The organism is Paenibacillus sp. sgz302190 (genome assembly GCF_059820445.1).
Genome location: NZ_JBZYAO010000022.1, coordinates 57672 through 115342, shown reverse-complemented (window position 1 = coordinate 115342; position 57671 = coordinate 57672). Strand labels below are relative to the sequence as shown.

Genomic DNA, 57671 nt, shown 5'->3' with positions numbered 1-57671 from the left:
ACTGCGGGGCACCCGGCTCGCCGTTTGCAGCATGCATAGCGTTTACCGTCAGATTAATCCGCGAAGAGCGCGTGCCATGCAAATAAAGAAGCGATAAATCAATAGAGGAAGATTCCATTCCAAGACATCTCCTTGCAACATTGTTCCGTGGTGCTTATATGCTGAATCATACCATAGCATACTCCTAATATCCTCACTGTTTTGAAAAGAGTCGGCAACTGCAAAGTCGCCTTGTACAACATTCTATAAGAACGTAATCCCAAAATACTCACAAAAAACGAGGCCTGATAACATCCCTGCTCCTAATCAGGATTTAGCATATCAATCCAACAGCCCGGGGACGAACATCTCCCGCCTGCCGCTGCCGAGAAATCCAACAAGCGCGCCGATCGAAAGTCCAAATAACATAAACCCTGGCGTAAAACAGACAGATGGCGATTTGGCTCATCCGAGTGTGAAACTGACGTTTGCCGATTTTGATCGGTTATTTGCCTTGCAGACTCTAGCCGTAGAGTGGACGATTTATTTATCCCGGTATATAGTCTACCAACCACCAGAATTTGGTTAATCAACAAGCCCGCAAAAGTGCAGGTTTTTGCTCCTTCTGGCGCTTACTCCGGCATTATTCCTGCAAATGTGCAGGCTTTCTCGCTCCTACACCGGGCTCAGGCCCATTGGGCCGGAAATTCCTGCACAATCGCAGGTTTTTCCTTACAACGGACCACTTCCACGGGAAATTCCTGCACTATTGCAGGTTTTGCAGGCTAACCAAGCCCATTCCTACAAAAAAAGCAGAATGCCGCAAAATCGCCGCACTCTGCTTTTTTTTTACGTGTTCAGGCCCTTCTCTAGGTTGCGCCGCACCAGCGCGAAGAACCAGCTTTCGGGCAAAATTTTGCGCAGCGGCAGCAGCCAGGGCGCCGGGTCGCCTACAGGATAGCGCAGACGTCCGGAGCCGTCGGTTGCCGCTTTGTATATCGTACTCGCTACTACGTCCGGCGATTCGCCTTTTGCTCCGAAGCTTTGCGTATTGTGTAATACCGTCTGGAGGTAATCCCGGTAATCCGTCAATTTTTCGGCGCCAGCCATGTCCTGGGAGCGGGAGTAAAAATCCGTCTTGATAACGCCGGGTTCAACGATTTTCACCCGAATGCCCAGCGTCCGCAGCTCAAAATGAAGCGACTCCGAGAACCCCTCCACCGCCCATTTGGAACTGTGATAGAGACTGTACAGCGGAAAGGTGACTTTCCCTCCGATAGAGGCGATATTGATGATGATGCCACTGCGATTGCTCCGAAAATGGGGCAGGATGGCCGCAGTCACGTTCATCAGCCCGAATACGTTCGTTTCAAATTGGCGGCGGATTTGCTCGGATGTAAAAGCTTCGAAAATCCCGACCGAGCCATAGCCCGCGTTGTTGACAACAACGTCGATTTTGCCGAAATGAGCGACCGCCTCGCGTACGGCATCCTGTATGCTGTCCGTATCCGTCACATCCAGCTTAAAAAGCTTCAAATTCCCGCCGGTCAATTGCCGTTCCTCTTCCGGCCTTCTCATCGTCGCCGCCACATTCCAGCCTTGCCGCAAAAACAGCTGGGCAATCGATCTCCCGATACCGGACGAAGCCCCGGTGATGAACACGGTTTTGCTCATGACCTATTCCTCCCCAAATTTCGATTCGTTTAATCATATAAACATATTATCCAAAAAAATTCGCTCCCACCGCAAGGCAGCAGCAATTATCAGCACTCCGTTTCAATGGCGTGAATCAGTTCCTTCAACTTGTCCAAAGTGTTGTCCAATGTCAGGGAATAGTACCTCTGTGTGCCGGATTGTTTTGCGAAAACGAAGCCGTTGTCGCGCAGCACCTTCAAATGATGCGAAATCGCAGGGCGGGACAGCGCCGAGCTCTCGGCGATTTCATTCACAGTCAACTGCTCGCGTTCGGCAAGCAGCAAAATAATATCCTGCCTGGCCGGGTCCATCATAGCCTGAAATAAAGGGATGCAGGAACGGAACGTTTCCATCGCTTTTTGCCCCATGTGCCGTTGTTCTCCCCTTTAATGTTTATCTGTTTGAACATATTAAAACAAAGCAGCCGGCCATTGTCAAGCACAATTGACAAAAAAAGCGGATGCTTCCCGGTCCCGGATGGAACCCGACACATTCGCAAGCCGATCAGACGCGGTATATCGACAGCCTCCGGTACAGCCGCTTCGCTCCTGGCCCGTCGGTCCTCTGCCGGAAGAGAGCACGGGCCTTGGTTTGGCCCAAGCTCGCCGCCAGTCCGGGCCCGACTCCCGCCTTAGCTCGATCCCGAATCGGTCTTGGTTCCGGCCCCCCGGGTCGACCTCAGCTTGAACTCGGCCCAACCCCGGCTCGGACTCGGCTCGACCTCAACCCCTGCCACGGCTTGACCCCGGTTCGCCCCAGGTTTGCCTGGTTCGCCCCCCCCTTCGCCGGGAAAACCTGCAAAAGTACAGGAATTTGAGGCTGGAATCCCTCATCTGAGTGAAAAGCCTGCAAATGTGCAGGCTTTAGTCATAGTCTCAGCTGGAATGCGGGTTTGTCGCTCAAAAAACTGCATTTTTGCAGGAATAGTGTAGTCTGGGACGTTCGAGCAGTGAAAAAGATGTATTTTTGCAGGAATTTATCACCTGCAGAATAATTGCGGGCTGCCGCCGGACCATAGCGGGTGTACGTCATCACCCGCAAGGCCATGGCGAGTATGCGCCTCCTCGCGCAGGGTATGGCGGGTTTGCACCACCACGCACCGGGCCATGGCGAGTGTCCGCCACCACACGCCGGGCCGGCCAAGCGCGGTCGAACTACACCGTTCGACCACGCCCCCGCACCGTTCGGCGCTAGTCGGTCATCCGCTGATCCAGCTGAGCAAGCACATGCGGCCAAGCCTCTTCATGCGCGTTTTTCGCTGCTTCATCGGGAAATCCGGCATGTGTGAGGCGAAGCCTTGTCCCGCTTCCGTGAGGCTCAAGCTCGACCGTGACTACCGTCTCGGCTCCTTTGGTCCCCGAAGTCAGCCACGTCAACTCGACGAGCCGATCGCGTTCCAGTCTGAGGAACCGTCCGTAATGCGGATGCCGGTTCCCGTCATAATGGGTCTCGAAAAAGAAGACGGCGTTGACCTCGCCCTTCATCAGCACCGATCCGGGCGCCGCAAACCAGCGGTCGATCTGCTCCGTCCACGCCCGAAACAGCGCGTCGGGCGCTGCCTCCATCAGGCGTTCCGTCGTCAGTCCGAACGGTCTCGATGAAAGATCAGGCATAGCAATTGGCTTCGTCATGCCATTCTCAATTCCTTTCGCAGCAATATGAACCCTTTTAGTTTATAGTAATACGGCGACCGATATACCGAAAGGACTCATTTTCCCAACCGGGCGAAGTCTCCCCGCAAGCACGATCGTATGCTTCAGCAACCACACGCAGCCCCCAGCGCGCGGTGCGACATCGCATGACGGTGGTCAACCACGCGGGGTTCAGCCATCCCCAAAGCGGCTTGTCCAGTGCCGCCGCTTAAACGCACCAAAAAAGCCGGAACAGGCCGACGCGGCGCTATCCCAGCTTTCTAGTCCATTCACTTACAGCGGATGAATATTGAATTCAAATTCCAAATCCTGATCGGCTTGGATCAGGTACTCCTCGTGCACCGGCGCGCCCCAGCTGTCGTCGCCGCCAACGCCCATCTGTCTGCCCGCCACCGTGACGACGGTATAGTGCACGTTCGGCAGCTCGTAATGATGGTACGCATTTTCCAGCTCGAAAGCGGTATACGGCGAAATATTGCACTCCACCGGCTGCTCGGCCGGCGAAGTAATCCGCAGTCCGTGGCCGTCGGCGTTGGTGATCGATACACGGCGGACGCCTGTCCGGTTGCCCGATTCCTGCGGCACGACGTAACCTGACACGTTGTCTGCCGCGTTATTGCGGAATACGCCGAGTCTGGCGCCGAAGGCGCGGTCGATGTAGTTCTCTTCCGGCCCCATCGCGTACCAGTCCAAACCGGAGTAGTCGGCGGGAACTTTGAACGACAGCGCGAAAATCGGCAGCTTCGGCAGGCCCGCCGCCCCTTCGTAGCGCGATTTGACGTTCAGGCTGCCGTCGGCGTACACCGTATAGGCGACAGTTGCCTGAATGTCCGCGTTGATGCTGAACTTGTAGCGGAACGTTACTGTGACGCTGCCCTCGTGCTCCAGTTCCGTCAGTTCGACCCCGACGCATTTGCGCGTCAGGCTGGCGGCGAACCAGACGCCGGAATCGTAGCCGAGCGAGAAGCCTTTGTCATTATCGGTCGTCGCCCGCCAAAACAGCGGCGCCGGAGGGATGCTGATCATTTCCCGGCCCGCGTAGTTGAGCGAGATCAGGCTCCCCGCCTGCTTCGAGAACATGATGCTGAAATTGCGGCCGTGCACGCCTATGTTCACATCGCCTTCCACAACGCGGATCGAACCTTCTGGACGGGCAGGCGCCGCTTGGCTTTCAACCCGAAATACGTGCTGTCCGAACGAAGTCTCGTATCCCGCCTCAGCCCATAGCGTACTCTCCTTCAAATGGAGCGACGCATGAATGGCATACTCCCCGGGCTCGTCCGCGGACGGCAGTTCGAACGGCACGTACCCTTCGCTCTGCGCGGGCACATGGACGCTGCTGCTGCCGCGGAATATTTCCTTGCCTTCATGATAAAGCGCAACGGCCAGTTCATACGCATCCGTGCCTTCAAATAAATTCTCGTTCGTCACTTTCACGCCTTCGCGGTCCGGCGCAAGCTTGATGTTCTGATACAGGAACTTCACTTCCTGCATTTTCGGCGATTCTTTGCGGTCCGCATAGACGATGCCGTTCGTGCAAAAATTGTAATCGGTCGCACGGTCGCCAAAGTCGCCGCCGAACGCGAGAAACTCTTTGCCGTAGCGGTCTTTTTTGACGATGACCTGATCGATATAATCCCAGATAAAACCGCCTTGATACATGGCGTATTTCCGCTCCAGCTCCGTATATTTATGCATGCCTCCCAGCGAATTACCCATAGCGTGCATATACTCGCAGCTGATGTAAGGCTTTTGCGGGCTATCGTTCAAATACGCCTCGATATCCGCAGGCTTCGCGTACATCCGGCTTTCCATATCGCTTGTATCGTTATACTCACGGTTATGAAAAACCCCTTCATAATGAACAAGCCGGCTAGGGTCCGTCTCGCGGAAATAGTTCGATACGTTCAGCAGCACTTCCCCTGCATACGACTCGTTCCCGACCGACCAGATCAAAATGGAAGGATGGTTTTTGTCGCGCTCGACCATCGAAACCGCCCGGTCCATCGAGATATCCTGCCATTCCGGCTTATTTCCCGGTACGTTCCATGACGGTTCGACCGCACCCATTTTTTGCCATGAGCCGTGCGATTCCATGTTCATCTCGTCAATGACATAGATGCCATATATGTCGCACAGTTCGTACCATAGCGACTGGTTCAGATAATGCGACGTCCGGACGGCGTTCAAATTGTTGCGCTTAAGCGTGGCGATATCCCACAGCATGTCTTCCTTCGTAATCGCCCGTCCTCTGCGCGGGTTGAACTCGTGACGGTTCACGCCTTTGAAAACGATGCGTTTGCCGTTCAGATGCATAATTTTTTCGATCATTTCGAATTTGCGGAAGCCGACCTTTTGCACTACCGCCTCGACAAGCTTGCCGGCCTGATCGTAGGCGCTTATGTACAGATCGTACAAGTACGGGTTCTCCGCGCTCCACGGAACAACCTTCCCTGCGTCCGCAGACAGCGATACGGCATCGGCCGAACGCACATCCGACTTGGCCGCCGCCACGGAACGCCCCTGCGCATCCTTCAATTCAAGCGCAAAGCTAGCTTGCTGCGCGCCCGACAGCTTCAAATCTACGCGAAGACTTCCGTTCGCATAAGCGGCATCCAGATCGGCATGGACAAACAGGTCCGATACGTGAATGTCCGGCAAGGCATACAAATACACGTCGCGGAAAATGCCCGAAAAGCGCCAAAAATCCTGATCTTCCAGCCAACTGCCGGTGCTTCTTTGGTACACTTCAACCGCCAGTTTGTTTTCGCCATCCCGGAGAAACGGCGTCAAGTCAAATTCCGCCGGCGTAAAGCTATCTTCGCTGTAGCCGACAAATTCGCCGTTCAACCATACGAAAAAGGCCGACTCCACGCCCTGGAACGAGATGCAGACAGGCCTTCCTTTCATATTGGCAGGCACCGTAAAACAGGTGACATAGCTGCCGACCGGATTATGATCCTCCGGGATCGCCGGCGGGCGGATATCGTTGTGCCCGTCCCACGGGTACATCGTATTTACATATTGCGGCTTGCCGTGGCCCTGCAGTTGGATATGTCCGGGCACATCAATGCTGCCCCAGCTCCCGCAATCGTAATCAAGCTCGTAAAACCGCTCGGGGCGGTCGGCAGGCTTCACGGAATAGCTGAACTTCCAGCTGCCGTTCAGATCGTGCCGCAGCGCCATCGGCGCATACGCTTCCGCCTCCTCCAGCGTTTCGTAGTAACGATGATCGGAATGCGCCGGCAGGCGGTTCACCGCGAATACGCTCACATCGGTGAGCCAGCTCAGGCTTGGCTTGGTCAATTTCATTTCCGTATTCCCCCATTGGATGATTTTCAATTACTCATAATAACTGCGAACGACGATGTCCTGATCGTAATTGCCGAACCCTTTGCCGTATAAAGTCAGTCCACCCCGGCCCTGGGCCACGTCCTCGGCGCTAATCCGCAAAGTCCACTGCGTGTTTTCCCACTCTACATCCTTGATCGTAACATCGGAAATTTGCTGGCCGTCTATAAAGGTGCCGTTCGCATTGATGCGAACCACTTTCAATAAACCGTACTGATTGACGTCACTTTGCCACCAATCCGGTGTCAGCCTGCCTCTCATCCGCCCAAAATCGCCGGGACTCGTCCATACGCCGAGCAGCCGGTCATTGATCGTAAAACGAATATCGGATGGCCAATTGTCATTGATCATGGGAGCCTCGGAGCCGATTTCCAGCGAAATCTCGATTTCCTGTACGAGTTGGTCTTTGAACAAATAGTTGGGTATTTTGTATTCGACAAAGCCTCTGGCAAACCATAGAATGCCGGCATGAACACGTTCGGGATCGAGAAAATAGGTTGGATTGTCGTAGTGGCCGATGATGTTCGCGGTCGTTGCGATGCCGCACGTAGGCGAGACTGCAAAATCCGTGTAATGCCCGACAGGCACGGAAACTTCAACGAATTTCCTGGAGGAAACGGCCGGACGGGACAAGCGGATTTGCAAATATTCCGTCGACAGCGAGCAAAATTTGTACGTCCCGCCGTTAAGCCTTTTCATTTTGCAGCTGACAAGCCCTGCCTGTTGTAATTTGTTGACATGCGTGCTGACAATCGCGCTGCTGAGATACAGCTTGGCCGCCAGCTCCTTGATATGCATCTCTTTTACATACAACAAGTCGATAATTTGCAGCCGAACCTCGCTCGCCAAAGCCTCGTACACCCGAAGCGACTCCGCATCCGTTGATAAATACATAATAACCCATCTCACCTCCAATAAGCAATTTAGTTAATTCAACGAACAATTGCCCGTATGATATTGAATGCTTTTCTTTATTATGATAAATATGAAATAGAATATCAATAACTTTGGATTAATTTATTTATTAATTCAAAAATGGGAGGACATTCATTCAATGCCTATAAAATCGACGATGCTTATCGACAAAAATTTCACCGTTTCTGCCGTAGATCCCCGGCTTTACGGATCGTTTATCGAGCATTTGGGGCGCGCCGTATATGGCGGCATTTATGAGCCCGGCCATCCGGCTGCGGATGAGAACGGCTTCCGGCGCGATGCGCTGGATGCGATCCGTGCCCTGAACGTTCCCATCATCCGCTATCCCGGGGGAAATTTCGTATCCGGCTACAATTGGGAGGACGGCGTCGGCCCGAAGGCAGAGCGGAAGCGTCTGTTGGAGCTGGCCTGGTGGACGACGGAAACGAACGAAGTCGGAACGAATGAATTCGCGGACTGGGCCAAGCTGGTCGGCTCGGAAGTCATGATGGCCGTCAATCTCGGCACGCGCGGCGTCGATGCCGCCAGAAATTTTGTCGAATACTGCAACCATCCCTCCGGCTCTTACTGGAGCGATCTGCGCATCTCCCACGGCTACAAAGAGCCGCACAAGTTCAAAACATGGTGCCTCGGCAATGAAATGGACGGCCCTTGGCAAATCGGCGCCAAAACCGCCGTAGAATACGGCCGGCTCGCCAATGAAACGGCCAAAGTGATGCGCTGGGTCGACCCGTCCATCGAGCTTGTGGCGTGCGGCAGCTCATCGAGCGGCATGAGCACGTTCGCCGAATGGGAAGCTACCGTGCTCGACCTCGCCTACGATCAAGTGGACTTTTTATCCTTGCATACTTACTACAATAACAATGAGAACGATTCCGCCAATTTCCTGGCAAAATCGCTCGATATGGATCAATTCATCTCCAGCGTGGCCGCTATTTGCGATTACGTAAAAGCGAAAAAACGCAGCAAGAAAAAGCTCATGCTTTCCCTGGACGAATGGAACGTCTGGAATTCCATCGGCTCCAGCCGCGCCGAGGAACGCTGGCAAGTGGCTCCGCCGGAATTCGAAGACGTGTACACGCTGGAAGACGCGCTGGCCGTCGGCTGCTTCCTTATCACGCTGCTCAAGCACGCCGACCGCGTCAAAATGGCGTGCATCGCGCAGCTGATCAACGTAATCGCGCCGATTATGACGGAAAACGGCGGCCCGCTGTGGCTGCAAACCACGTACTATCCGTATCTTCACGCTTCGCTGTACGGCAGAGGAACCGTGCTTCACTCCGTCGTCTCGTCGCCGAAATACGATTCCAAAGACTTCACCGATGTTCCGTATTTGGAAGCAATCAGCGTGTACAACGAAGAGCAGGGCGAAGTGACGATCTTCGCCGTGAACCGCCACCTATCCGAAGCGCTCGAGCTTGACGTCGACGTCCGCAGCTTCGGCGAAGTCGGCATCCTCGAACACATCGTGCTGGAGCATACGGATATTAAAGCGGCCAACACCAAAACGAACCCTGCCCATGTCGTCCCGCACAACAGAGGCAACGCCAAAACCGAGAACGGCCATGTAAAAGCCGTACTCGGCCAAGCTTCCTGGAACGTGCTGCGGCTCCGGATCAAATAACGTGCCCCCGCTGCGGGGGCACGATCGCAGCGGCGCTGCTCGGCGGAGCGAGCGAGGCCACGGCTGCGGCGGAGCCGCTTGGCGGCGCGAGCGAGGTCGCGCTTGCGGCGGCGCCGCTCGGCGAAACCGCTCGCCGGGGAGGCAAAACGGCTCGACTGCCGGCAAAAGCCTGCAAAAGTGCAGGTTTTTTCGTACGAAACGACTGGTTTTGAGGAAAAGCCTGCAATTGTGCAGGAATTTCCGGTTAAATGGACCCAAACCCTGCACTTTAGCCGAAAAACCTGCAGATTTGCAGGAATTATTCAAAACCAGCGCATCCAGCAGCAAAAAGATGTATTTTTGCAGGTTTTCTGCGGGGTGCCAGTGATGCAATAGCTCTAAGCGGGCAAGTGTATAGTCTCACTTTTCGCCGGCTTATTTTGGCGAGCAAGATGATTCCTCAAGGCATCGCTTCCGGCCTCCGCTATCCAGCAGACCGGATGCCCGATTAGGAGCAGCAGTAGGAGTTGAAACGCCGTACCGTTACCCCGTACCGCAACAAAAATAATCGCCCATTCCGACGTCTACGGGACATTCGTCCAAACAATATAGTACATGAACCCGTATAATATGGCGTAATTACAACTTTGCTTTAATAAGGAGGAGACCGCTATGGGCGCAAGTTGTGCAGGTTATGGTATGAGTACGAGTACGGCTGCAATCCTGGTTCTGTTTATTCTCTTGGTTATCATCTCTGTAACTTTTGCATGGTAATTCGCTAACCGGGAAAAAAGGCTTCGGGTCGATCCCGCAAGCCTTTTTCTTCTTTTCACCCCGCCGCAACAGGGATCATGATCGTGAATTCAAGGTTGTTATCGTAAGGATCGCCCGCCATCGGGTACACTTCAAAATGCGTAAGGTCCCCGCCGGCCCCGGACAAACCTTGCTGTTCCATCCAGATCAGTGACAGCACCGGCATCCGCCAATCCAATCACAGCGCACTCGAAAACACGCGAAAAATTAGCTCGGCAAAGGTGCTTGGCAGATCGGTTATATTCATGTAAAATGTATTTTGTATCCGCTAACAAGACTGGACAAACTATTGTGTGGAGCCGTGGTGTAGAGGCCTAACATGCCTGCCTGTCACGCAGGAGACCGCGGGTTCGAATCCCGTCGGCTCCGCCAGATTTTAACATTCAACCTAAACTTGAAAAACACCGAGCAGAGTGACGCCTCTGCTCTTTTTTGTATTCGTCGAGGAGCGTGAGATTATGACCCGTCGAGGACGGTTCGCACCAACTCCATCCGGACTGCTTCACATCGGCAATGCCTTCACCGCTCTCGCCGCCTGGCTGCAAATACGCCAGGCCGGCGGCGAGTTCGTGCTGCGAATCGAAGACATCGACAAAGCCCGTTCGCGCCGCGCCTACGCCGAGCAGCTGCAGCTGGATCTGATGTGGCTTGGCATCGATTGGGACGAAGGCCCGCTCGTCGGCGGCCCCTGCGCGCCGTACGAGCAAAGCCGCCGCGAGCGGCTTTACGAAGAGGCGCTGGACCGGCTGCAGCAGGCCGGGCGGCTGTACCCGTGCTTTTGCAGCCGGAGCGAGCTGGCGCAAATCGGCAGCGCGCCCCATGGGCTTGCGTCCGAAGGCGCCGGCTACCCCGGCACGTGCCGCACGCTCTCGGCCGGGGAGCGGCAGGCCCGGGCAGCGAAAAAAACGCCGGCCCTCCGCTTCATCATGCCGTCGCATGCGCTGCCGTTCCATGACGCGCTGGCCGGCCCGCAAGCCTGCCCGGGCGAAGCCTCGGGCGACTTCGTCGTCAAGCGCGCCGACGGCATGTTCAGCTACCAGCTCGCCGTCACGGTCGACGATGCCGCCATGGGCATCACCGACGTGCTGCGCGGAGCCGACCTGCTGGACTCGACGCCAAGGCAGCTGGCGCTCTACGAGGCGCTCGGGCTCAAGGCGCCGTACTTCGCCCACGTTCCGCTGCTGGTCGATGCAAGCGGCCGGCGGCTGGCCAAGCGCGACGGCGCGCTTACGCTTGCGGCGCTGCGCGAGGCGGGGACAGCGCCCGGACGGCTGTTGGGCGCGCTGGCCCATCTCGCCGGGTGGCTAGACCGGCCTGAGCCCGTAACGGCTCAGGAGCTGATTCCGGCCTTCGGACCTGTCCGGCCGGCTAACGGCGCGCTCATCGTCAGCGAGCCGTTCAGGCGCTTGCTCGGGGCGGATTAAACTGCTGCATGCACCCGCTTCGTTTTTGCCGCGACGAAAGGAATAAACAATGCAACCAGACAAATACACAAAACATACGGAAGATACGTTTGGAATGAATAGAGGACGGTTCCTGCAATAGGGCCGACGAATGAGCCGACTCCTTGCACAGCGGCCGCAAAAGACGCAACGCCGGACTGCTCGTTTTCGCTTACGGCTAGCGATGCCGCGGCAGTATAGCCGGGCAAGGTGAATCCGATGCCGATGCCGAAAACCGCAAAAGCAGCCGCATAATACGAAGGCGCAGCCATAAACCAAAAGAAGCCAAGCGCCAGGGCGCACAGTCCGATTTTCAACATCGTGCCGGGCTTCCATTTCAGGAAACGGGTGTTCAGCACTTGCACAGCGACGACAATTACTCCGGCGATCGTCAAGGCGAGGCCGATCATTCTGGCCGCCCCTTGGGCGGAAGCGGCAAGCCGGTCCTGCATGTAAAAGCCTGCCGTCACCTGCAAAATGACCATCACGACGGACAAAGTCAATCCGATGCCGATATACAAACGGATGCGGTAATCCCATGGGGACAGCTTGGCCGCTTTCTCCTGTACGGAGACGGTTTGCCGGCCCGGAATCCGAATCCCGAACAAAAGGATGACTGCCGCCAATAACACGCCCGAGACGTACATGGGAGCGGTGAGGCCAACGGATGCCAAAGCGGCTCCCATCGCCGGCCCGAGCACAAATCCGAGCCCGTTGGCCGCTCCGAACAGAGCCATCCCGTTCGCCCGGTTTTCCGCGGACGTCCAGTCCATCAAATAACCTTGCGCCATAGCCGGAATCGCCCCGAAGAAAAATCCGGCGACCGCACGCAGCGCCAAAAAAATCCAGTAAAGGTGCCCCGCACTTGCGGAAGCCGTATCGGCGATATAGGCAAACGCGACAAGCGTAACCGCGTAACCGGCCAACGCCGAGATCATGATCCGTTTTCTGCCGGCCCGCGCCCATCTGGCCCATACAAAGCTGCCGACAATCCAGCAGATCCCGGTGATCGTAACCAAACTGCCGGACTGGATTTCCGTCAATCCGAGGCTCCTCGCAAGCGGCCCGAGAATCGGGTTAAAGGTCGCGATGGAAATCATGGCGGCAAGAACTGTAACAAAAATGACGATAAAATGATTTTTCATGCTTATTCTCCTTTTCGGTCTAACCTGCAGGTCAACAGCTTTTTATTTGATAATGATTATCACTCGTCGGCAGTTTTTTCGCTACCTGTGGAGGAAGTTTTTTTCCCTGCAAAAGGAGCCATGAAAAACCCCCTTCAAACATAGGTTGAAAGGGGTTGGTTAATCGTTTTCAAATATTCGCCGGGATTGCAGCCGTACTGCTTGCGAAAAGCGGTTGTAAAATTGCTGATATTGCTGTACCCAAGAGAAACCGCAGTTTCCCCGACATTCATCCGCTCCGTCTCCATCAGCCAAAGCGCCTTTTGCATCCGCTCCCGGCGGACAAGCTCGAAAACCGTCATACCGAACAATGTGCGGAAACCTTTTTTTAGCTTGAATTCGTTGATCCCCGCCCGGTTAGCCAGTTCCTTGATCGATAACGGCGTTTCCAGATTGTTTAAAACGCATTCCCTGGCCGCGTTCAGCTTGTCAATATCGTCAGGCCGCAATACGAAATTCCGGCTTGCCGAAGCTTGCTCCTCCTGCTGGAAAAATAGCGCGATAAGCTCCATCGCCTTGCTTTCCATATACAGCCGCTTCATCGGCCCCTGATAGGCGCATTGCATGATGTCAATGACGCATCTTTGAATGGCCGGGGAGTTCGGATAGCGGTCGATGCTCCCTTGATGACGCTGCAGCAGCGTTCCAATGCGGGACATATCCGCCGCATCGCCGGCATAGCGGAACAGCTCGTCGGGGCGCAGGCGCACTTCCAGCGTCCGGTTGCGGATTCCCGCTTTCTTTTCCATATAAATTCCGACATCTTCCAAACAACATACGTTACCCGTCCGTTGACCGATATGCCTTGTACGGCCGTTCCATTCGCAGTAAATTTCGCCGCTCAAACAATAGTTCAACTCGAATATCCGGCAGCCTTCCTGAACGCGCATCTTCAAATCCTGCTCAAAGGTGAGGTCGGAAACGACGATTTCCATACCGGAGCGGATCCGCATCCGGGTGACGGTCCCTTTGCCGAGACGATCCGGCAGCGAAAGCTGCTGTTCCCAGCCCCTGCTATGAACATCTCCGTTTACGTGCTCCGTAAACCGGTCAAAATAATCGTGAATATCGGCAATCAGGAGATCCGCAGCCAAAAAAACTACCTTCTTTCCCCAATATATAAATGAGAATAGTTATCATTTTGCTCATTGTACTTAATTTTTCCGTACAGTTCAAATCCATTTCTGCATTTGTCACAAAAAACTCGGCTAATCAGTCTACTATCATGGAAGGACAACTAAACGACAACGAATGGAAACGAGGAGATGTCACATGAAAATATTCGTAGCAGGATCGACGGGTGTGATCGGCCGCTTGCTGCTCCCCAAATTGGTGCATGCGGGCCATGAGGTTATCGGCATGACGCATAACGAGCGGAACAAAAGCATCATTGAAGAGTTGTGCGCGCGCGCCGTCATTGCCGATGCTTTTGACCGGGAAAGCATGATGTCGGCCGTACATGAAGCGCAGCCGGATGTCATCATCCATCAGCTCACATCTTTGAGCGGCGGCAGCTTCGAGGCGAACTCCAGAATCAGAGTGGAAGGCACGCTGAATCTGGTGGATGCGGCCCTTTCGGCAGGCGTCAAGCGAATGATCGCGCAAAGCATCGCATGGGCGTATGAGCCGGGCGATGCACCCGCGTCGGAAGATATTTCTTTGGACATTACAGCGCCGCCGCCGCGGAAAAGAACGATTGACGGCGTCGCCGCACTGGAACGCGCCGTTGCCGAAATGCCGGACCACGTGATTTTGCGGTACGGGTCGTTTTACGGCAAAGGCACGTGGTATGACCGCCACGGATTCATGGCGGAAAAAATACGGCTCAAGGAAGTGCCGGCGACCGGCGGAATCACTTCCTTCATCCATGTGGAGGACGCGGCGGCCGCTGCCCTGCTCGCTTTGGATTGGCCGTCAGGCGCGGTCAATATCGTCGACGATGAGCCTGCCAAAGGAGCGGATTGGCTGCCCGTCTACGCCGACGCTTTGGGAGCGCCCCGTCCCCCTGTCGAGCCGAGCGGCAGCGGATGGGAACGCGGCGCATCGAATGCCAAAGCCCGCAGCATTTACGGCTGGAAGCCGCTTTATCCGACATGGAGAACGGGCTTCGCCCAAAGCATAGAAAAAATCTATTAGACAACTGGCAGAAACGAATGGTAAATTTAGGCCTATATCACACTTAATTGATGCGATTTATATGAATTATTAATAAACCGGGTGCACAGTGCGGCTAACAAACGAAAGGCGGCGGCAGCATGGAGCTTTACTGGAAACGCAATCTTTATATGCTATGGCTGGGCATGTTTTTCAACCACATGGCGTATACATTGTCGGTGCCCTTTTTCCCTATTTTTTTGCAAAACGATTTGGGGATTCAGAGCGGCTTGGAAGCTTGGTCCGGCGTTTCCATTTCGATCAGCTTTTTGATCAGCGGATTGTGCGCGCCTTTTTGGGGATCGCTCGCCGATAAATACGGCAGTAAGCCTATGCTTATCCGCTCGGGGATAGGCTTGGGCCTGGCGCATCTTGCCAATTTTTTCGTGTACGATCCTTACACGTTTATTTTTGTGCGCATTTTTCAAGGGTTTATGGCGGGCTTTAGCCCCGCTTCCGTCGCTTTGGTCGGTACGAATACACCGGAAAAGCATGTCGGCTACGCGCTGGGCGTCATCTCGACGTCGACGGCTGCGGGAAGCATTATCGGTCCGCTTGCGGGAGGGGTGCTGAGCCATTGGATGGGGCTGCGGGAATGCTTCATCGCTTCCGGGCTTATTACGCTAGTATCCGCGCTCATCGTTCTGGCAGGCGTAAAAGAGGTGCACGAGAAGCAAAGCGGGGCCCGTCCGAGCGTGCTCGACGATCTTAGACAAGCCGCCGGCAACGCGAGATTGATGCGGATATATGGGCTTATTTTGCTCGTCTCGACTTCGGTTTTGATTTTGGAGCCGCTGCTCACGATCTACGTGGTGCAAATCGGCGGCAGCATCAGCAGCGCTTCGCTCAGCTCGGGCATCGTTTTCTCGGCGGTCGGCATCGCTACGGTCATTATGGGCCCCCGCTGGGGGAGAATCGGCGAAAAAATCGGCCACGCCAAGACGCTCTTCATCGGGCTGATAGGCGGCGGCATCGGCAATCTGCTGCAGCTCTTCGTTCATCAGCTTGTCGGCTTCGGCATCCTTCGCTTCTGCTACGGATTGCTGTTCGCAGCCGTTTATCCGTCCATGAATGCGCTGATCGTAAAATATTCGGGCCCCGACTTCCGCGGCAGGGCCGTCAGCTTGAGCCAATCGGCGAACCAGTTCGGCATCGTGGTCGGCCCGCTGCTCGGCGGCTTTCTCGGCGGATGGATCGGCATTCAATTCGTCTTCCTGCTCACAGGCCTGTCGCTCCTCGGAGCCGCCTGGACCCTTAAAGCAATCGGCTCCAAGCAAGCCGACCGGACGCTGGCCGGATAACGGCCTAACCCAGACGGGGCGGATACCGGTGGCGCGTGGCTTGTTCGAAACCGTATGCAATTTTGATCAGCACAGGTTCACTGAATGCTTTTCCCGAGAAGACTACGCCAAAAGGGCCTTTCGTGGAATCGCCGTCCGGGTCAATAACTCCATTCGCCGAATAGCCTGCCGGAACGGTGATCAAAGGATACCCCAACCGTGCAGCGATAAACATGCCGTCGACATCCCCAGGCAGCATCAAAGCGTCCAAACCGTATGCATCTATGGCATAATCAATTCCTTGTTTCAAAGGCAGTTCCATGTACGCTTGTTTCTTTTGCAAATAGGTTTGCTCCGTCAATGCCGTCGCTTCCGCCGCGGTCAGCGTGTCTTGCCCGTATCGGAGAGCTGTCTCCGCGTTTTTTTCATTGAATGCAATCAATTCTTTCAAAGAGTGAACCGGCACGGAATCAGCCAATTGCGATAAGTACTCGTTCAGCCCCTTCTTGAATTCGTACATGATGACTTCGTTGTTCCAGCTTTGCTGTTCGACGTGAAGCACGACCGGGTCGACAATCGCAGCGCCTTCTTGTTTCAAAACGGCAATGGCGGCTTCCATAATCGCAAGCCTTTCCTCGTCCAAATGCTCATAATAATGCCTCGGAATGCCGATTCTCGCATGGCGCAAAAAGTGCGCATCCAAAAACGGCGTATAATCGGAAAAGGAACCCTTCTCGCCCGCCAAGGTTGCGTGATCTTTGCCGTCGGCTCCAGTCAACGTGCCCAAAATCACAACCGCATCCGAAACCATCCTCGCAATCGGCCCCGGAGTATCCTGGCTGCCGGAAATAGGGATAATGCCGGTTCGGCTCACTAATCCGACGGTAGGCTTGATTCCTACGACAAAATGTTGGCTCGCAGGGCCGACGATGGACCCCGCCGTTTCCGTTCCGATCGCTGCTGCTCCCAAATTGGCGGCTACTGCGGCGGCAGATCCCGAACTGGACCCGCTGACGAAAATTTTCCCCGGGCCATATGGATTCAGCACAAACCCGCCCCGCGAGCTGTACCCCGCCGGCATCGCGCTTGACATGAAATTGGACCATTCCGTCATATTCGTTTTCCCGAGAAAAACGGCGCCTGCCGCGCGGAGCTTTGAGGCGACGAACGAGTCCGCCACAGCGAAAGATTCGGCTAGCGCTATCGAGCCGGCGCTCGTATGCATATTATCGTGCGTGTCTATATTATCCTTTAATAAAATGGGAATCCCGTGCAGCATCCCCCGGCTTCCTTGTTCTTTGCGTTCCCGGTCCAAAGCCCGTGCTGTTTGCAAAGCATCCGGATTGATTTCCAAAATGGAATTAATCGCCAAATCATACCGGTTAATTCGCTCCAAATACACCTGTACGAGCTCTTCCGATGTTACGGAACCCGCTTCCATCGCCGCCTGCATACTCGCAATATCTGCTTCTATGATCCATTCCTGCAGCTTTATACTCAATTGACAGCCTCCTAATTTTTAGGAAAATATGCTAGCCACTTAACCTTACCACACTTGTTTCGCGGGCAGGAATGGAGAGTTTGGTTATAGTTAAAGTTAAGCCGAACAAAAAAAGGCTGTCCTCCAGGCCTTTTTAGACCTAAAGGACAACCTCTTGAGCTTCATACTCCCGCTCTATTCTGGAATGACAATCGCATTGCTGCTGCCATCTTCGTAGCGCGTATTGCTGAAAGATGCGGAGGCGGATTCTACGTCCAGCCAGAACCAATCTTTTTTCGCAACATCCTTCCAGTTTGCTGTGCCGAGCTCAGGCGTCGGGCGTTTCAGCAGCGTATTTATCGCTTTTACCGCTTCCGCCCGCGTCAATGGCCGATCCGGCCGGAACGAGCCGTCTTCATAACCGGCGACCAATCCGGCAGCTTTCGCCGCTTGGATATAGCCGGCGGCCCAGTGGCCTTGCGTGTCCGTGAATGACAGCGCGCCGCCAGCCGCCTCAAGCTTGTTCAGCCTCGTGATAATCACGGCGAGCTCCGCTCTCGTTATCGGCGCGTCGGGCTTGAACGATCCGTCCGGGTAGCCGCCAAGCAAGCCTGCGCCTTGCGCCTGGCTGATGGCTTTTGCCGCCCAGTGCGTGTCCGGCACATCGCGGAATTGCTGCACGCCGGTTGGCTGCTTCGGCAGGGTTACAGCTTTTACGAGAATGCTAGCCGCTTCCGCGCGGGTGATCGACTGATTCGGTTTAAAAGTTCCATCCGGATATCCGTCAATCCATCTCGTATAGGAAACAGTATCGACGGCTTTTTTCTGAATCTCGACGATGCTGAAAGTACTGAATTTGGTGATGACAATTTCAATACCGACCGGATTCCTTTGTGCGTCATATTGAATAGCGCCACGCTGCAGCTCCTTCTGTCCGTCGCTGTGCTCAATATACACGCCAAGAGAAGATAATAATTCGTTTCTTTTCTTCGGATCCGACGGGATTTCAATTCCTTGTAACGAGAAGGTCAGTTTCGCCTCCTGGTTGGTCAGGTTCGCTTCAACGGTCATCGGCGTTCCGTGAAGAACGACTTTCCCGCTTCCCGCCGCTTTCGTTACGAGCTGCGCAGTCAGCACCCGATTCTCGGCTTCCTTCTTAGCGGCTTCCGTGCGAATCGGAACAAAACGGACATTTAAATCTTCATTTGATTGCAGCGCCTTTGCAACCGCATTTTGGGGAAGCGCAATTTGCACTTCATCCGTCTCGATGCTGAGCGACAAACCGTTTCCGTCCAAAGCTTTCAACGTGTCCCCGGAAATATTGACGTTAAACTCGTCGTGCCCGTCAGGAATTTGCGAGATAATGAGTTTGAACTTCTTCTGCTTGCTTGCCGTGGCATCTTCGATTGCCTGTTTGACAATATCAGGCGCTAATACAATCTTGTCGATAATCCTGCCATCCGGTGTACGTTCCCGCTGCACCTCGACCTGCAAGGTCGCTCCATTTTCCCCAAAAGACAAGCTGACTTTCACAGGAGCTTCGGCAGGAATCGAACCCGATCCGGAGCCTGATCCGGAACTGGCCGGCTGCTGCTGTCTGGTTACGTTCACGGTATAAGTCTGCGGCTGTCCGCCATAATTCGGAGTCACAACAATCTGAATGCTGTTGCCGCCCACAGCCAAATTGATCGGCTGGCTGGCAACGCCTGCAAGTGCCGGCGCTCCGTTAATGGTGACGGTCGCTCTTGGATCATACACAGAGGCAGTCACCGTTGTAGAATTGACTTCGTAAGGAACGGTTCCCGAATAAGTCAAAGTTTCCAAATTGAATGGCGGCGTTAAACTCACTCCGCTCAAGCTCAACCCGGTAAGCTCCGCACTGCCGAAGCGCGTAATATTCAAAAAATAAATTTGCTTTGACAAGTCCTGGGAAATCACTTTAACTGGTATCGAATTCAGCCCTTCATTTAGAGCGATTGTAATGGGCTGGCCGTTCGACGGTTGATCGTTGATTTCCAAACGCGTTGTCGGATCGTATACAACGCCTGTAACTGTGGCGCTGTACACCGCATTCGTTACGCTTGCCGTATACGCAACAGAACCGGTCCCGGCAGGCTGAATCTCCTCGATATTTCCGCCTAAAGCAATTTGCAGCTTCACACTCTTATTCGAAGAAGGGCTGCGCGTTACGGCGATCGAGTACGTATTCGTCGTGCCGTCCTGGGCCGTGACAACTACCGTAATCGGGTTGATGCCTACGTTCAGCGGCACGTTAACGGCGCTGCCCGACGATGCAGGCGTTCCGTTGACGGTTAGCGTAGCTGTGCTGTCAGCCGCCGCTGCCGTCACATTCACGCTCGCTGCGCTGTTGTCGACGGCCGCCGTATATGTGAGCGTGCCCGGTACAAAGGCGGGAGCAAGCGTTCCGGCGCTGAGCGTCAGCGCACCCAAGCTCGCGTTGTTCGATACTCGCGTCACGTTCAGCGTATACGTCTGCTGCGTTCCGTCCTCGGCCGTGACAAGCACCGAGATCGGGTTGATGCCTACGTTCAGCGGAACGCTGACGGCACTGCCCGACGATGCTGTCGTTCCGTTTACGGTTAGCGTTGCTGCATTGTGCGCAGTTGTTGGTTTCACCTCTATACTCGTTACGCCGCTTCCCACAGTCGCCGTGTACGCTGTCGTGTCCGACTCAAAATCCGGCGACAGCTTTCCGGCGCTGAGCGTCAAATCGCTCAATTTCGCGTTGTTGGACAATCTTGTCACCGTCAACGTGTACGACTTTTTCGTCGTTCCGTCCTGTGCCGTGACCTCAACCGTGATCGTGTTGCTTCCCACGTTCAACGGTACATTGACGGCGCTGCCTGGCACCGGTGTTGTTCCATTGACCGTTATCACAGCTGTGCTGTCCGCTGCCGTTGGGGTCACATCCACAGTCGTTGTGCCGTTGCCGACGGTTGCCGTGTACGCTATCGCGCCCGGGTCAAAATCCGGCGCTAGCTTTCCGGCGCTGAGCGTCAGCAATCTCAAGCTCGCGTTATTCGATACGCGCGTTACATTTAACGTATACGTCTGCTTCGTTCCGTCCTCGGCCGTAACCTCAACCTTAATCGTGTTGATTCCTACGTTCAACGGCACTGTCGCGGTATTGCCTGTCACCGGTGCGTTTCCGTTCACCGTGAACGACGCCTTGTTGTCCGCCACCGTCGCGGTCACATCCACGCTCGCCGCGCTGTTGCCAACTGTTGCCGTGTACGCCGTCGTGGCCGATGTAAAAACCGGATCAAGCGTGCCCGTACTTAGCGTCAACCCGCTCAAACTCGCGTCATTGGACAATCTTGTCACCGTCAACGTATATGTTTTTTTCGTCGCTCCGTCCTGCGCCGTGACCTCCAACTTGATCGTGTTGATTCCCACGTTCAGCGGCACGTTAAGGGCGCTGCCCGACGTTGCTCTCGTTCCGTTTACGGTTAGCATTGCTTCATTGTGCGCAGTTGTTGGTGTCACTTCAATGCTCGTTACGCCGCTTCCCACAGTCGCCGTGTACGCTATCACACTCGGGTCAAAAGCCGGCGATAGTGTTCCGGCGCTTAACGTCAACAAGCTCAAATCAGCGTTGTTCGATACTCGCGTCACGCTCACTTCGTACTGCTGCGTCGTGGCATCCTCGGCCGTGACAACGACCGTGATCGTATTGACGCCTACGTTCAGCGGCACATTAACGACTCCGCTCTGCGGTACGTTTCCGTTCACCGTAACCGTCGCTTTACTGTCTGCTACCGTTGCAGTCACATCCACGCTCGCTGTTCCGTTGCCGACGGTTGCCGTGTAAACTGTCGTGCCCGATGCAAAAACCGGCGTCAGCGTTCCGGCACTGAGCGTCAAACCGCTTAATTTCGCGTTGCTGGACTTATTTCGCGTCACGGTCAGCGTGTACGTCTGTTGCGTCACACCATCCTCGGCGGTGACAACCACTGTGATCGTATTGATTCCTACGTTCAGCGGTACATTGACGGCACTGCCCGACCCTGCTGTCGTTCCATTCACAGTTAATGTCGCAGCACTATGTGCAACCGTCGAGGTCACGTCTATACCGGTCACATCGTTGTTAACAGTTGCCGTGTACGCAAACGTCCCCGATGCAAAAATCGGCGTCAACGTGCCGGCGCTTATCGCCAATGCGTTCAAGTTCGCATTGTTCGATACGCGCTTCACCGTCAGCGTGTATGTCTGCTTCGTCGTGCCGTCCTCGGCCGTAACCTCAACCGTGATCGTATTGATTCCCACATTCAACGGCACTGCCACCGCATCGCCCGACAATGCGGCGCTTCCATTCACCGTAAGCGTCGCTTTGCTGTCCGCCGCCTGAGGCGTCACATTGATACTTGCAGTGCCGTTGCTCACGACCGCCGTATAGGCAAACGTACCCGATGCAAAAACCGGCGTCAACGCGCCCGAACTTACGCTCAGCCCACTCAAATTCGCGTTGTTCGATATTCTGGTCACCGTCAGCGTGTATGTCTTTTTCGTCGTGCCGTCCTCTGCCGTGACCTCAACATCGATCGTATTGCTTCCTATGTTCAGCGGCACGTTGAAGGCACTGCCCGACGTTGCCGTAGATCCGTTCACCTTAACCGTTGCCGTATTATCCGCTACCGTCGGAGTCACGTCTACGCTCGTTACGCCGCTTCCCACGGTCGCCGTATACGCGAGCGTCCCCGAGCCAAAGCCCGGCGTCAACGTGCCGGCACTTATTGCCAACGCGTTCAGGTTCGCGTTAGTGGACTGAGCCGCACGGGTTACGGTTATCGTGTACGCCTTTTGCGTGGAGCCGTCTTCCGCGGTTGCGTTGACCGTAATGACGTTGCTTCCTACATTTAGCGTCACGGCTCCACTGGCTTGACCGCTGCTTACCGCAACATTGTTTACTTTAACGGTCGCATGAGATTCGTTCACAGTTGGAGTTACCTTTACCGAACCGACCGCATAAGGAACATCTGCCGTATAGGCAAGCGTCCCGGAAGCAAAAGGTTCCTTTAACGACGCATTCGATAAAGTCAGTCCGCTCAGGCTTGCGTCGCTGCTCTGCACCGTCGTATTGTGGGTGCCTGTATCGTTGCTGAAGTCGAGATTGCCGCCTCCGGATACTTGCACAGTGCTTGTCACCGTACGCGGCGCATTTGCCGCGACATTGACAGTCACATCGATGACAGGATAGCTTGCTCCGCTGCTCAGCGCATCTGAACGGGTACACGTCAACGTTCCGACCTGGCAAGTCCAGCCGGTTCCGGCAATGCTTGCAGCCGTCAGACCCGTCGGCAGCGTAACCGTCGCCGTAACCGTGCCGTTCGTTTTGGCTTTTCCCGTATTGGATACGGTAACCGAATAATGGGCCCCGGTCTTGCCTTGAGAAAATACTCCGTTCGGAGCGATCGCAATCTGCAGATCCGTTCCATCCGGATTGGCAGCGACGTCCCCAGGCGTATTTCCGCTAATGGTTGTATTGGTCACAACCGGGGCCTGGCTCGCATTGACAAATATGCCGCCTCCACGCGTCGCGGTGTTGCCGGTTACCGTCGAATCCGTCAGCGATACGGAACCTGCATAAAAGTCGAGTACCAGCCCGCCACCGTCCCCGCCTGCAGTATTGCCCGACAATGTCGTGTTCGTAATGACGGCCGGAGTTCCCAAAAACAGCCCTCCGGCCCGGCCGCCGAAGCCGCCGGAACTTATCGCTTTGTTGCCCGTTATCGTGCTGGAACTTATCGTGACGTTCCGCAAAGACGACGTGGCCGATACGAACGAAATCCCTCCGCCGGAGCCGTACGCAACGTTATTTTGCACCGTAACGTTGGTCAGGTTCACGCTCATGTCGCCTTCCAGATAAATGCCGCCGCCCTGGGAACTATAGCTGGGCGAGCTCACTTCACCCGCCGTGTTGCCTGTAAACACAACGTCCGTCAACTGCACCTTGCCCGCCGGCAAGCCCGAAACGAACAGACCGCCACCGTGCCCTCCGGCCGAAGCGATATTGTCCTGGATAACGGAATTACTGATGGTCAGCGTCTTGGTCCCGACGTCCCCGGCGATTCCGCCGCCTCCGTACCCGTCAACATCGGGAGCTTTGCCGTAACGAATGGTCAAGCCTTGTATAGTCACGTTATACCCTATCGAGTCAAGAGTCGGATTAAATTCGAGCACCCGGTTCGACGCCGTCGAAGCGCTGCTTGTGCTTGCCTGAATAATCGTATCCGACGGATTATTGGAAGTACCGGTAAGCGTAATATCGCTCGTAATTTGCAGTTGGCCCAATGTCAGCGTATATGTACCTGGCGGAATTTGAATTTGATTTGTGCCGCCAAGAGCATTCGCTTCCATGATCGCCGCCCTTAGAGAACAATTTCCACCGTAGTCCAAACATGCAGAATTCCCCGGACTGGCGTCCACAGTATCCGCTGTTGTCGTTACCGTAAATGCCGCCGCATGCGCCGAACCGCTAAACCCCAGCAGCCCGCCTGCCGCAAGCAAAATCCCGAACAAGGCGACTTTGACATATGTATGCCTTAAAAAAGAACGCCCGTATCCTTCCTCTTCATAGATCACTTCCCCATGCTCCTCTCAGCCCCATCGTCGAATAACCTGGCATTACTATGTGCGCGGCGGGAATGTGCCCTGCAAAGCAATGCAAAAATTGAGCGTCAAATACGGCTGCATATTGTTATGCGGCTGCCCGCCGCCCGCCGGCAAAATGGCCGCCTCCCCCATGCTCACCGGCGCCCCCGGGCTTGTATACGCAAGTCCTGCGCGCCTCCCGGGCGTATCCCTCCAGATTTGGCCGGCCGGCGACTCTTGTGTACCTCCGCCGGTTCCATATTGCAGCATATGGGAATGCGCCGGCATCTCGGACGGTATCAGCGTGACATACTCCGTTCCGCCTGTTTGACCGAGCGAATACAGGCTCAGACCGGGACCTTGTCCGGCATGCAAAGCTGCCATTCCCTGCAAATTCGGAAGGGCAAACGTAGTTCTGCCGTCTCCGCCATAAGTAGTCCCCAGCAAGGAGAACAACGCCACATTTTGCGAAATCGGCATAATCTGCCCATCGCACAATGCCCAGCCTTTAGGCGCAAAATTGAATGGGAAAATGCAAATCTCTCCAACAAACGGTGTAGCAGTCATAGTGTCTCTCCTTAATTTTGACTTGGAAATACGCCGGTTGTAGCAATAATAGCGTTCAAAACCAAATAAGGCTGCATGTTCAAATGCGCCTGACTCCCGCCGGCGGGAGCAGCCGCGGTATCCGACGCGCTATCCGCCACCAATGCGTACGAGCTCGTAGAGGTCACGGCGAAAATATTGTTTTGCGCAGTCTTGGTCGAGGCCGGGCTGCCGCTGGCCGTGATTGCATGCGTATGCGCCGGCAATTCGTTAATGGTTAACGTATGACCCTGCTCTCCGCCCCTCTCCCCCAAAGTGTGCCCGTTCCCTTGATGGATGGGCACTCTGCTCTGCAAATTCGGAAGACCGAAATTTACCCGGCCGTCGCCGCCGTACGTTGTGCCGAGCAAAGAAAACAACGCTTGATTTTGATTGATCGCCATCAGTTGTCCGTTGCAAAGAGTGTATCCGCCGGGAGCGAAGTTAAATGCGACCCAACGAACTTCGCTCAAGAAAGGCTCGGTTCCGCTTCCGCCGTCCGGGGTGGGAAAAATGCCGAATAAGCTGATGATATAATTGACCGCCAGATAAGGCTGCACATTGGCGTGCGGCTGGCTCCCGCCGGAAGGCCCGACGGTGGAAGCATTCCCCATCATGGTCGCTTTCGTCCCTGTCCCATCAGTGAACTGGTTTAAAGTCGACCTCGCAACCACCGTATTTTCGGGACTGTTCGTACTGCCGTATTTGGACGATACGCCGGAGGTGTGAGTATGGGCGGGAATTTGACTGACGGTTAACGTAACGCTTTCCGTTCCGCCCGTTTCTGCATGTACAAACCCGTTTCCCTGATGAATCGGGACGCGGCTTTGCAAATCCGGCAAAGCAAAAGTGCTCTGGCCATCCCCGCCGAAAGTTGTACCTATCAAATTGAACAATGTTTCGTTTTCGCTAATCGCCAGCACTTGCCCGTTGCAAAACGCCCAACCGGCAGGCTCAAAATTGCCCGCAAAGATGCGAATCTCCCCTACAAAAGGCTGTCCCATCGTGTCCCCTCCTAAAAGCCGCTCATTTTCCATACTTGCCGCTGCAATCAATCTCCGCTTCAGAGCAAACCAATAGAGGATGATCCTGAATATCAGTCCATCCCCCGGCTCTATCTCGCAGCTAGTCGATTATGGCAGCAATATGATGAATATAATTCTAGCAAATATATTAGGATAAATCATTCATTTTCGTAGATTTTGTGCTATCTTTATATTAAAAACACCCCATGTTCGGAGGAACTGTAGAATGGAATCGAAAAAAACGCTATCTCGCCGACATTTTTTGAAATATTTAGGAGCAGGAACCGCTTCGATGGCGGCTGCATTTTCCGGACTAAGCATCCTAAGTACAAAAGCCAGTGCAAATTCCGGCGTCAACGATTATGAGCAGCTGCCTGAGACGTTTAATCCTACCTTACATACCGCAGCCGATGCGGATCAATTGCTTTTGGCCGGCGGATATGCTTATGACGTGCTGGCCGCATACGGCGATACGATCAATAAATCGGGCGATACGCTAGGTTTTAACAGCAGCTGCACATCTTTTTTTCCGATTCCCGGCTCCAGTTCCGAAGCGCTGTTATGGGTCAATCACGAATCGGCCCGGTATCCATGGATGTTGGACCGTGCAAAAGCTGTGACGTGGGAGCAGCAGAAACAGCTGCTTTACGATCAAGGCGGTGCCGTGCTGCATATTAAAAAAGATGCCTTCGGCCATTGGAAGCTCGTCTCCGACTCTACCATAGCCCGCCGCATTACCGGGTTAACGCCTGTCGAACTGTCCGGTCCCGCCCGCGGTTCCAAAGCCGTCGGCGGTGCGACGCTCGTTCAGGGCACGTTCGCCAATCGCGGGGGCGGGCAAACTTTATGGAACACCCAGCTTACGTGTGAAAATCGATTCGAAGCGACCAGCCGCGACGCCGGTCTGGCGCCCGTCCATTACGGATGGGTCGTCGAAATCGACCCGTTCGATGAGCAGAGCAAAGCCGTCAAGCATACGGCGCTGGGCCGGTTCCATCATGGCAGCGCAGCTATGACGTTGAGCGGCGACAACCGGGTTATCGTGTACATGGGCGAAGATTCGGCGGACGGCTTCGTCTACAAGTTCGTAAGCTCGGGCAAGTGGTCGGAGGCGGACGGCAAGTCGAACGCCAGGCTGCTCGGCGACGGTACGCTCTATGCCGCCGATTTTGTTCAAGGCCGCTGGATCGAGCTTTCCATCGATAACGTTCGGAAGCAGTTGAGCCGCCTGGCCTACCAGGTTCCGGAAAGCATGTTTAAATCCAGGGAAACGCTGCTCGAGCAGTTTCAATCCCAGAGCGACGTCCTGGCATCCGCCAGCGAAGCCGCGCTGATCGTAGGAGCCACTACCTGCGACCGGCCGGCCGCTCTAACCGTTCATCCGGCGAATAACAACGTGTTCATCGCCTGTACGCACAACGAGATCCGGGGCAACCTGCACGGCCAAATCATCCGCTTGAAGGAAGGCTTCGGAGAAGCGTTCGCCTCCGAGACTTTTATCACCGGCGGGCGCCAGAGCGGCTTTAGCTCTCCCGGCAGCCTGGCTTTCGACGGCAGCGGCAATCTCTGGGTCGCTTCGGATATTGCCCCTGAGCGGCTGAATACCGGAGCGTGGGCGGAATTCAAAAACAACGGGCTCTACCTCCTGCATCCAACCGGCGCCGCCCAAAAAACAAAGCAGTACGCATCCGCGCCAACGGAAGCGGCTTTAAGCGGGCTTTCCTTTGCCGGCAATCAATCGGCTACGTTTGTAGCCGTTAACCATCCCGGAGCCGCAGGCGCCGGAACAGACAAGCCGACCAGTGGATGGCAGCGCCGCCCGGGACAAAAAGAAGCCCGCTCCGCCGTCGTCGTTATCACGCGATCGCTGTAAACGGCAATAAAGGGCTGCTTCACAGCAGCCCTTTCGGTTTCCCAAATGCCCTTATAGTTCGCGGGGCAACACTGAATTCAAGCAAAAACCTCGACGGTAAAACCTCCCGGCGCCAACACGTAAAATGTCCATGCATGCGACCTTTGCGGCGGTGCGACATCGAATCCATCGGCCGTTAGTCGCCGGTTAATCTCGTTCACCTTCTCTTCATTCTCCTGCCCGAAACCGATATGAAACGTTTTGGGATAGCTGACTTGAGCGCCTTTCATCAAGGTAAGCACCATCCCGTTGTCATCAAACAGCACGGCAAACGCGCTGCCGCGCGCGTCCCCGCCGGTGTCCATACCTTTTAAACCGAAATATTTCTCCAAAAACGCCCGAGCCGCCGCAACGTCAGTGACCGTAAGATTCAGGTGATTAAGCTTCATCGGCTTCACATCCTTTTCTTATTGATCTTTCCTTATAAATGTATCACATTTTCTTTTTAAATTGCCTATCTGAAGGTTACCGCATTGAGTTGTCCGCGGCATAGCGTATATAATAAAGCAAGAATATAGTTTAAAAGAAAAGGTGTCATTCATGAGCATACTTAACGTAGAACGACTAAGCCACGGCTTTGGAGACCGCGCTATCTTCAACGATGTATCGTTTCGCCTGCTCAAGGGCGAGCACATCGGACTCATCGGCGCTAACGGCGAAGGCAAATCGACCTTCATGAACATCATTACGGGCAAGCTTCAGCCCGATGACGGCAAAATCGAATGGTCCAAGCGCATGCGCGTCGGCTATCTGGATCAGCACGCGGTGCTCAGCCGGGGCATGACTATCCGCGACGTCTTGAAGGGAGCTTTCCAGTACTTGTTCGATATGGAGCAAGAGATGAACGACATGTACGCGAAGATGGGCGACGTCTCGCCGGAAGAACTGGAGCAATTGCTCGAAGATGTCGGAACGATTCAGGATACGCTTACCAATCAGGATTTTTACATGATCGATGCCAAGATCGAGGAAACCGCCCGCGGACTGGGGCTTACCGATATCGGGCTTGATAAGGACGTTCACGACCTGAGCGGCGGACAGCGGACGAAAGTATTGCTGGCGAAGCTGCTGCTCGAAAAGCCGGATATTCTCCTCCTCGACGAGCCGACGAACTATCTCGACGAGCAGCATATCGAATGGTTGAAACGCTACCTGCAGGAGTACGAGAATGCATTCATTCTGATCTCCCATGACATTCCGTTCCTGAACAGCGTCATCAATCTGATTTATCATATGGAAAATCAGGAGCTGAACCGCTACGTCGGCGATTACGAGCATTTCCAGCAAGTATACGAAATGAAAAAGCAGCAGCTGGAATCGGCCTATAAACGCCAACAGCAGGAAATCGCCGATTTAAAAGATTTCGTAGCCCGCAACAAAGCGAGTGTTGCGACGCGGAACATGGCGATGTCCAGACAAAAGAAGCTGGACAAAATGGAAGTTATCGAGATGGCGAAGGAAAAACCGAAGCCGCAGTTCAATTTCAAAGAGGCGAGAACGTCCGGCAAGCTGATTTTCGAAGCCAAGGAGCTCGTCATCGGTTACGAGGAACCGTTATCCAGACCGCTCGATCTCCGCATGGAGCGCGGCCAGAAGATCGCCCTGGTCGGGGCGAACGGCATCGGGAAAACGACGCTGATGCGCAGCATTTTGGGCGAGATCAAGGCTTTGTCCGGCTCCGTTCAGCTTGGAGAAAACTTGCATATCGGCTACTTTGAGCAGGAGTCCAAAGAGGCCAACAACAATACGTGCATCGAGGAAATATGGAACGAATTCCCATCTTTTACGCAGTTCGAAGTGCGCGGGGCGCTGGCCAAGTGCGGACTCACGACCAAGCATATCGAAAGCAAAATTACCGTGCTTAGCGGCGGCGAAAAGGCGAAGGTGCGCCTCTGCAAGCTGATCAACCGCGACACGAACCTGCTCGTGCTCGACGAGCCGACTAACCACCTGGACGTCGATGCCAAGGATGAGCTGAAACGCGCCCTCAAAGCGTACAAAGGCAGCATCCTGCTCATTTCCCACGAACCGGAATTTTATCGGGATGTCGTTACGGATACATGGAACTGCGAGTCCTGGACGACGAAAGTATTTTAAAATCGCAGAACAACGTTAAAACGGCCCTGTTTGCGCCATGCAGACAGAGCCGTTTTACTATTTTCCGCAAATCGAATTAGTGTTTCGCTTTACTAACGTTCAGCGCGCGATACACAATGGCGGCCAGGACCGCTCCGACAAACGGAGCCGTGAGAAACACCCATACCTGCGACAACGGTTGCCCGCCAAGCAGCAGCGCTGGCCCCAAACTTCTTGCCGGATTGACCGACGTTCCCGTTAAGCCTATGCCCAGAATATGCACAAAAGCAAGGGTCAGACCGATGACCAGACCCGCCACGCTGGCATGAATATCCGCCGATGTGACGCCCAGAATCGTGTAGATAAACACGAACGTCAGCACAATCTCGACGATGATCGCCATTCCGACCGAAATGCCGATCCCATACCCCGAACCGAAACCGTTCTGACCGAGTCCCGTCACATTTTTGCCCGTGGAAGCGATGATCGCGTAGAGAAGGCCTGCACCGGCGATAGCACCCGCCGCTTGCGAGATGACGTACCCTACGAAATCCTTCCCGGATAATTTGCGGCAGATCAGCATAGCCAGGGAAACCGCCGGGTTGATGTGGCAGCCTGAAACCGGGCCGATGGCGTAGGCCATCGCAACAATGGATAAACCGAATGCAAAAGCGATGCCCAAATACCCGAGCTGTCCCCCCGCCGTCGCGGCACTGCCGCAGCCGAACAGAACGAGAACGAACGTCCCGATGAATTCGGCGGCATACTTTTTAAAAGATGTGCTCATAACTTCCTCCTGCCTCATATGCGTTTTCCCGATATTGTAAATTATGCGAATAAACAAAAACTGAACACACCGTTATTTTCAAAAATATTGTTAAAGGCAGCATGTCTACTTGGCAGCGGAGAAACTCATGCGTTAGAAGCAACACGGCTACTTGGCAGTACGAAGAAACCCACACGTTAGAGGCAGCACGGCTACTTGGCAGTGCGAAGAAACCCACACGTTAGAGGCAGCACGGCTACTTGGCAGTGCAGAGAAACCCACACGATAGAAGCATCACAGCCACTTGATCGCACGAAAAAACCTGCAAAAATACATCTTTTTGCTCTGTAAAGCGCTTGCAAAGTAAAATTCCTGCAAATGTGCAGGCTTTTCGGTGTCCAGATGAGCCCAGGCCCGTTTGAGCCGAAAATTCCTGCACATTTGCAGGCTTTTCCCAAAAACGGACCACTTTTGCCGAAAAAGCCTGCACTTTCGCAGGTTTTTCGGCTAGCCGAGCCGCTTCACGATCGGCTGCGCCTTTTGAGCAGCCCGGCTCGCTGGGCGCGCGTTGTGTTGCCGGCGCATGGCGCCCTCTCCCCGCAGCCCGGCTCGCTGGGCGAGCGTTGTGTTGCCGGCGCATGGCGCCCTCCCCCCGCAGCCCGGCTCGCTGGGCGCGCGTTGCGATGCTGGCGCATGGCGCTCCTTCCCCCCGCGGCCCGGCTTGCTGGGCGCGCGTTGTGTTGCCGGCGCATGGCGCCTTCCCCCCGCGGCCCGGCTCGCTGGGCGCGCGTTGTGTTGCCGGCTCGTTGTCCGGCGAAGCAGAGCGTGCAACGCAAAAAGCCGGCCAATCGGCCGGCCGGCTTATCACGCTTATTTCAGATCGAGCAGGAACGTTTTGATCTCATACGGCTGAATGTCGAATTCGATAACGGGCTGCTCCCGGAGTTCGCCGATCGGGCGCTCCATCAAATCCGTTTCCTGCCAGGACGCCAGGCGGAAATCGCTGGTCAACCGCACCGTTCCGCGGGTGCCGGTGAATTCATGCAGCCGCACGATGATGCGGTCGCTGTCTTCGGCCTTTTTCACCGCGTCAACGGTGACAAAGGAAGCGTCCGGCTTCAGCAGGCTTCTGCCGGAAAGAGCCGAGCTGCCCTGGATATAGGTCAGCGGATTGTTCAACGCCCACGCCTCTTGCGCCGTTTGGCCGTCGACCCAGTCTCCCTCGTGCGGCAGCAGCGAGTACGTGAACTCGTGGCTGCCCTGATCCGCATGAGGATCGGGATGCGTCGCCGATTTGATCAGCGTCAGGCGCAGAACGTTGTCCTTCACATCGTAGCCGTATTTGCAATCGTTCAGCAAGCTGACCCCATAGCCACGCTCGGACAAATCGGCCCATTGATGGCCGACCGTTTCGAATCGGGCATGATCCCAGCCCGTGTTCCAGTGCGTAGGGCGTTTTACATTGCCGAACTGGATGTCGAACGTCGCTTCCGTCGAGCGGATGGAAACCGGGAACGCCACTTTCAACAGCTGCTGCTTCTCATGCCAATCCGCTTCCGTCGCAAAATCGATCCGCCTGCTGTCGGAATATACGATCAACTTTTGGCTCACAGTGGAATCCATATACGCCCACTTGAATTGCAGAACCGCTCTGTACATCCCGCATTCGATCAATTCCAGAGATTGCAGATTTTGAAACAGGTTTTGTTTTTCCTGATAAAAAATGTCGATATCCCACGCCTCGTAATTAATCGGCTTGTCTTCAAAAACTTGCAGCACATTGCCGAGCTGCCCGGCAGCCAAAACTTCCCTGCGGGCCCCACGGTCAAAAATCCGCGTCAACTGCCCGGCCTCGTTCCATTCCAGCACGTAGTACGGCGTCGTCAAAGAGCGCCCGTCATAGTTAAACAGGGCCGCCCCCGCTTGCTCCGCTCCCTTTTCCGCAGTCCAACTTATCGTCGTGCAGCCAAGAGCCAGGACCTCTTCCACCGCCACTTGCCAAAAGCTTCCGACGCGTTCCGCTTTCAGCGGGCGGCCGTCCGCTCCTCTCCAGCTTCCCGTTTCGCAGCCGTCCAGGGCGGGAATGCTCACAAGCTCCGACCGCGCATAAGAGGCGCTGTTGAACACGGTCCAGCCCATCGCCCCCGGCCCGCCGGCTTGCTCTGCGCGATCCGCGGCCGCCAATTGCCCCGTGGCAGTCAGTTGCCCCGCGCCGGCCAGATGCCCTGCGGCGGCCTGCCATACCTCGCGGCCCAGGCGTTCCGCTTCCGCGTATTCCACGCGGGAATCCTCGTACACTTCCGTGATCGAGGAGCCGGGAATAATGTCGTGGAACTGGTTGCGCAGCAGAATCTCCCAGCCTTGATACAGCTTTTCCTGCGGATAAGCGGCCCAGGATTGCCCCGCGACGCAGTTCAGCGCCTGTATCCACTCGCTTTCGCGGTACAGCAGCTCCAGCTTGCGGTTCATCCGTTTATTGTAAGCCTGGCTGGTATACGTCCCGCGATGGTACTCCAGGTACAGTTCGCCATCCCAAGTATGCACATACCGGTCCGTCGCCTGAACCGTCTCCTGCAGCTTCTCGAAAAACGCATCCGCCCGGCTCGGTACGACGTTAGGAAGACCCGGCATCACTTCCAGCCTGCGGCGCATCTCCAGCATCTCGCGGTTCACGCCGCCGCCCCCATCGCCATAGCCGTAAGCGAGCAGCAAATCCCGGTTGATCTCTTTGTCCTGGTACCTATTCCAAATGCCCTGCACGGAAAAAGGCTCGATCAAGCCGTTATACGTGTGCGACCAACCCTTGTGCGTCGCAGAAGGAGGCGTCGTGATAACATATGTCAGCACCTCGGAGCCGTCGATACCGCGCCATTGGAACGTATCGTGCGGCAGCCGGTTGTACTGGTTCCAGCCGATTTTCGTCGTCATAAACGTATCGATGCCCGATTTCTTCAATATTTGCGGCAAAGCCCAGCTGTAGCCGAACACGTCCGGCAGCCACAAATACGTGCATTCCGCCCCGAATTCCTCGCGAAGAAAACGTGTGCCGTACAAAATCTGCCTAACGAGCGATTCGCCGCTGGTCAGGTTGCAGTCCGCCTCCAGCCACATCGCCCCGCCGGCTTCCCAGCGGCCCTCTTTGACCCGCTCTTTAATCTGCGCATAAAGCTCCGGGTAGTCGTTTTTGATGTAGGCATAAAGCTGGGGCTGCGTCTGCAGAAACACATATTCCGGAAATTTCTCCATCAAGCGGAGTACCGTGGAAAAAGAGCGCGCCGCTTTCTCCCGCGTATGCGTCAGCCGCCACAACCACGCCACGTCGATGTGCGTATGCCCGATGCAGTGCACCGTGACCGCATGCCGCTTCTCCCATTTGGACACCGCTTCGCGCAGTACGTCCCTTGCCTCTTTTATGCTTGCGTAAAAAGCGTCCGACCCCGGCTTCGACCAATCGAGCCGCAAAAAGGCGCGGTCCGCCGTTTGCAGCAGCTCCTGGCGCTGCGGATCGTTCTCGCCGAGCGTCTTGGACGTTTCCAGCACGGCGCGGCCGGTGTAGTACAGATCGTCGGCCGCCTCATCCAGCCAGGCCAGCTCTGCACGGTAAAATTGATGCTCCTGCTCGACAGGCGGTCCCCCGCCTTCCAAACCGGACCACAGGCGGAAGCAAAAGTCCGCTGAAACCCCGGCAGCTTCCCGCGGCAAAAACACTTCAAGATGGTTCGAATCCACGCCCTGGTAAGGACTGCCATTGAGATACAAAAGCGATTCAAACCCGGAGTTGTTGCAGTCTCCCGTTTTACCGAAGTCAAATACGCCGACGACCGTGCGGTCTTTCCAAGCAGCCGGGACGTCCACTTGCTTGCGCAGCCATACGTACAGATCGCGGCCTTTCCAGCGGTCGCCTTTTGCGATCGTTGTCCATTCTCCGGCATCAGGGGGCCGCACGCCGTTCTTTTTCTCCTCATCGACCATGAAAGCCCATTCATTCAAATCGATAGCATCGCGATACCGGTAGGCGCCAAGCTCTTTCAACCGCTGCGTCAACTTCTCCACAGTCCAAAACATGCGTGCACTCCTCCATTATATAACACGTGTTATTATTTATAATGAAACTGCTCTCTCTTAAAAGAGCAGTTCATTTCCAGCTGTGCCGGCACCTGCGTTGTGCCTTTTAATCCCGGTCTTCCCGGCGGTCTATCCGGCCTTCCGATTTGGTGCTCTCGCCTGTGAGCAAGTCGGCTTTCAGCCAATGCTTGGCGGATGCTGCCGGACCCTTCTTGCTTGCCATCAGCTCCAGCAAAACGCGGACAGCCGCTTCGCCCATCCGCACGTAAGGAATGTCCATCGCGCTCAAGGACGGCACAAGGTAACGGTTCAGCCGCAAGGTGTTATCCGCCGCCATGACCTGAATGTCCGCCCCGACCTCAAGCCCCAGGCGACGGGCCGCTCTGTACACCGCAACCGCGCCGAAAGACCAGTTGCACAGCAGGGGAGCCATGTCCGAAGCTCCGGCCTTCATCCGCTCCAAAATCTGTTGCACGCCGGGTTCGTCGTCCCGCTTAAGCTCGTAAATCACCGGCTCCGCTTGCCGCTGACCGCACCAATCGATGTACGCCTGCCTCCGGCTCCGTTCCACCCAATTATGCTCGCTGCCGCTTTGGTTCATCTGCATGTAAGCCGGGTATCGCTTTTGTCCGGCGCTGGCGTACATATGATCAAGCGCGTCCATGATGCTCTGCCTGTAGTCCGTCAAAACGGACACGACCGCATCCGATTCCGCATAGCCTTCCACCGATACGTAAGGGACACGGGATTGCTTCAGCTCTTCCACCCATCGCTCGTCGGCGTAGCTGACCGGGTCCAGCGATACGATTCCGTCGATGCGACGCTGCAAAAATAAATCGATCAGCTTGAAGCGCCCCTCTTCCTGCGTCCCCTGACCGCTGATCAGCAGATGGTAGCCGGATTCTCCGCAAGCCTTCTGCATCCCTTCCAGCACCTGCAGGAACAAAGGATGGCTAATATCGCCGAAAGCCGCAATACTGCCGCTTTTTCCCGTCTTCATGCCCCGCGCCTGGGCATCCACATGATAGTTCAGCTCGCGGATGGCGGCCAGCACCGCTTCCCGCGTTTCCTGGCTGACGCCGATGCCCTGCGTCCCGTTCAGCACCGCGGATACGACGCTGCGGGATACGCCGGCCAGACGGGCGACATCGTGGCTGGTTACTCTTTTATTACCCAACTGCTTCCACCTCTGCTTTTAATATAACACGTGTTATATACCGTGTAAAACTAAAAATCGGTACAATGAAAAAGAAACCCAAGCGCTTTGAAAAGCCCGGGTTTCCTGCGATGCAAAAAGACTGTCAATCGGTAACGGAGTCGCTTACTCCGGGCTGCAGAGCGGGCTGATTGCGCCGGCGGGCCCTTGCTTCGTAGACGAAGTAAACGACGATAAGAATCGCATAAAACACACTGGATATGCGATACATAACCGCATAGCCCGTTAAGCCGGCGATGAACCCCAGCAGCGCGGCGCCGCCGGCAATGCCGATGTCGAACAAGTTAAAAAAGGTTGCCGTGGCCGAGCCGCGGCTTTGAGGGTCTACCCGGTTTATGACCCATGCTTGCAGCGCCGGGAACAGCGCCCCGAAGCCCAAGCCATAAAAAACAGCGGCAGTCAGCATCGTGACTGTGGAAGATGCATAAGACAAAATCAGCGTAGCTACGAACGTCAAGAAGACGCTCGGAATGATAACCCAGGCAGGCCCTTTTGTGTCAAATACTCTTCCTGATACAAAACGAACCAAAATCTCGAATATCGACATAACCAGAAAAAAGTAGCCGATATTCCCGATCCCCACTTGCTTTCCATAAAGGGTAATGAAGCTCAAAATCCCTCCAAAACCGAGGCCCACCATCATCGCAAGCAGCGAGGGGAACAGCGCCTTCTTTTCCACCAGCTGCGAAGCGAAGCTGACTTTCTCCTGCTCGGCGTCCGAATGCTCCGGGGCATGAACCGGTTTACGGGAAATTTTGACGATCAAGTTGCACAGGCACGCAAGCGCCAATATGACGGTGGACACCAGAATGAGCTTTTGAAAGCCCATCTGTTCCATGAGGACAACGCCGAGAAACGGCCCGATCGAGATCGCTACGGTGTTGGCCAGGCCGAAGTAGCCCATTCCCTCCCCCATCCGCGAAGGCGGAACCATATCGGAAGCAACGGTGCCGTACAATGTTGTGGCGATTCCAAACCCGAATCCGTGCAGCAGACGAATGACGAGAACCCACAGTACGGTCGCGGCAAAATAATAAAATCCGGTCGCCGCCAAGCACAGCGCGCCGCCGATAATAAGCAGTATCTTTTTCCCCACTTTGCCTATGGCATGACCCGAAAAAGGGCGGATCAAAATCGCGCTGATCGTAAAGCATCCCATGACCGTGCCGATTTCCGTCGTATTCCCGCCAATACCCGCCAAATAAACGGGCAGCGCAGGCATAAGCATTTCAAACGACAGAAACAGAAACAAGCACGAAAGCCCCAATAAAATAAAATCTTTTGTCCATAATTTTTCCTTTATGCTCATATGCCAGGTCCCCTCACGCCATTCCAAAAAATGTCCCAGGAAGCTTGCAGCCGCTCTTCAAACCGCGCCCCCTCATAGATCAATTCTACCAGCATGCCTTCCACCAAATTCATGAAAGCCTCCGTAGCTTGTCGGGCGTCTACCCGGAGCCCCGCTTCTGCGGAACGGTTGAACACCTCGTAGACATACCGCCTTTTTTTCTCCACATACTCGCTGATCATGCTGCCGATAGTCTCTTTCAAATTCGCGGGAAAAATAAACCCGGCATACATGATAAGCCTTAATGTATAACTTTCGTCATAGCGCTTCTTGTATTGCTTAATGAGCTCAAGCAGCACGGGCTCCGGCCCGGACTCGGCATAGCTCCGAAACAACTGATCCAAAAATTCGATTTCTTTGTCCACCGAGCTTTTAAAAACTTGCACAAACAATTGTTCTTTGCTTTTGCAGTAGCCGTACACGGATTGCTTCTTAATGCCGACTTCCCGGGCGATCGTTTCCAGCGTCGCTCCTTCGTAGCCGCGCAAAGCAAACTGCTTCAAGGCGATTTCATGCAGATGTTGCAGAGTCATTGAATTATCCTCCAGCTTAAACCTGACGAACGTTCGTCAGATAAAATCATAACTTGGCTTTTCATTTTTGGCAATAAATTTTAGGCGGGATGACCGCGTATGGGGAGCGGCATTTTTTAGCTTGACACGATCTTTCTCTGTAACTATAATGATTACAGCGAGAGGTCGTTGCGTGAACCATGCTTTTGAAGCGATGATTTTTGAAGATCATGGGTGTGTTCTGTCAAAAGCGTGCAAAGCCTATTTTTTTTCACCATGTTGTAACTAAAGAGATTACATCATTCCTTTCGCTCATAAACCAAATGGAGGTTGTTCATTATGAAAATCGGAATTATCGGAGCAAGCGGCAAAGCCGGATCCCAAATACTTAAAGAAGCAGTGAGCCGAGGCCATGAGGTAACGGCATTTGTCCGCGATGCGGCGAAAATAAACGAGCCGAACGTATCCGTTGTTGAAAAAAGCGTTTTTGATATCACCGCGCAAGATGCCGGAGCTTTCGATGTCATCGTGAACGCGTTTGGCGCGGCACCGGGTCAAGAGCACCTGCACGTCGAAGCCGGAAGATCGCTTATCGCCGCGCTTCAGGGAGCTCCCGAGACCCGCATCATCGTAGTGGGCGGCGCGGGAAGCCTGTTCGTCGACGAGGCTAAGACCGTTCGCTTGGTCGATACGCCGGAATTCCCGGAAATCTATAAACCAACTGCATCCAACCAAGCCCAAAACCTTGAGGATCTGAAAAATGCCTCCGGCATTAAGTGGACATTCGTAAGTCCAGCGGCTTTCTTCAACCCGGAGGGCAAACGCACAGGTTCCTATACAACGGGCAAAGATAACCTGATTGTCAATTCCAAAGGAGAAAGTCACGTAAGCTACGCCGACTTCGCCATAGCGATCGTGGATGAAATCGAAAATCCGAAACATATCAATTCCCGTTTCACCCTTGTATCAGAGTCCGAATAAGAGTTAAAAATCAACATGCGGTCAAGCAAGTTCTTGCGCAAGTGTCCGGCATCTTCCGGCGCTTGCGTATTTTTTTGTTCAAATGGCGAACCCGTGTCAAAAAATAAATTTTAAAGGAATTTTGTGTCGAAAAAAGGAATTTTGTATTATACATCGAACAAGTAATAGGGACAGAATTTACGGATACCGTAAATCAGACAATTTTACCCATCAAGGAGGAAATGTAAGTGGAGTGGTATTTGAAAGTAATCAAAAATTATGCTGGGTTTCAAGGGAGGGCTAGACGTCAAGAGTACTGGATGTATGTACTTTTCGGCACTATTTTTTCCATCGTGCTTTCCCTTATAGACTCGTTCATCGGAATCAAGGTGCTAGAGTGGATTTATTCTTTAGCCGTGTTAATTCCGTCTTTAGCGGTTGGAGCTCGGAGACTGCACGATACCGGAAGAAGCGGATGGTTGCTTTTGCTGGCCCTGATTCCTGTGGTTGGCGCCATCATTTTGATTGTATTCTTTTGCCAAGACAGCAAAGAAGACAACCAATACGGACCAAATCCGAAATTTTAATTGTTCGAATCCTGCACCGGAACCTCTCTCGTTTTTTCGAGAGAGGTTTTTTATGCTTGTTCGGTTCGTTCCGTCCTATCTCCACCTTACAATATTTTGAATATTTGTTGTTTTACCGTATAATGGATTTAATCGAAAGGAGAGGTTTTATGCTCAAAAAAATGAACATTTTCTCCATCATCAGTCTATTTTTTGCTGTTACCGTTATCGTCTTCGCATCTTTCTCTTTCACGAACATCGAAAATTATCGCTACACGTCATATTTGCAATTATTTTTGGGACTCATGCTATTATTTTCAGGCCTCTCGGAATTCAAACGAAGCAACAAAATAATTGCCATCCTCAATCTTGGGGTCTCATTATTTATATTTTTCGTCTTCTTTGTCAAGCTATTTACCGGCAATTAGTATACGAAGGGATGCCCGTTTGCCGGGTGTCCTTTTGTTTATGCAGGGCACCTGCGAACCGTAGTAAAATAAAAGAAGGAGGTAAAATGAGAACAATAAATTACTTGGACACCAAACTTTCAAGCCGATATGAGGAACTCGATCCTAACCAAGATGGAAACAAGAATACTTTATTCGCTGACATCATTATAGATGGTAAATCATTATATAAAAGACTTCGTAAATATGATATGGTCCCTGTCCTAGGCTGGGGTACTAATGAAAACCAAAGGTTAATGATTGATTACTTTCTGCTTAGGCAGCCACACGCATATTTGTACTACAGATATCCAATATTGGTTTGTCCATGGTGTGGAGATGAAGAATGTGGATTTATTTCAGTCAAAATTTACAAAGAAGATGATATTGTTATCTGGAAGGATTTTATATTAGAGCGTGACAATAAAAAAATTGACATAGGCCCTTTCTATTTTAATTGGGATAACTATTCAAAAGTAATTAACAATACCTACGGTATTGCGGGATTTCAATAATAAAAATGAGCAAGGGGCACGCTTGTGCCCCTCCAGACTGTCGCGAAACCTCGGCGGTTATTTTTATTTCTCATCGGGAATGTAGAAGCGGTCACTCCCAGCCTGGATTTTCTTGGGGTTCTCGACACCCGCGTCACCATGTTTGTAATGCCCAGACTCTTCAGCAAGTCACTGGTAATCACCGTAATTTCCCTGTTTACCGGATCCCAATGGACAATAGCGTCCGATGACTCCCCGATAAAACGCAGCGGCACCATGGTGCTGCCGTTCATAATTTGTGCGCTTTGGCTCAACTCGACTTTTTTGCCGTTAACAGTCGCCTCCAGGTCGCCAATGTGAAGAGAGAGTGTTAGACCTGACTTCGACCCGGTCACAAACCTGTTGGCTTCATCCCATTTCACTTCCATACCCATCGCTTCGAAAAGCGGCCGAAACTGGACAAGGGTTGTACCGTTTATGATCTGCGGTTCAATTTGGAACGAGATTTGTTTCGTATCGACGAATACTTTCAAGGGCTTCTGGTCGGCTGCTGATGCTGTTATACCGGGTAACATTCCCAATAGACAGACGATAAGCAATGTCGTGACAAACATAGATCGGTACCATGGCATGTGTAAAGCCTCCTTGAATCTTGTTTTTAACACACATAAGGTTATCTAACTTTCCTAAGTTTTCCAAGGGGCTAAAGTAGCTTTTTCTGCTTACTTACATGACCCAAAACGATTCCTGCGATCAGAAAAAAACACGAACTGCACCGTGATCAAAAATCTTGCTTGTCATTAACATTAGAACTATAATTGGAATAACTTTCAAAATGAGGTGAATTGGATGACAATCCGTTTCGTTCGAGGTATTTAGTTTTCGGGCTGGGAAAAAACGCGTACCAGCCATCAAGGGGGGGGACTCTGCCCTTTTGATTACAGTGAAACTAAACTTTGAACGGTGTCGGCTGTCATCCTTGGATAAAGCCAAGGGATACCAAGAGTTGTCTGAATAACAGGACTGATGAACTGCCATCGGCTCCTATTCAGCAATTCTAAATCCTCTGGCTTTTATTATCTCATTGGAAGGATTGAAAATTAATGAACGAGCTGGAATATAAAAATTTTTACGACCGCGTTGGACAATTAAACGGATGGGACTTTAGTAAAGTTAGCAGCATATCTGAAGGCGCAAAATGGGTTTTTTTTCACGAAGTTTCCCGAAGGTGCAAGAAATCAGACATATTGTTGGATATAGGTACTGGCGGCGGGGAAGCTTTGTTATCAATTGCTGAGGCTGCTTTACTGCTAGTGGGAATTGACAGTTCAGTTGGAATGATTGAGTCCGCAGGTGTTAACTTGAACAGCTCAAGGACATCAAATGTGCGTATTTTGCAAATGGATGCTGAGAAAATCAATTTCCCAGAGAGCTTTTTTAATGTTGTATCTTCTCGTCACGCACCATTTTATGCGGAAGAAGTAGCCAAAGTCTTAGCACATGACGGCATATTCCTTACGCAGCAAGTTAGCGAAGAGGATAAAATTAACATGAAACAGGCTTTTGGCCGAGGGCAGTCATTTGGTATTCAGGATGGAACGTTACAGAATAAATATATTACAGAATTAAGCGAAGCAGGATTTAAGAATATTCAAACATTTGAGTACGACTCAACGGAGTATTACCGATCTTACGAAGATTTAATATTCTTGTTGAAACACACTCCAATAATTCCGAACTTTGGACAATTCGAAAATGACTTTGTTGTATTAGAAAAATTTATTGAACAAAACCAAACAGAAAAGGGCTTAATGACCAATTCTAAACGTTTTTTGATAATTGCAAGAAAATGAAGAATGAGGTGGTAAGTTGAGAAAATCTTCTTTATTTATGTGGATTGTGCTTATATTCTTTTCAAATTTCTTAAATGCTTTTCAAGTACAGGCGCAAACGATGTCTAATGAATCCTTATCCAATGGTATGCCTGGGATTATAAGCCTTTTAGATACAACTAAGTTGTATTCCGAACCGGACGATAAATTAGAGCCCGTGGCCTCTCTGAGCCCCCAGAATGTAAAAGTAGTTCGGACTCAATCTGAAGAAGACAGTACCTTTACACAACCAGATGGTTATGCATGGATTCAGATTCACACTACATGGCTTGGAGATATGTGGATTAGAATCGAAAACTACAAACTTGGTGTAATTAAGCCGTTTAATGCCGACATCCATTTGGCTGCAGATACGCCCCTGTACGATCTGCCATACCACGATGCAGCAAATGGGGCTGTTTTATCGCCACAAACCGTACATGCCAAAGCTGAGTTTTTATCGCCGTCAGGATTTTACGCACTTCAAATCGAAACCGCTTGGAAAGGAGATCAGTGGTTGATTAACCCTGAAATAAATAACAGTGAAATCGATAAGTCCCTTTTCCCAAGTGCTATAAGCCCGGATTACGGTGAGTTAATGACCATAAGTGATATTCACGTTGTTAAATTGGGGGAGCGTACCTTTGTTCAAGGCCATTTTGCCTTGCAAGATGAAGCTTGGAATGTAGGCCGAATTAATCCTGGACCGCTTGAGCGGTATGTGTGGGGGAAGCTCAGCTTTTGGAATGCAGCGGGCGATATAATCGCTAAAATCCCATATGCGCTATTTAACGAAGCAGGAGCAGGAAAAGGTGTAACATCAACGTTATTAATTCCTGTTCATTATGATGTAACCTCAACTCAGATCATAACTCTACAAGAAACATTTCCGTTTTACTTTGGTCTTCCAGCACCTCCTCTACTGAACCTGACTGATTCGAAAGAAAGGGTCCAGCTAGGCATTCAACGCCAACGCAATACAGAGAACTACACGGTTGCAACAGCATGGATCAGTGGAAAAGTGCCCGGATCGAATGATTATAAACTTACGTTGATCTTCTATAATAATGCTAATCAAGTACTTGGAACGGCACACGTGCATAAAACGCTAAAAGGGCCGCTTTCAACCGCTGAAGCAGGGAAGGAAGGTGGAGGTGCTCCTGATCTCATCAACATAGTAGGCGCCGGCAACTGGACAAATTACCATCACATAGAAATTAGAGTAGATCAAGTGTCTAAGGATGATTAAAATGACAAAAATATTTGAAGAAACTTTACATTCCGCTTGTTACAATCAAAATAAAGAATTGGTTCAAAAACTTTTGATTAACGTTAAGCCTACTATACTCAATAAAAAACTAACTGACTATTCAAATCCAATCCAAGGGACTCCGTTACAAATTTGCTGCAAAAACGGAAATCTGGATATCGTAAAACTTTTAGTTGAAGCAGGAGCAGACAAGGAAATTAAAGATGTTGGGAGACAATCGCCTTTATCAATTGCTATTACTAACAACCACTACCATATCACCAAATATTTAATTGAAGTTGGAGCAGACGTCCATTCTAAAGGTCCTAACAATCTTCAACCGATTCATTTTGCATGTGCTCACGGAAGCAGAGAGATCATTGAACTGCTATTATCCAAGGGTGCAGATATAAATCAGGTAGACGGTCTAAAAAGCTCTCTGCTTGATTTTACAACGAATCTTGATGGGGGGAATTTAGAAGCGGCTAAAACGCTGGTGGAAAATGGAATAGATAAAAAGTATTTCTCAGCAGCGTTTAAGTGGGCTTGTTGGAGAAATAATCTCAAAATTGCTGAATACCTATTAGCAAATGGAGCGGATTATAGAAGTGAGACAACCCCTAAATCAGAGCTGCTGTTTTGGATTTGCGGTTTAGGATATACGGAGATAGTCAAACTATTATTAGAACTGGGCGTTGACTTTAAAACACACGTGAAATTTAAAGGTAAAATATCGTCTTATAATGGAAGCCCTTTGGACAGAGCTATTGAAATCAATCAAATCGAAATCGTAAATCTGATTAATTCTAATTAGAAATTGAATGAAAAGGACGGTGTCGAATGACAATGGAAAAGAAGGCGACCTTTAACGAAGTGGCGGAGCTGTATGATCAAGCGCGCAACCGGTATCCCGGGGAACTTTTCGACGAGCTGTTTCGTTTAACCGGATGCTCCTCCGCATCCCATGTGCTGGAGATCGGGGCCGGAACCGGCATTGCGACGCTTCCGCTAGCCGAACGCGGCTGCCGCATTACGGCTATCGAGCTGGGTGCCGATATGGCGCGGGTAGCCCGCAACAAGCTGGCCCCGTTCGATAGGGTCGATATTCAGACAACCGCTTTCGAAGAGTGGGAGCCTCCGGCCGGGGCGCAGTACGACCTGGTCCTGGCGGCCACGGCGTTCCATTGGATCGATCCGGCCGTCCGCTTTAACAAAACGTACTCCTTGCTGCGCCCCGGAGGGCATTTGGCTATTATCCGTTATAACCACGTCGCGGGGGGCGATCAGGATTTCTTCGAGCGGGTGCAGGATTGTTATGAGCGCTATAAGCCGCGGGCTACGGACAAATTCCGTCTCCCCGACATAGCGGAGTGGCAGCCCGATACGGCGGACCTGGAAGCATCGGGATTGTTCGAAAAGCCGGTGATCCGCAGTTACGTTACCGAGGAGACTTACAACCGGGAGCCATACATCGAGCTGCTGTCCACTTATTCGGATCACCGGACCATGTCCGAACACGACCGGGAGCAGTTGTTTCAATGCATCCGCCTTTTAATCGACGGCGAATTTGGCGGACAAGTCCGCAAACGGTACTTGAATGAGCTCATACTGGCGCGCAGGCGCTAACCAAAAGGGGCGGGCCGAGGCAAAAATGTTTCGTTTGCCGCCAAAGACGGTGCAGCCCGTTCGTTGAGCGGTTGACGGCCGCAAGCCTGTAAAGACCGTAAAGCCTGCATAGACCGCAAAAGTCAGGTTGTTGAGAAACCTACATGGGTGAGACGCATCTCTATGAACGCTTAGAAAGACTACGAAAATCAGACTGTTGATAAAGTGACCGGGTAAAGGAAGCGTAAGGGTTGTGGGCCAAGCCTCCCCAACACGGGTTACTACGATGAAATGGGGAGACAAGGCGGCTTGGAAGGGGGAAAACCTGCGAAAGTGCAGGTTTTTTCTATGAAATCGGCTCATTTTGGCGAAAAGCCTGCGATTTTGCAGGAATTTGCGTTGGAAATGAGCCAGGGCCCATGTTTGCGGCGAAAAGCCTGCACATTTGCAGGAATTTGTCGTGGGCAGCGTATTCATCGAGTAAAAGCTGCACTTTTGCAGGCTTTCTTCGCGCTGCGAGGCAGATTGTGCTGTCGGTCCGGCTTGCAGCCGTGGAAAGTTTCTCTTCCCCAGTTTCATCCGCCTGTTTCCGGCATGTTCATTGCCTGTTTCGCTTTGCGCGAACCGCGATACCCTCATTGCACTTTATGTCCAAACAACCAAAAAGCCCTCAGAACCTTCCGGGAGCTTTTTGGTTCACTTTTCTCACTATCCAGCAATACTTATCGTACCATCCCCCCCCCTCGCAACGTCTCTGGGAGAAACTACTTCAATCGGCACCCCCAAGTCAGGGTGACTCGGGGGGCAGCCTGCTTACTTATGGAGCAGCAGCTTCGCATTCCGCAAAAGCTCGTCTGCCGCCGCCGCTTTGATATGTTTGCCTTTCTGCGCCTTCACCTCGTTGATAAACGGCTCCACTTTGCCTTTTTCCAGCTTTTTCAGCAGGCTGTTCGCGGTCCCGCGGTTGTTGATCGAACCGTCTTTTGCGTATTGATTGACAAGCTTTTGCAGGTAAGCGACCGTTACCGGTTCCGCGATCAGCTGCACGGTGCCGAAGCCGGAGGTATCGCGGTACGAGTTGCCGGAAGGGTCGGACCAGATAGCGACGCTGTCCCGTTTGCCGCTGCCGGTTTGATCGTTGTTCACCTGCAGGTCGAAGCCAAGCAGCGTCCCGATCTTAGGTGTGACCGCCGAGAGCGGGATGGCCGCCTCCACGATATAGCCGTGGTCGGTCAGCTTCGTCGCCGATTTGAAACGCGCTTTGTCTCCGTTTTCCGAAAACGACGCCTCATTGTCAAAATTCACTCTGTACTGGGCATCGTCCGTTTCGTAGTAGGAGCTTTGATGCTTGTTCTGATCGATAAAAAGCTCCACCGAGTCCTGCTCGTAAGCGTTGCTGCTCTTTTTGCTTAGCAGGCTGTCGGTAACATCCGCGAGTACGTACAGGTAGTTTTCGTCCCAAGCCGTCTTAAAGACAGCCGTCGAGCCTGAGGTGCCCTGCACCCATACATCCGTTCCGGCGGCTTGCGCACGGCTCCAAAGCTCGTCAACGGTGCCATCGATCACCGGCGTGCCATAAATGGCATCCATCATTTTCGCGGGGTTGCCCAGGACTACATCTCCGAACTTGGACGGATCGGTGTTCTGGTGATTCGTGAAATCGTTCCACACCGCGGAGGAAACGACAGTTCCCCCGCCCTGGTCATCGTTCACGCGGAAATCGATGCCCAGCTTGCCGCCTGCAGCCAGCGCAGCACCGGCTTGGCTGAGCGGGATCACCGCTTGCACGGCGTAACCGTCAGCGGTCTGCGTAACGATGCGCTGAATGCCCGCCGCCGACCCGGAACCGTTGCAGCCGATCGTATAGTGCAGATCGTCGGGCATATACGAGCTCGATTTATCGTAATTCGGATCGATAAAAATTTCTACGCTGTCATTGCTGCCGCGCGTACTGTCCTTCACTTCCAGCAAAACGTACAAATGGGAGGCATCCCACATCGTTCTCGCTTCCGCCGTCGCTCCGTTCTGGCCGCTTACCCGCGTTTCGACCTTCGTAGGCTTCAGGGCTTTCCACATTTTATCCGGGGTGGCGCCGATTACCGGCGTTCCTTGGGCTGCCTGCATGACGTTCCGGTAAACCGGGAGCTTCGAAGGATCGACAATTCCCCAAAATGCCGGCTTCGCCTGCAGCTGCCTGTCAAACAGCAGAGGAGCGTCCTTGCGCCCTTTGACCGGGAAATTATCCAGCCACGTTCCGTCGTCGGCCATTCCCCAGATCGTGACCGAATCCAGATATCCCTTTTGCGCTTCCTGTTTGTACATTTCGAACAGCTCGCGGTACCGCCGGGCCTGCTCCAGCAAAATGGCGTCCGTTACCGGCTTCTCGCTCTCGGTTGAATTCGCATAGATCGACATGTCGAGCTCGGTCGACTGAACCTTCACTCCGAGAGCCCCGATCTTCTCGATGGCGCTGCGCATCTGCTCGATGCTGGGGGCGGCGTTCGAAATGTGCATTTGGAAGCCGACCGCATGCACCGGAATGCCTTTGGCAAGCATTCTCTTCACTAGTGCAACCATGCCGTCCAGCTTGGCATTCGAGCTTTCCAGATTGTAATCGTTGATGACAAGCTTGGCATCCGGATCGGCTTCATGCGCGTATTTGAAAGCGAGCTCGATATAATCGCTGTCGTAACCGTCGCCGTCCACATCGCCGATAATGCTTTTCCACTTGGAGCCGTTATCCGTCCCGCGCAGGCTTCCGTCCTCAGACAATACTTCGTTGGCTACGTCCCAGTACTGGATTTTTCCTTTATAACGGCCTACCACCGTCTTGATGTGCGTTTCCAGTCTGGCAAGCAGCTGCGCTCTCGTCGCCGGCTTGCTCGGATCGGCCGGGTCCGTGAAAAACCAAGCGGGAATCTGGCTGTGCCATACAAGCGTGTGTCCTCTCACAAGCATGCCGTTCGCTTGGGCAAACTGCACCAGCTTATCGGCGTTCGTCCAGACGAATTGCCCTTCGACCGGCTGGATGGCGTCCGGCTTCATAAAATTGCCCGCCGTCAAGCTTTTGAAATGTTTCTTGATCAGTTCGGAATGAATGTCCGAAGCGTTCAACACATCGGCGGGATCGATGGCGGTTCCGATCGGAAAATACGGATCAAGCACCGAATGCAGATCCGGGATATCCCGCTGGATATCGATGGAAGCAGCTTCGGTTACGGTCACATCGTCGATGTAAAAAGCAATCAGATCATTTGGCGTCGTTTGATCGTCCGGCTTCCAGGGGGTCTCCGCATACAGCTTGATATCCGTCAGTGTCGGGTCATCGGGAATCGTTATGTCCCCCTCAATTCGCTTCCATTCCCCTTTGTTCAAAACAACCGTTGCAAAGGTTTCGTATTTGCGGCTGGCCGCATCATGATTGAACTCTTTTTCGGTCGATGCGGATATGCCCTGCGAAGCCGGCCCGTCCTTATACATCGCCCATATCGATACATGATACGTTTTGCCCGGCTTTACGGCGCTGAACAAGCTGGCGGACGGCCCGTTAAACGTTGCGGTTCTGCCCGATGTCAGCAGGCTGTAGCTGCCGCCGTGCTTCTCACTATTGACAACGGTCAGCGCTTCGCCGGCCCGCGGGCTCCATGTTCCCTTCGTGCCATCCTCGAAATCCGCGGCAAAAACGACATTTCCGCTTCCCGACGCGCTCACGGGCACGATTGCAATATCATCGAGATAAAAGCCGATGAGATCGTCCGCCGTCGGCGCTGTTTTCCACGCCGTTTCAACGTACGCGGAAATCCGGTTCATATCGGTGTCGACCGGGACGGTGTAATCGGCCTCCAGCTTCGTCCAGACCCCTTTGGACGCTTTGGCCTGCGCCGCATTGTCATATTGGGCGTTTTTCCCGGAGCTTGACGTAAAGCCTCTTTCAAAAGAAAGCGAAAACGTCTGCTCCGCAGGCCCGCTATTAAACATGACCCAGGCAGACACGTGCATCTTCTGGCCTGAGCCCAGGCTGCCCGTCAGGTCGTGGCTCGCCCCGTGCCATGTCGCCTGGCGATTGTCGACTCGAAGGCTGGAAGCGCCTCCGTGTTTTTCGGCGGAATCCAGGGTCAGGGAAATGCTTCCCCTAGGGGTCCAGCCCTGCGTCGTTCCATCCTCGAAGTCGGAGCTCAGCAGCGAATCCGGCGCACCGGCGGCGACCGCCACCTTGCCTTGCGGCATTACGCCCGACAGCAGCAATACAAACGAAAGGATGATTCCGGTCAAAGCCTGCAGCACTCTTTTCACGTAATTTAACAACTCCTTTAAATGTAGTGAGATAAATCTTTTCCACAAATGACCGGCCGGGGCGGGTTCAGCAGCAGGTTGATCCGCCGATTGGAATGCTGGCCTGCAAGTTAATTCATCTGACCCGACCTAGGCGAAAAAGGTGATCAGCCCGGCGCACTCCGACGTGTGGAGATTGGCAGGCTGGCGGGCGGCTGCCCAAAAAACTTGCCGCCAAGCCACGGCATGGGGGCTAGCGCGCGAAAAACCTGCAATTGTGCTCCCTCCAATTCCCCCTCCCCGTCACTTACTCGACTTGTTGCAGGTTTTCTGCGCGTTATCTGCCTGCTGGCTGCGCGAAAAAACCTGCAATAATACATCTTTTTGCTCGTCGGCACGCCGGCCAAGGATAAATTCCTGCAATTGTGCAGGCTTTTTGCCATGCACATGGGCCCAGGTTCATTTTTACCGAAAATTCCTGCACTTTCGCAGGCTTTTCGCCAAAATGAACCAATTGTACGGAGAAAACCTGCACTTTTGCAGGTTTTCTCTCTGCCAGCCCGCATCGCGCCTCCCCCCGCTATGCAGCACTGCTGTCCGCGCGGGAGAGGCGCGCGTCGGGAAAGATCGCGGCTGTGCCGCGTGGCGCCTTTGCGCAGTTGCGCTGCCGTCCGCTCTGGAGCAGCCGCGTCACCGTGGCGCCTTTGCGCAGCTGCGCTGCCGTACGCCCTGGCGCGGCCGCGTCGCCGACGGCCGCGCCAGCTTCGCGCCTTTGGGCGGCTTCGGCGCACGCCAAACACACGGGATACCCTCCCGGTTATCCCGGAATGCTCCCCCGACGGGCACCTCTCCAACGTGCGGCGCCGCAAGAAAAGCCCCGGTCGCAAAGGCCGGGGCTGCTTCCGGTAGCTGCACTTTCACGGAGCCACGCCTTCACAGGTTCACGCTTTCGCGAATTCACGCCTCCGCGGGCTCACACTTTGACGGGCTCACCCCTTCACGAAGCCACGCTCCCACATATTCCCCCCTTCACGGAGTCACACTTTCACACGTTCACTCCTTCACGCTGCCTACATGCAAGCCGACTACGAAGTATTTTTGCAGGAACGGGTACACGAACAAGATCGGAGCGGCGGCTACAATCGTGATTGCGGCCCGGATCGATACCGGCGTCACCATGCCGCTTGCCGTATCTTTGGTCATTCCGGCTCCGTTGACCAGGTTCGGATCGCTGTTCGAATTCAGCGTCGATGCGAGCAGCTTCATCAGCTCATATTGAAGCGTGCTCAGATTCTGCTGCGAGGACGCGTACAAAAACGTATCGAACCATGTGTTCCACGAACCTACGGCCACGAACAGGGCGACGGTGGCGAGCACCGGCTTGCAGAGCGGGAAAATGATTTGCATGAAAATCCGGAAGTCGCCCGCTCCGTCCATTTTCGCCGATTCCACTAGACTGTCCGGCAAAGTGCCCATGTAGGTGCGAATGACAATCAGGTTAAACGTGCTGATCATGGACGGCAAAATGTACACCCAGAAGCTGTTCAGCAAGCCAAGACCTTTGATCAGAAAGTAGCCCGGAATCAGCCCTGCGTTGAAATACATCGTCAGCACAAAGACCAGCGTGATCGGCTTGCGCCAAATGTACTCCTTACGGCTGAGCGCATAGGCCAGCATGGTCGTCAGAAAAATGTTGAGCGCGGTAGACAGAATCGTTCTGGACACCGAGATGAGAAATGCGTGATAAACGGTGCCGCTGATGAAAATGGCTTTGTAATTTTGCAGCGTCCATACGCGGGGCCATAAATAAATGCCGCCTCTGATCGAATCCATCCCGTCATTGAGCGATACGGCGATCGTGTTTAAAAACGGATACACCGTAATGGTGACGAGCAAAATCATGAATATGGCGTTGGCCGTATTAAACAAAACGGGCTCAATGCTGCCCGGCCTTCCTGGTCTCGCCATGACGGCCCCTCCTTAAGCTTTATAAAAGCCGCTCTTCTCCCAAACGCTTGGCGATCCAGTTGGCCATCAGCAGCAGAGTGACGCTGACAACCGTTTTGAACATGCCCCCGGCGGTCGCCATCGAATAGTTAAACTGGGAGATGCCGTATTTCAGCACAAAAATGTCGATCGTTTCCGACCAGTCCGCAACCAGGCCGTTGCCAAGCAGATATTGGATTTCGAAGCCTGCGTCCAAAATATGGCCGATAGACATGATCAGCAAAATGACGAATGTCGCTTTAATGCCGGGTAGCGTGATGTACAGCATCTTCTGGTAGCGGTTGGCACCGTCCATATCGGCCGCTTCGTAGAGCGACGGGTCGATCGAAGCGATGGCCGCCAGGTAGATGATCGTGTTCCATCCTACTTCCTTCCACACGTTGGAAGCGCCGACTATGCCCCAGAAATATTTGCCCTCGCTCAGCCACAAAACCGGCTCATCGACGATATGCAGCTTGAGCAGCACGGTATTGACGATGCCGTCGTTAATCGACAGCGAAGTCGCTACGATGCCTGCGGCAATGACCCACGACAAAAAGTGCGGCAAATATGAAATCGTCTGCACCACCCGCTTCATCAACATGTTCTTGATTTCATTGAGCAGCAGCGCCAGAACAATCGCGCTGAAGAAACCGAGAACCAGATTGATCAGGCTCATCCCGATCGTATTGCGCATGACCCGCAGGAACGTATCGTCCGTAAACAGGAATTTGAAATGTTTCAATCCGACCCATTCCTGATTGAAGATGCTTTTGGCCGGCTTGTAATTTTGAAAAGCCATCAGCCAGCCCCAGACCGGAACATACGCAAAGATGATGACATAGATCAGGAGCGGCACCGACATAAAAATAAGCTGCTTTTGACTTTTGATCGTTGTCCAGTCGAACATGCCTTTTCCGGCTTTCCGGGCAGCAGATTCTCTCTCTGCGGCCCGGCTCGTTAGTGTCTCAGCCATATGGTTCTCCTCACTCCATCCTTCTCTCCAATTGCCGCCTGCAGGTTAATTTCTTGCACCGCGCGTTTCTCCCGGCGCCCGGTGCTTCGCTGCATGACGGCGATCGGTCGACCTTCCTTTTACTTGCTCCAGTTTTTAAGTCTCCACTGGATTTGCTCGTTGATCCGGTCCTCGTAAGCCTTCGGATTCGCCTTGGCGATCTGTGCGACGTATTCGTCCCATACGGCATCGAACTGATCCGGCTTCGACAATACGGCCTTCGGCAAATACTTGGTTGACAGGTCGTCTATCTTGGTGTTGGCGATTTTGGCCGGCGAGCCATCGACCAGATTGATCGTCCAGGCCGGGTAAGGCACGGGATTTTCCGGCGGTTCGCTGAAAAAGTCAACATAAGTCTTGAAGCCGTACGCATTCAGCACCTCTTTGTCATAATGCTTCAAGCCCGCCAAATATTCTTCAGGCTGATTGCCGGGGGAAGCCGCGTTGCCGTCCGGGAAGCTGCCAACGGTATCGATTTTCGGCGCATATCCGAAGAAGGCGTCCGCTTTGTTGGCGAGCTTCCAGGTAGCGTCGGTGGACTTATCCCGCTGCTCCTGAGTTCTGGAAAATCTCCCTTTGGCGTCAACCTGATAATCCTCTCCCGGGATGCCCCAGATCAAAATTTTCTGCCATTCATCCGTAACTATAGTATCGAACAGCTTGATAATTTTGACCGGGTCCTTGGCCTTGACGCTGATGCCGAAGCCATTGTTCAAATTCAGCGCCGGACGATCCAGGTAGTAGTCCTTGGTGCTTGTGTCGTATACAAGCGGCAGGCCGACGTATTCCCGCTCGTACTTTTGCTGGGTATGCAGGGCCTCCTCCGCCTTCTGGAAGTTCCAGTGCTGATCGAACATGCCCAGCACGTTGCCGGCCGAAATTTTGGCCATATACTGGTCATAGTTCTGCACGAAGGCTTCCTTGTCGAGCAGCCCCTCCTGATTCACTTCGTTCAGCTTCTTGTAATATTTCTTCGCATAATCCTTGTCGGCGAAAATGGCCGCCACATTGTCTTTCACGACAACCCCGCCGTCGTTCGGATGGCCGATCAGATGCTGAGGCGCGTTCAACAGTCCCCACTTGCGCCAGTCGCTGTTCAAAATCTCGAACCCGACAGTCGGCTTGCCTTCGATTTGCGGATATTTTTCCTTATATTTTTTGATCAAAGCAAAATATTCGTCCAGCGTTTTCACCTTCGGAAAGCCGAACTCCTTGAGAACCGCCTTTTGAATCCAGAAGGCAGGTCCTCCGTACCATGTGGTTTGCATTTTGCCGCTGATAACGCCGTAATTCGGCAGTACATAAATGTGCCCGTCTTTCGGGTCCTTCATCTTGTTCCAGTAAGGCGCATAGAGCTTCTTCAAATTCGGAGCATGTTTCTCGATCAAATCCTCAAGCGGGATATAAGCGCCCGCATCGATAAACGTCGTATTGCCGGTCAGCAGATCCGGGTAATCCCCGCCCGCCACCATGACGCCCATTTTTTGCTTGGAGTCGCCCGCCAGGAAATCGAACTTAAACGTGACGCCCAGCTTTTCCTTCATCAATTTATAAATCTTGTTGTCCGGCGTAGGCTGCTGCTGCGATTCTCCGATGTAAGCCGTCACTACGAACGGTTCTACGCCGCCGTTCTGCCCAGCCGCAGCGGACGACGATCCCGTTCCGGCCCCATTGCTTGACGAATTACTGCATCCGGCGAGCAGAGCGCCAAGCGCCAGTACCGCAATGTTCCCGGAGATGAAAGCAGATTTTACTTTTCCCCCCATACTTGCACCCCTTCAGTGGTATCGTATTACAAATCAAGGTTGTAAACCCTTTCATGTAACCCCTTTCATTATAAAAAACGAACCCCTTCGCATACAATTTCCCAATTAAAGAAATATCCTGAAAAAATATAGATCGGCTTGGAGATTTCCGGCTGCCTCTCTACTGCGAGCTTTTCCTGTAAAGATTCGGCTTCATCCCAAGCCGCTTCTCAAATTGCTTGAGGAACTTGTCGTAATTGGCATAGCCCAGCCGCTCCGCGATTTGATACGACTTCAGGTCCGTTTCCCTGAGCAGCCGCTTCGCCTCCCCGATTCTCAGGTCGTGCAAATATTCGTTGAAGCTGACCCCGTTTTTTTTGGCAAATAATTGGCCCAAGTAGACCGGATGCATGTAAAATTTCTCCGCGAGCCCCTTAATCGTCAAACTCTCGCAATAATGGCTTCTGATGAAGCTGTTGATCTCATGAACGATGCCGATCGACCGGTCGCGCTGCAGCGCCTTCAGCTCCTCCAAAGCGTCCGCGCAGAAGCCTCTGAGCAAACGGAGCATTTCAGATAGCGAAAGCGCCCTGCTTTGGAGCGCCCTTATATCGTGCTTGTGCAGCAAGCTTCCAAGGTTGCCGTCCATTTCCCTGATCAGACTTGCGCTCCTGTACACCAAATGGATGACGATCATCTTCACCATCTCCGGCACCAGCCGCTTTTCTTGAAAAGCTCGCTCGGCCGCATCGATTTCGGCGTTCATCCTGCTTTCGTCCTGGCCCTCCAGAGCGTCCAAGATGCGGTGAGCGTGCCGAGTTTCCTCAAAGTGGAAGCTGGACTCCGCATTCCCGCTCTCGCCATAGACAAGCACGCAGGGCCGCTCGCAAAAAAACTTGCCGTCCATAGCCGCCCGCGCAGTCAAAAAAGAACTGTGCAGAGCCGCCAAGCTCTGCGACGGCGAGCCCGCGGCCACAAACGAGCCCGCGGCGGCCTGCGGCAGCAGCGCCTGGAACAGCGTGTGCGCGCTCTTTTGCAGCCAGCCGCCGCTTTCCCGGCCGCTCCCGATAACGACGCAGAGCTCCGGCATGCCGAGCTCGATCAGAAACGCCGGCTGCCGCGAAGCCGCGATATGCTGCCGGACCGCCTCTTGGACGGCCCAGCGGCGCGTGTCCTCGGCCTCTATGAGCAGGCAGGCCCACTCTGCGCTCCTGCCGGACAGCTCGCGGAGAGGCTCGGGAGGGCAAGATTCATCCCCTCCTCCGTACAGGATCTCCGCAAGCTGCGCGGCCGTCTCCTCTTCGTCGGCGATGGCCCGCATTTGCCGCAGCTCCGCCTCCGCCTCCAGCTCCAGCGCGATGCCCTGCAGCAGCTCCTCAGCCTCCTCGGCGATAAGCGGCTTGAGCATATAATGGCGAACGCCGAGCTGCATCGCCCGCCGAGCATATTCAAATTCGCCGTATCCGCTTACAACGACGAATTTCACAGGGGTTTCCTGCCTCTTTTGCACCTCGGCGATGAGGCTCAGGCCGTCCATCTCCGGCATTCGGATATCGGTTACGATCAGATCGACGCGGAGCCTTTCGAGCAGCTCCACCGCCTCCGCTCCGCTGCAGCACGACCCGCAAATTTGAAACCCGAGAGCCTGCCAGTCGAGCATCAGCCCAAGCCCTTCAAGTGCCCGCGGCTCATCATCCACCAACAGCACACTAAACAATGCGCACATGCCCCTTTCCTCTTTCGTTTTCAATGCGTGAGATGCAGCAGGGGAAGCTCGAAAAATATTTCGGTTCCCTCATTCGGCGCACTGTTGATGTGAAACCGCACCCGCTCCGCATAATAAAGCTTCAGCCGCCGGTAGACGTTGCGGAGGCCGATATTCCCGCTCACCTCCGACTCGCTGGTCATATTGATCATCATGTTCCTGATCGTATCGCTGTCCATGCCGATGCCGTTGTCGCGAATGCTGACTTGGAGCTTGTCGGCTTTCAGCCGGATGGAGATGCGGATCAAGCCTGGGCTCTTGACCGCCTGGAGACCGTGCTTGCACGCATTTTCGACGAGCGGCTGGATGCTCATTTTCGGAATCTTGCAGGCGTAAGCCTCCTCATCCACCGCAAACTCGTAGCTGAATTTATCGCCGAAGCGGAATTTTTCGATTTTCAAATACATCTCGGTAAACAGAACCTCCTCCTCCAGCGGCACGAGGTCGTCCTTCCAGCTCAGCAGCCTCCTTAATATTTTGGACAGGCTTTTGATAATTTCCGTAATGTCGGAGTAATTGTTTTTCGTGCATACCACAAGCATCGCATTCAAGGTGTTGAATAAAAAATGCGGATTCATCTGGCTCTGCAAATAATTGAGCTCCGCGCGGATGCGTTCCAGCTCCAAGTCCTTCTTTTGGATTTCCAGCTTGTAGACATCGTTAATGAGGGAGTTGATTTTGGAGGTCATTCGATTGAAATTGCGGATCAATTCGCCGATTTCATCCCGGCCTTCGTTCAATTCGATCAGGTCGAATTTGCCGTTATTGATCTTCTCCATGTGTCTGGACAAACGCTTGACCCTGTAGTGGTACGAACGCAGCATGACAGCCGTCAGCACGGACGTAATTAACATGCTGGCGGCGGCAAGCAGCACGATAAAGCTGCGCGATTCCTGCAGCGCATTCGCCATTCTGGCCGTGCTCGCGAGACCGACGACCCTCCAGCCGCTCATATAGGAAGCGCCGCCAAGCGGCCGTTCAAACAGCATGCTGTCGCTCACGGCATCCGGCCGGTCGCGCTCAAAGACGGCGTACGCCTCATTTTTATCGGTCTGATACCCTTCTTTGGAGGAAATGACGATCCGGTTATTTTCATTGACCAGGTACAGCTGCATGTAGTCCTTCTCGCGTGACAGGACATCGTAAAATTTGTTCAGATTCAGATCGATCTTCAGCACTTTGGCGAACAGATTGGCATCGCCGAACGATTCCAACCGGGAAATAATGCTTAGATGCGGAACATAATAGCCGTATTTGTTGGGATCGGCATCCCTGTAGGCGTATAACAGCACCTTGCCCGGGGAAGCGGCAAACCTTTTGTACCATTCGCTCCGCACGACGCTTTCGTCCAGCTTGAAGTAGCTCCCGCCGGTTTGAATGCTTTGGTTTGATGTGTACACGCTGATTTGGTCGATTTGCGTATTCACCGGCATGAAGTGGGTGACCTTGTCTTTGAGCAGGCTGTTGTACGCATCGTAAAATTCCACCGGGCTTCCGTACGTCTTATCCAGAGCTTCGTACAGCATGCGGTCCGTCGCCACCGCGTGATTAATGGCTACGGCCCCTTCGATCAGCCCATTCAAATCCTTCATCGCTCTGTCCAGGGAAATCTCCAAGTTTTGCAGTTCCCTGGCTTTAATATTTTGGGAGATTCGTTCGAAGAACAAAATATTGATGACAATGACAGGAAGCAGGACGCAAAACAAATAAATGGACATAAATTTATAGCTGAGCGGAATGTCGTTGACTTTGTTGAAAAGATGCGGATTTCTCATTCGGCAGCTTCCCTCCGCGATTGGGGCTGTTTGGCGGATTCCGCACGATTCGCTGTCATATAGGAAGAGGGCAGTTCATTTGTAAGCGCTTTAAACTTTCTTGTAAAATAATCGGTATCTTGGTAGCCGATCCTGCCGGACACCTCCGATATGGTCATCGAAGGGCGTCTGAGCAGCCTCTTGGCTTCCTCAATCCGCTTGACGTGGATATATTCGTTAAACGGCATGCCGATCGT

General features: G+C 53.4%; 44 protein-coding genes and 1 tRNA gene (2 of these 45 cut by a window edge). 17 read left to right on the top strand and 28 right to left on the bottom strand.

Annotation, left to right across the window (positions count from 1 at the left end; all coding sequences use genetic code 11):
- From AC6RNO_RS22970 to AC6RNO_RS22945, 6 genes are all read right to left on the bottom strand, one after another.
- Positions 1–118, bottom strand: partial view of a hypothetical protein gene (locus tag AC6RNO_RS22970; RefSeq protein WP_497106886.1) — the 5' portion only. It extends 62 nt beyond the left edge of the window; 118 of the gene's 180 nt are visible here — the first part of the coding sequence; its start codon is at positions 116–118; its stop codon lies off the left edge, out of view.
- A gap of 710 nt (positions 119–828) precedes the next feature.
- Positions 829–1653 carry an SDR family NAD(P)-dependent oxidoreductase gene (locus AC6RNO_RS22965; protein WP_497106885.1) on the bottom strand — a complete coding sequence of 275 codons (825 nt, stop codon included), beginning with the start codon at positions 1651–1653 and terminating at the stop codon, positions 829–831.
- A gap of 89 nt (positions 1654–1742) precedes the next feature.
- A complete protein-coding gene (locus tag AC6RNO_RS22960; protein WP_488435676.1) occupies positions 1743–2042 on the bottom strand; it encodes an ArsR/SmtB family transcription factor in 300 nt (99 codons plus the stop codon).
- 822 nt (positions 2043–2864) lie between these two features.
- Entirely contained in the window at positions 2865–3305 is a 441-nt protein-coding gene (locus tag AC6RNO_RS22955; RefSeq protein ID WP_497106884.1) for an SRPBCC domain-containing protein, read from the bottom strand.
- Between the two features lie 294 nt (positions 3306–3599).
- Positions 3600–6638: a beta-galactosidase, LacZ type gene (gene lacZ, locus AC6RNO_RS22950; protein WP_497106883.1), complete on the bottom strand. Its 3039-nt coding sequence runs from the start codon at positions 6636–6638 to the stop codon at positions 3600–3602.
- Between the two features lie 30 nt (positions 6639–6668).
- A complete protein-coding gene (locus tag AC6RNO_RS22945) occupies positions 6669–7571 on the bottom strand; it encodes an ArsR/SmtB family transcription factor (RefSeq protein ID WP_488435679.1) in 903 nt (300 codons plus the stop codon).
- Positions 7572–7731: 160 nt separating this feature from the next.
- Between AC6RNO_RS22945 and arfA the strand changes: the two genes are divergently transcribed.
- From arfA to AC6RNO_RS22930, 3 genes are all read left to right on the top strand, one after another.
- Positions 7732–9237 (top strand): arabinosylfuranosidase ArfA, encoded by a 1506-nt coding sequence (gene arfA, locus AC6RNO_RS22940; protein WP_497106882.1) that lies wholly within the window; start codon positions 7732–7734, stop codon positions 9235–9237.
- A 78-nt stretch (positions 9238–9315) separates the two neighbouring features.
- The gene (locus tag AC6RNO_RS22935; RefSeq protein ID WP_497106881.1) at positions 9316–9612 is read left to right on the top strand and encodes a hypothetical protein; all 297 of its coding nucleotides are present in this window, start codon (positions 9316–9318) and stop codon (positions 9610–9612) included.
- A gap of 276 nt (positions 9613–9888) precedes the next feature.
- Positions 9889–9990, top strand: coding sequence for a YjcZ family sporulation protein (locus AC6RNO_RS22930; RefSeq protein WP_474682916.1), 102 nt, complete (start codon positions 9889–9891; stop codon positions 9988–9990).
- 55 nt (positions 9991–10045) lie between these two features.
- Here the strand turns inward: AC6RNO_RS22930 and AC6RNO_RS22925 are convergent, their stop codons facing one another.
- Complete coding sequence (locus AC6RNO_RS22925) at positions 10046–10189, bottom strand: hypothetical protein (protein WP_497106880.1); 144 nt, start codon at positions 10187–10189, stop codon at positions 10046–10048.
- Positions 10190–10324: 135 nt separating this feature from the next.
- On the opposite strand from AC6RNO_RS22925, the gene AC6RNO_RS22920 reads away from it, so the two are divergent.
- Together AC6RNO_RS22920 and gluQRS are read left to right on the top strand one after the other, a co-directional pair.
- A tRNA-Asp gene (locus AC6RNO_RS22920) sits at positions 10325–10401 on the top strand.
- 86 nt (positions 10402–10487) lie between these two features.
- The gene (gene gluQRS, locus AC6RNO_RS22915; protein WP_497106879.1) at positions 10488–11453 is read left to right on the top strand and encodes a tRNA glutamyl-Q(34) synthetase GluQRS; all 966 of its coding nucleotides are present in this window, start codon (positions 10488–10490) and stop codon (positions 11451–11453) included.
- Here the strand turns inward: gluQRS and AC6RNO_RS22910 are convergent.
- Together AC6RNO_RS22910 and AC6RNO_RS22905 are read right to left on the bottom strand one after the other, a co-directional pair.
- A complete protein-coding gene (locus AC6RNO_RS22910; RefSeq protein WP_497106878.1) occupies positions 11450–12616 on the bottom strand; it encodes an MFS transporter in 1167 nt (388 codons plus the stop codon). The genes gluQRS and AC6RNO_RS22910 overlap by 4 nt on opposite strands.
- A gap of 134 nt (positions 12617–12750) precedes the next feature.
- Positions 12751–13749: a helix-turn-helix domain-containing protein gene (locus AC6RNO_RS22905; RefSeq protein ID WP_497106877.1), complete on the bottom strand. Its 999-nt coding sequence runs from the start codon at positions 13747–13749 to the stop codon at positions 12751–12753.
- A gap of 178 nt (positions 13750–13927) precedes the next feature.
- On the opposite strand from AC6RNO_RS22905, the gene AC6RNO_RS22900 reads away from it, so the two are divergent.
- On the top strand, positions 13928–14791 hold the full coding sequence (locus AC6RNO_RS22900; protein WP_497106876.1) for an NAD-dependent epimerase/dehydratase family protein: 864 nt from the start codon (positions 13928–13930) through the stop codon (positions 14789–14791).
- A 119-nt stretch (positions 14792–14910) separates the two neighbouring features.
- The gene (locus AC6RNO_RS22895) at positions 14911–16110 is read left to right on the top strand and encodes an MFS transporter (protein ID WP_497106875.1); all 1200 of its coding nucleotides are present in this window, start codon (positions 14911–14913) and stop codon (positions 16108–16110) included.
- 4 nt (positions 16111–16114) lie between these two features.
- Here AC6RNO_RS22895 and AC6RNO_RS22890 read toward each other — a convergent pair whose 3' ends face one another.
- From AC6RNO_RS22890 to AC6RNO_RS22875, 4 genes are all read right to left on the bottom strand, one after another.
- Positions 16115–17590 (bottom strand): amidase family protein, encoded by a 1476-nt coding sequence (locus tag AC6RNO_RS22890; protein ID WP_497106874.1) that lies wholly within the window; start codon positions 17588–17590, stop codon positions 16115–16117.
- A 174-nt stretch (positions 17591–17764) separates the two neighbouring features.
- Positions 17765–24172 carry a cadherin-like beta sandwich domain-containing protein gene (locus AC6RNO_RS22885; RefSeq protein ID WP_497106873.1) on the bottom strand — a complete coding sequence of 2136 codons (6408 nt, stop codon included), beginning with the start codon at positions 24170–24172 and terminating at the stop codon, positions 17765–17767.
- Between the two features lie 45 nt (positions 24173–24217).
- Complete coding sequence (locus tag AC6RNO_RS22880; RefSeq protein ID WP_497106872.1) at positions 24218–24748, bottom strand: tail fiber protein; 531 nt, start codon at positions 24746–24748, stop codon at positions 24218–24220.
- 11 nt (positions 24749–24759) lie between these two features.
- The gene (locus AC6RNO_RS22875) at positions 24760–25770 is read right to left on the bottom strand and encodes a phage tail protein (RefSeq protein ID WP_474682908.1); all 1011 of its coding nucleotides are present in this window, start codon (positions 25768–25770) and stop codon (positions 24760–24762) included.
- Positions 25771–26017: 247 nt separating this feature from the next.
- Between AC6RNO_RS22875 and AC6RNO_RS22870 the strand changes: the two genes are divergently transcribed.
- The gene (locus AC6RNO_RS22870) at positions 26018–27664 is read left to right on the top strand and encodes a PhoX family protein (RefSeq protein WP_488435689.1); all 1647 of its coding nucleotides are present in this window, start codon (positions 26018–26020) and stop codon (positions 27662–27664) included.
- 77 nt (positions 27665–27741) lie between these two features.
- Here the strand turns inward: AC6RNO_RS22870 and AC6RNO_RS22865 are convergent, their stop codons facing one another.
- Positions 27742–28092 (bottom strand): VOC family protein, encoded by a 351-nt coding sequence (locus AC6RNO_RS22865; RefSeq protein ID WP_474682904.1) that lies wholly within the window; start codon positions 28090–28092, stop codon positions 27742–27744.
- 151 nt (positions 28093–28243) lie between these two features.
- Here AC6RNO_RS22865 and AC6RNO_RS22860 point away from each other — a divergent pair, with 151 nt between their 5' ends.
- Positions 28244–29800, top strand: coding sequence for an ATP-binding cassette domain-containing protein (locus tag AC6RNO_RS22860; protein WP_497106871.1), 1557 nt, complete (start codon positions 28244–28246; stop codon positions 29798–29800).
- Between the two features lie 76 nt (positions 29801–29876).
- On the opposite strand, the gene AC6RNO_RS22855 is transcribed toward AC6RNO_RS22860, so the two are convergent.
- The 6 genes from AC6RNO_RS22855 to AC6RNO_RS22830 all read right to left on the bottom strand — a co-directional run bounded on the left by AC6RNO_RS22855 (position 29877) and on the right by AC6RNO_RS22830 (position 37707).
- The gene (locus tag AC6RNO_RS22855; protein ID WP_474682902.1) at positions 29877–30566 is read right to left on the bottom strand and encodes an MIP/aquaporin family protein; all 690 of its coding nucleotides are present in this window, start codon (positions 30564–30566) and stop codon (positions 29877–29879) included.
- Between the two features lie 235 nt (positions 30567–30801).
- On the bottom strand, positions 30802–31185 hold the full coding sequence (locus AC6RNO_RS22850; protein ID WP_497106870.1) for a hypothetical protein: 384 nt from the start codon (positions 31183–31185) through the stop codon (positions 30802–30804).
- 230 nt (positions 31186–31415) lie between these two features.
- Complete coding sequence (locus AC6RNO_RS22845) at positions 31416–34610, bottom strand: glycoside hydrolase family 38 N-terminal domain-containing protein (protein ID WP_497106869.1); 3195 nt, start codon at positions 34608–34610, stop codon at positions 31416–31418.
- Positions 34611–34716: 106 nt separating this feature from the next.
- A complete protein-coding gene (locus AC6RNO_RS22840; protein ID WP_497106868.1) occupies positions 34717–35787 on the bottom strand; it encodes a substrate-binding domain-containing protein in 1071 nt (356 codons plus the stop codon).
- A gap of 124 nt (positions 35788–35911) precedes the next feature.
- The gene (locus AC6RNO_RS22835) at positions 35912–37135 is read right to left on the bottom strand and encodes an MFS transporter (protein ID WP_497106867.1); all 1224 of its coding nucleotides are present in this window, start codon (positions 37133–37135) and stop codon (positions 35912–35914) included.
- Positions 37132–37707: a TetR/AcrR family transcriptional regulator gene (locus tag AC6RNO_RS22830; protein ID WP_474682898.1), complete on the bottom strand. Its 576-nt coding sequence runs from the start codon at positions 37705–37707 to the stop codon at positions 37132–37134. Before AC6RNO_RS22830 ends, AC6RNO_RS22835 begins: the two co-directional genes overlap by 4 nt.
- A 318-nt stretch (positions 37708–38025) precedes the next feature.
- On the opposite strand from AC6RNO_RS22830, the gene AC6RNO_RS22825 reads away from it, so the two are divergent.
- The 4 genes from AC6RNO_RS22825 to AC6RNO_RS22810 all read left to right on the top strand — a co-directional run bounded on the left by AC6RNO_RS22825 (position 38026) and on the right by AC6RNO_RS22810 (position 40173).
- Positions 38026–38667 carry an NAD(P)-dependent oxidoreductase gene (locus AC6RNO_RS22825; RefSeq protein WP_474682897.1) on the top strand — a complete coding sequence of 214 codons (642 nt, stop codon included), beginning with the start codon at positions 38026–38028 and terminating at the stop codon, positions 38665–38667.
- Positions 38668–38894: 227 nt separating this feature from the next.
- Positions 38895–39233, top strand: coding sequence for a DUF805 domain-containing protein (locus AC6RNO_RS22820; RefSeq protein ID WP_488435697.1), 339 nt, complete (start codon positions 38895–38897; stop codon positions 39231–39233).
- Complete coding sequence (locus AC6RNO_RS22815) at positions 39122–39640, top strand: DUF3953 domain-containing protein (RefSeq protein ID WP_497106866.1); 519 nt, start codon at positions 39122–39124, stop codon at positions 39638–39640. The genes AC6RNO_RS22820 and AC6RNO_RS22815 overlap by 112 nt, the downstream gene beginning before the upstream one ends.
- Positions 39641–39726: 86 nt before the next feature.
- A complete protein-coding gene (locus AC6RNO_RS22810) occupies positions 39727–40173 on the top strand; it encodes an oxidoreductase (protein ID WP_497106865.1) in 447 nt (148 codons plus the stop codon).
- On the opposite strand, the gene AC6RNO_RS22805 is transcribed toward AC6RNO_RS22810, so the two are convergent.
- Positions 40167–40784 carry a stalk domain-containing protein gene (locus AC6RNO_RS22805; protein WP_497106864.1) on the bottom strand — a complete coding sequence of 206 codons (618 nt, stop codon included), beginning with the start codon at positions 40782–40784 and terminating at the stop codon, positions 40167–40169. The genes AC6RNO_RS22810 and AC6RNO_RS22805 overlap by 7 nt on opposite strands.
- 471 nt (positions 40785–41255) lie before the next feature.
- On the opposite strand from AC6RNO_RS22805, the gene AC6RNO_RS22800 reads away from it, so the two are divergent.
- Genes AC6RNO_RS22800 through AC6RNO_RS22785 form a run of 4 tightly spaced genes read left to right on the top strand, consistent with a single transcriptional unit; the run spans position 41256 to position 44898 of the window.
- Positions 41256–42005: a class I SAM-dependent methyltransferase gene (locus tag AC6RNO_RS22800; RefSeq protein ID WP_488435700.1), complete on the top strand. Its 750-nt coding sequence runs from the start codon at positions 41256–41258 to the stop codon at positions 42003–42005.
- 16 nt (positions 42006–42021) lie between these two features.
- Positions 42022–43272 (top strand): hypothetical protein, encoded by a 1251-nt coding sequence (locus tag AC6RNO_RS22795; RefSeq protein WP_497106863.1) that lies wholly within the window; start codon positions 42022–42024, stop codon positions 43270–43272.
- 1 nt (position 43273) lies between these two features.
- Complete coding sequence (locus tag AC6RNO_RS22790; RefSeq protein WP_497106862.1) at positions 43274–44086, top strand: ankyrin repeat domain-containing protein; 813 nt, start codon at positions 43274–43276, stop codon at positions 44084–44086.
- Positions 44087–44112: 26 nt separating this feature from the next.
- Positions 44113–44898, top strand: coding sequence for a class I SAM-dependent methyltransferase (locus AC6RNO_RS22785; protein WP_488435702.1), 786 nt, complete (start codon positions 44113–44115; stop codon positions 44896–44898).
- Between the two features lie 792 nt (positions 44899–45690).
- Here AC6RNO_RS22785 and AC6RNO_RS22780 read toward each other — a convergent pair.
- The 7 genes from AC6RNO_RS22780 to AC6RNO_RS22750 all read right to left on the bottom strand — a co-directional run.
- On the bottom strand, positions 45691–49170 hold the full coding sequence (locus AC6RNO_RS22780; RefSeq protein ID WP_497106861.1) for an endo-1,4-beta-xylanase: 3480 nt from the start codon (positions 49168–49170) through the stop codon (positions 45691–45693).
- Positions 49171–50202: 1032 nt separating this feature from the next.
- Positions 50203–51117, bottom strand: coding sequence for an ABC transporter permease subunit (locus AC6RNO_RS22775; protein WP_497106860.1), 915 nt, complete (start codon positions 51115–51117; stop codon positions 50203–50205).
- Positions 51118–51136: 19 nt separating this feature from the next.
- Positions 51137–52045, bottom strand: a complete 909-nt coding sequence (locus tag AC6RNO_RS22770; protein WP_497106895.1) for an ABC transporter permease subunit — start codon at positions 52043–52045, stop codon at positions 51137–51139.
- Between the two features lie 185 nt (positions 52046–52230).
- On the bottom strand, positions 52231–53916 hold the full coding sequence (locus AC6RNO_RS22765; protein WP_497106859.1) for a type 2 periplasmic-binding domain-containing protein: 1686 nt from the start codon (positions 53914–53916) through the stop codon (positions 52231–52233).
- A 160-nt stretch (positions 53917–54076) separates the two neighbouring features.
- Positions 54077–55621 (bottom strand): response regulator, encoded by a 1545-nt coding sequence (locus AC6RNO_RS22760; RefSeq protein WP_497106858.1) that lies wholly within the window; start codon positions 55619–55621, stop codon positions 54077–54079.
- Between the two features lie 20 nt (positions 55622–55641).
- The gene (locus AC6RNO_RS22755) at positions 55642–57435 is read right to left on the bottom strand and encodes a histidine kinase (RefSeq protein WP_497106857.1); all 1794 of its coding nucleotides are present in this window, start codon (positions 57433–57435) and stop codon (positions 55642–55644) included.
- Positions 57432–57671 carry the 3' end of a response regulator gene (locus AC6RNO_RS22750; protein WP_497106894.1) on the bottom strand. 1317 nt of this gene lie beyond the right edge of the window, so only the last 240 of its 1557 coding nucleotides appear in the window; its start codon lies beyond the right edge, outside the window; it ends in the stop codon at positions 57432–57434. The genes AC6RNO_RS22755 and AC6RNO_RS22750 overlap by 4 nt, the downstream gene beginning before the upstream one ends.

Coding starts and splice junctions, on each gene's coding strand:
- AC6RNO_RS22835 (WP_497106867.1), bottom strand. CDS start 37,135: ATGAGCATAAAGGAAAAATTATGGACAAAAGATTTTATTTTATTGGGG.
- AC6RNO_RS22805 (WP_497106864.1), bottom strand. CDS start 40,784: ATGCCATGGTACCGATCTATGTTTGTCACGACATTGCTTATCGTCTGT.
- AC6RNO_RS22860 (WP_497106871.1), top strand. CDS start 28,244: ATGAGCATACTTAACGTAGAACGACTAAGCCACGGCTTTGGAGACCGC.
- AC6RNO_RS22810 (WP_497106865.1), top strand. CDS start 39,727: ATGAGAACAATAAATTACTTGGACACCAAACTTTCAAGCCGATATGAG.
- AC6RNO_RS22850 (WP_497106870.1), bottom strand. CDS start 31,185: ATGCGCCGGCAACACAACGCTCGCCCAGCGAGCCGGGCTGCGGGGAGA.
- AC6RNO_RS22960 (WP_488435676.1), bottom strand. CDS start 2,042: ATGGGGCAAAAAGCGATGGAAACGTTCCGTTCCTGCATCCCTTTATTT.
- AC6RNO_RS22825 (WP_474682897.1), top strand. CDS start 38,026: ATGAAAATCGGAATTATCGGAGCAAGCGGCAAAGCCGGATCCCAAATA.
- AC6RNO_RS22830 (WP_474682898.1), bottom strand. CDS start 37,707: ATGACTCTGCAACATCTGCATGAAATCGCCTTGAAGCAGTTTGCTTTG.
- AC6RNO_RS22775 (WP_497106860.1), bottom strand. CDS start 51,117: ATGGCGAGACCAGGAAGGCCGGGCAGCATTGAGCCCGTTTTGTTTAAT.
- AC6RNO_RS22800 (WP_488435700.1), top strand. CDS start 41,256: ATGAACGAGCTGGAATATAAAAATTTTTACGACCGCGTTGGACAATTA.
- AC6RNO_RS22910 (WP_497106878.1), bottom strand. CDS start 12,616: ATGAAAAATCATTTTATCGTCATTTTTGTTACAGTTCTTGCCGCCATG.
- AC6RNO_RS22770 (WP_497106895.1), bottom strand. CDS start 52,045: ATGTTCGACTGGACAACGATCAAAAGTCAAAAGCAGCTTATTTTTATG.
- AC6RNO_RS22815 (WP_497106866.1), top strand. CDS start 39,122: ATGGTTGCTTTTGCTGGCCCTGATTCCTGTGGTTGGCGCCATCATTTT.
- AC6RNO_RS22760 (WP_497106858.1), bottom strand. CDS start 55,621: ATGTGCGCATTGTTTAGTGTGCTGTTGGTGGATGATGAGCCGCGGGCA.
- AC6RNO_RS22895 (WP_497106875.1), top strand. CDS start 14,911: ATGGAGCTTTACTGGAAACGCAATCTTTATATGCTATGGCTGGGCATG.
- AC6RNO_RS22845 (WP_497106869.1), bottom strand. CDS start 34,610: ATGTTTTGGACTGTGGAGAAGTTGACGCAGCGGTTGAAAGAGCTTGGC.
- arfA (WP_497106882.1), top strand. CDS start 7,732: ATGCCTATAAAATCGACGATGCTTATCGACAAAAATTTCACCGTTTCT.
- AC6RNO_RS22865 (WP_474682904.1), bottom strand. CDS start 28,092: ATGAAGCTTAATCACCTGAATCTTACGGTCACTGACGTTGCGGCGGCT.
- AC6RNO_RS22955 (WP_497106884.1), bottom strand. CDS start 3,305: ATGACGAAGCCAATTGCTATGCCTGATCTTTCATCGAGACCGTTCGGA.
- AC6RNO_RS22875 (WP_474682908.1), bottom strand. CDS start 25,770: ATGGGACAGCCTTTTGTAGGGGAGATTCGCATCTTTGCGGGCAATTTT.
- lacZ (WP_497106883.1), bottom strand. CDS start 6,638: ATGAAATTGACCAAGCCAAGCCTGAGCTGGCTCACCGATGTGAGCGTA.
- AC6RNO_RS22900 (WP_497106876.1), top strand. CDS start 13,928: ATGAAAATATTCGTAGCAGGATCGACGGGTGTGATCGGCCGCTTGCTG.
- AC6RNO_RS22765 (WP_497106859.1), bottom strand. CDS start 53,916: ATGGGGGGAAAAGTAAAATCTGCTTTCATCTCCGGGAACATTGCGGTA.
- AC6RNO_RS22930 (WP_474682916.1), top strand. CDS start 9,889: ATGGGCGCAAGTTGTGCAGGTTATGGTATGAGTACGAGTACGGCTGCA.
- gluQRS (WP_497106879.1), top strand. CDS start 10,488: ATGACCCGTCGAGGACGGTTCGCACCAACTCCATCCGGACTGCTTCAC.
- AC6RNO_RS22945 (WP_488435679.1), bottom strand. CDS start 7,571: ATGTATTTATCAACGGATGCGGAGTCGCTTCGGGTGTACGAGGCTTTG.
- AC6RNO_RS22785 (WP_488435702.1), top strand. CDS start 44,113: ATGACAATGGAAAAGAAGGCGACCTTTAACGAAGTGGCGGAGCTGTAT.
- AC6RNO_RS22755 (WP_497106857.1), bottom strand. CDS start 57,435: ATGAGAAATCCGCATCTTTTCAACAAAGTCAACGACATTCCGCTCAGC.
- AC6RNO_RS22870 (WP_488435689.1), top strand. CDS start 26,018: ATGGAATCGAAAAAAACGCTATCTCGCCGACATTTTTTGAAATATTTA.
- AC6RNO_RS22855 (WP_474682902.1), bottom strand. CDS start 30,566: ATGAGCACATCTTTTAAAAAGTATGCCGCCGAATTCATCGGGACGTTC.
- AC6RNO_RS22880 (WP_497106872.1), bottom strand. CDS start 24,748: ATGACTGCTACACCGTTTGTTGGAGAGATTTGCATTTTCCCATTCAAT.
- AC6RNO_RS22965 (WP_497106885.1), bottom strand. CDS start 1,653: ATGAGCAAAACCGTGTTCATCACCGGGGCTTCGTCCGGTATCGGGAGA.
- AC6RNO_RS22790 (WP_497106862.1), top strand. CDS start 43,274: ATGACAAAAATATTTGAAGAAACTTTACATTCCGCTTGTTACAATCAA.